This is a genomic window from Paralcaligenes ginsengisoli, from assembly GCF_054781135.1.
Genome location: NZ_BAAGUZ010000050.1, coordinates 1 through 42,321, shown reverse-complemented (window position 1 = coordinate 42,321; position 42,321 = coordinate 1). Strand labels below are relative to the sequence as shown.

Sequence of the window (42,321 nt, the reverse complement as noted above, 5' to 3'; positions counted from 1 at the left end):
CCGCTGGACGTGCCGGACTACACAGCACCGCCCACCCTGCGGCGTCTTTATAGAAATACTTCCGCAGCAACACAGCCCAAAGCCACAGACCAAGCCTAAAAACAGCTCGACACGAAAGTCACTGAAACACGCTCAGCGCTGTAAACCACCTGAACCGAAAATGCCTTAGCCGAGCTCGGCCTTGGGGTCGTCTTTCTTGACGGCCTTGACCAAGTCTTCGCGCTTCACGCCCATCCACATCGCAAGCGCCGCGGCCACGAACACCGACGAATAGATACCGAACCAGATACCGATGGTCAGCGCCAGCGAGAAATAATGCAGTGTCGGCCCGCCAAAAAAGAACATGGAAAGCACCATCATTTGCGTCGAACCGTGAGTAATGACGGTACGTGAAATCGTCTGGGTAATCGCGCCGTCGATAATCTCGCGCACGGGCGCCTTGCGCTGCTTGCGGAAGTTTTCGCGGATCCGGTCCATGATAACCACGGATTCATTCACCGAATAGCCCAGCACCGCCAGCACCCCGGCCAGCACCGACAGCGAGAATTCCCATTGGAAAAACGCAAAGAATCCCAGAATAATCACCACATCGTGCAGATTGGCTATGACCCCGGAGACCGCGAACTTCCACTCGAATCGCATCCCCAGGTAAATCATGATGCCGACCACCACGCACAGCAGCGCCATCAGGCCGTTATGCACCAGTTCCTGGCCCACCTGCGGGCCAACGAACTCCACGCGGCGCAGTTCCACATCGGGGTGCAGGGCCTGCAGGGATTTCAAGACGGTTTCGCTTTGCACGGCCGAGGTTTGTCCGGCACGCAAAGGCAAGCGGATCATGACATCGTGCGATGTACCGAAATTCTGCACCTGGAAATCGGAATATTTCAGCTTGTCGACCGCGCTGCGGATATCATCGACCGGGGCTGTCTGCGCGTAATGCACCTCCATGACCGTACCGCCGGTAAACTCGATCGAAAGATGAAAGCCGCGCGTCACAATGAAAAATACGGCAAGGATGAAAGTGACCAGGCTGATCAGGTTAAGCACCAGCGCATTGCGCATGAACGGGATGGTGCGGTGGATTCGGAAAAATTCCATGTTTCTTCTTGCCTAATTCGTAGATAGTGCGGCGCGGCATTGCGCGCCGCCACAGAGCTTAGTTCTTTTTGGGCTTCCAGATCTGGCCGATCGAAATGCTTTGGAGTTTGCGCTTGCGCCCATACCAGAGATTGGCCAGCGACCGGACTCCGACCACGGACGAGAACATCGAAGTCAGGATACCTATGCAGTGCACCACCGCGAAGCCGCGGATCGGGCCTGTGCCGAAAGCCAGCAGGGAGAGGCCGACAATCAGTGTGGTGAGGTTCGAATCGAAAATGGTATCCCAAGCCCGTTCGAAGCCCAGGTTGATCGCCTGCTGCGGCGAGGCGCCATTGCGCAGTTCTTCGCGTATCCGTTCGTTGATCAGCACGTTGGAGTCGATGGCCATGCCCAGCGTCAGCGCAATGGCCGCGATGCCGGGCAAGGTCAGGGTGGCTTGCAGCATGGAGAGTACGGCCAGCAGCAGCAGTACGTTGAAAGCCAGGCCCAGGGTCGAGAATACGCCGAACAAGTGGTAATACAGAATAATGAAGATGGCGATGGCAAGAAAACCGTACAGGGTCGAATCGAAGCCCTTGGTAATGTTTTCGGCGCCCAGGCTTGGGCCTATGGTGCGCTCTTCAATGATATTCATGGGGGCGGCCAGTGCGCCGGCGCGCAACAGCAGCGAGGTGTCGGCAGCTTCCTGGGGCGACATGCTGCCGGTAATTTGAACGTGCCCGCCAGGAATTTCGCTGCGGATCACGGGGGCAGTCACCACTTCGCCCTTGCCGTTTTCAAACAGGATGATGGCCATGCGCTTGCCGATATTGTCGCGCGTGACGTCGCGGAAGATGCGTGCCCCCTTGGCGTCCAGGGTCAGGTTGACCGAGGCCTGCTGGGTTTGCTGATCGCGTCCGGGCTGGGCGTCTTGAAGGTTTTCGCCGGTCAGGATGACCTGGCGCCGCACGAGGATGGGATGTTTGTCGCGATCGTTGTAGCGCTCGAGCCCGAAGGGTACGGTACCCGCGCTGAGGGCGGCCATGGCGGTGGGAGAGTCGTCCACCATGCGGATCTGCAAGGTCGCAGTGCGCCCAAGAATCTCTTTGGCCTTGGCCACGTCCTGGACACCCGGCAACTGCACCACGATGCGGTCGGCTCCTTGCTGCTGAATGATGGGCTCGGCCACGCCCAGTTCGTTGATGCGGTTATGCAGAGTGGTGATGTTCTGCTTGATTGCGTTGGACTGGACCAATGTCGTGGCCGCATCGGTGAGTTTGGCTATCAGGGGAAACTTGCCGTCGTTGGACGGGGCATCGGTAAATACCATGTCGGGCATGCGCCGGCGCAGGTCCGAGGTGGCGGCATCGCGAGCCTCGGCACTGTCGAACTTGGTCACGATGGACAGATCGACACGATCGACGCTGGCGTTCTTGATATTGTTGTCGCGCAGGTTGGTACGGACGTCGCTGGCGAGCGAGTCGTAGCGGCCCGTCAGGGCGCCATGCATATCGACTTGCAGCAAAAAGTGGACACCCCCGCGCAGATCCAGGCCCAGGTACATGGGATTGGCGCCCAGCGACGAAAGCCAGTTGGGCGAGGCGGACACCAGGTTCAGCGCTACTGTGTAGCCGGGATCGGAAGGATCCGGGTTGAGGGCTTTCTCAATGGCGTCTTTGGCCTTGAGCTGTATATCGGTGGTTGCAAAACGCACCCGAATCGTGCCGCTGGGGCCATTTTGTTCAAAATAGGCGCCTGTTGACTCGATATGCTCGCCTTGAAGTATGGCCTCGACTTTCTTGAGGACGTCGTTGTCGACTTTGACCGTCGATTTGGCGCCGGCAATCTGCACTGCCGGCGATTCACCGAAAAAATTGGGCAGCGTATAGAGCAACCCTATGATTACGGCGGCAAGGACAGTAAGGTATTTCCAGAGAGGATAACGGTTCATTGTCGATCAACAGACTAAAGCGTGAAAACAAGCCCGGATCGGGATCCGGGGTACGAGTGCCGCGCTTACAGCGCCTTGATGGTGCCTTTGGGCAATATCGTGGTTATGGCTGTTCTTTGCAGGACAGTTTCAACGGGCTTGTCGGCCAGGTTGGCGATTTCAAGGGTGATGTAGCTGTCGCTGACCTTGGTGACTTTGCCCAGCATGCCGCCCGAGGTAATGACTTCGTCGCCTTTGGACAGCGCCGCCACCATGTTGCGGTGTTCTTTCTGACGTTTCATCTGCGGACGAATCATCAGGAAGTAAAGAATGACGAACATCAAAATGATGGGCAGCATGCCCATCAAGGCATTTTCCCCACCAGCGGCACTGCCTGTGGCTTGAGCGGTAACAAGTTTAAGGGTGTCAACTGCGAGCATTCGTAACTCCTGAAATTTTTTAATTAACTCTCTATTGTAGCGATATCTGGCTTAATCGATACCCCGTGCCCGATTTCGGACAAATTCGCTGCGCCAGTGTTCGAAGCTGCCGGCGGCGATCGCATCGCGCATTTCCTGCATCAGATTCAGGTAATAGTGCAGGTTATGCACTGTATTGAGGCGGGCGCCGGTAATTTCGTTGGCGCGCTGCAGGTGATGCAGGTAGGCGCGCGAAAAATGCGTGCAAGTATGGCATGAACATGTGGAGTCGAGGGGGCGGGTGTCGTCGCGATAGCGGGCGTTGCGTATTTTAATATCGCCGAACCGGGTGAATAGCCAGCCGTTGCGGGCATTGCGCGTGGGCATCACGCAATCGAACATGTCGACGCCGCGGCTGACTCCCTCGACCAGATCCTCGGGGGTGCCTACCCCCATCAGGTAGCGGGGCGCCTGCGCGGGAAGCCGTGGGGCAACATGCGCCAGTACGCGCATCATTTCTTCTTTGGGCTCCCCGACCGACAATCCGCCGATGGCGTAGCCATGAAAGCCGATGTCGGTCAGGCCTGCCAGCGACTCGTCGCGCAGGTTTTCGAACATGCCGCCCTGGACGATGCCGAACAGCGCATTGGGGTTCTGCAAGGCGTCGAAAGCGACGCGCGAGCGTTGGGCCCAGCGCAGCGACATGCGCATCGATTGGGCCGCTTCGTCGGACGTGGCCGGGCGCCCGTCTATGGTGTAGGGGGTGCATTCGTCGAACACCATGGCTATATCGGAATTCAGTGCCCGCTGGATGCGCATGGACTCTTCGGGAGTTAAAAACAGCCTGGAGCCATCGATGGGCGAGGCGAATTTCACCCCTTCTTCGGTGATTTTTCGCAAACCGTTCAGGCTGAAGACCTGGAATCCGCCGGAATCGGTCAGGATGGGTCTGGGCCATTGCATGAAGCCATGCAGGCCCTGGTGCTTTTCCATGACCTCGGTGCCGGGTCTCAGCCACAGATGGAAGGTGTTGCCCAGCACGATCTGCGCTCCGACCTCGTCGAGTTCGTGAGGCAGCATGGCCTTGACGCTGCCATAGGTGCCTACCGGCATGAAGATGGGGGTTTCCACCACGCCGTGGTTGAGCGTCATGCGGCCGCGGCGCGCGGCGCCATCGGTGGCTAAAAGTTCGAATTGCAGGCCGGTCATGACTTGGGAGTTTCTATAAACATGGCATCGCCGTAGCTGAAAAAGCGGTATCTGGATTGAATGGCGTGCGCGTAGGCGCGCCGGATGGGCTCCATGCCGGCCAATGCCGAAACGAGCATCAGCAGCGTGGATTGCGGCAGGTGAAAATTGGTAATCAGGGCGTCGACGTTGCTGAAACGGTAGCCGGGAGTAATGAACAGGCTGGTATCGCCCTCGGCGGGCCCGGCGCCGGGGGCATGCCGTGCCGCCGATTCCAGCGCGCGCACGCTGGTTGTCCCCACCGCGATGACACGCCCTCCGGCGGCGCGGGTGGCGTGAACCTGCTCCAGGGTTTGCTCAGACACTGAGTAGCGTTCGGTATGCATAATGTGCTCGCTCAGGTTTTCAACGCGCACCGGCTGGAATGTTCCCGCGCCGACATGCAGGGTAACGAAGGCTTGCTGCACTCCGAGAGCGGCCAATCGGGCCAGCATGGCTGTGTCGAAATGCAGGCCGGCCGTCGGCGCCGCGACGGCGCCGGGCTCACGGGCATACACTGTCTGGTAGCGTTCGTCGTCATCCCGCCCGGCCGCGTGCTCTATGTATGGCGGCAAGGGGGTGGCGCCGTGGCGGTCGAGCAGGTCGAGCACGCGCTCGGGGAATTCGAGTTCGAACAATTCACCCTGGCGGCCCAGCACTTTGACGCTGAACGCCTCGGCTATCATCAGCACACTGCCGGCCTTGGGCGATTTGCTGGCCTTCAGATGAGCCAGGGCGATATTGGGCTCGGTGATGCGTTCGACCAGTATTTCTATTTTTCCGCCGCTTTCCTTGTGTCCGCGCAATCGCGCCTTGATGACGCGAGTGTCGTTGAAGACCAGCAGGTCGCGAGGTTTGAGTAGTCCGGGCAAGTCGATGAAGCGCCGATCATGCAGGGCACCCGTTGTATCAATATGCAACAATCTGCTGCCGGCGCGTTCGGCGGCCGGCGACTGGGCAATCAGTTCGGGAGGCAGTTCGTAGTCGAACTGCGAGAGTTGAAGCTTGGGATTCACACGAAAAGTCTTGGCGTTGGGGCGCGATTCTGGACGCGCCGGGATTGAGGCTGGTCCGTATTTTAAGCTGCGGCGGCGAGTTTCTGCTTGGACACAGCCCAACTGGAGACCTTCTTTGGTTATGCTGATGGTTTTCTGGGCAGGAAATAGAGTGTCGCCATGTTTGCATATGCATTAGAAAAAGGGTTGCAAGGCCTGCGCCGCCGCGGCTTGCAATGGGCCGCCTGCGGCGCGTTGCTGTGGCCGGCGGCTGCCGCTGTCGGCCAGGGCCTGCCTGCCGAGCTGAGCAAGGCGTGGCAGGCTACCCATTTGCCTGAAAGCTCCCTGTCGCTCGTCGTGCAAGAGGTCGATGGGCCGCGCCTGGCTGATGTCAACGGCACCGTGCCGCGCAATCCGGCGTCGGTCATGAAAATGGTGACAACCTGGAGCGCCTTGTCCGGCCTGGGGCCGGACTATGCCTGGCGCACGACTTTCCTGGCCAAAGACGGCGGTCGGCCGGATGCGGAGGGCACTTTGCGCGGGCCTTTGTATTTGAAGGCGGGCGGCGATCCCCTGCTTAAAATCGAAGACTTATGGTCTTTGCTGCGCGAATTGCGCCTGCGCGGCATCAAGAACCTGTCTGAAGTGGTGGTCGATCGCTCCATGTTCGGCCAGGTTGCAACCGACCCCGGGGAGTTCGATGGGGCGGCCGACCGGCCATATAACGCCAGCCCCGATGCCCTGATGGTGGGCCTGGGAGCCGTGCGCCTGGTGTTTCAGCCCGATGCGCGGGCGCATAAGTGGATTCCCATTGTCGACCCACCGGTACCCGGCGTGCGTATCAGCGGCGATATCAAATGGAGCGGCGCGACGTGCCCCGGTTCACCCGCCATTTCCACCGACGTCAGCAATGGCGGCAAAGAGGTGATTATCCATGTCGGCGGCACCGCGGCGGGCTCGTGCGGCGAATTCAGCGTGTATCGTCTGGTCATGTCGCAGCCTGAGTATTTTTCGGCTGTCTTTCAGATGCTGTGGAAAGAACTGGGGGGCACCTTGGGCAGCGGTATTCACCCCGGTCGCGTCCCGCCCGGAGCCACCCCGGTGGTCTGGCACGACTCTGCCAGTCTGGCCGACACCATACGTCTGATCAACAAGCAAAGCAATAATGTCATGGCGCGCACGGTCCTGCTGACACTCGGGGCTGAAAAGCTGGGGCCGGGCGCCACCATGGACTCGGGCGGCAAGGCGGCCTTGGCCGTGCTCCAAGGCCAGAAGGTGGATACCCGTGGGTGGGTGATCGATAATGGTGCGGGCCTGGCGCGAAATGCCCGGCTTACCGCTGCCGGCCTGAGCCAGATGCTCGGCGTCGTGTGGCATTCGCCCATGATGTCCGAATTCATGTCGTCTCTGGCCATAGCCGGCGTCGATGGCACCGTCAAGCGTCGATTGCGCAGCGATGAGGTCAAAGGCATGGCGCATTTGAAGACTGGAACCTTGCGTGACTCGCGCGCTCTGGCCGGGTACGTTCTGGGGGCCAGCGGGAAACGCTATATTGTGGTCAGCCTGGTCAACGACGAACGGTCGGGGGCTGTCCGGAGCTTTGACGATGCGCTTGTTACCTGGCTGGCGGATCGCTGACCGGAGTTTGACCCATCATTTTATGGAAACACCATGCCCGTACACGAAATTCGCCATCCTCTGATACGTCACAAACTCGGTTTGCTGCGCCGCGCCGATCTCAGCACCAAGAATTTCCGCGAGATGTCCCAGGAAATCGCGGCGCTGCTGACGTACGAGGCCTCGAAAGACCTGCCTTTGGAGCCGCATACGATCACGGGATGGAGCGGCGAGGTGGCGGTGGAGAAGCTGGCCGGGAAAAAGGTAACGGTGGTGCCTATTTTGCGTGCCGGCATAGGCATGCTCGACGGGGTGCTTAGCCTGATCCCGGGAGCCAAGGTCAGTGTCGTGGGTATTGCCCGCAACGAAGAAACTTTGCAGGCGCAGACCTATCTCGAGCGTCTGGTGGGCGAGCTCGACCAGCGCCTTGCCTTGATCGTCGACCCGATGCTGGCGACCGGAGGATCCATGATGGCGACCATCGATATGCTCAAGAAGGCAGGCTGCCGCAATGTGCGGGCCCTGGTGCTGGTTGCCGCGCCCCGGGGTATCGAAGCGGTGCTGGCCCGGCATCCCGATGTGCACATTTATACCGCGTCCATCGATAGCCATCTGAACGAAAGCGGCTACATTATTCCAGGCCTGGGCGATGCCGGCGATCGCATTTTCGGTACGCGTCAAAAAGACGCCTGAGGCTTGCGCTATCTGGTGCCGGAGATCAGGCTTTCTGTGGATTTGCTAATGATTGCTAACGTTTCCTTATTTTTTGTCCAGAGCTTGGGCTGCAGAAGGAGTAGCATCAAGCTTCAATGTCTATGACGGGCGGTTTCATGCGTTTGGTTTCCCTGGCAGGTGCGGCGGTTCTGATGTGGTGGCTTGGCCTGGCGCCCGCCATGGCGGGCCTGTGCGAAGTTCCGTTCATGCACGACGGCGGTGCGGTGCAACTGACCGGGTCGGGCGGCGTGCAGTTGGGCGCCGACCTCGGTTTCTCGAACGTCAAAAAACGGGCGGCCGATGATTGCGAAGCCCATGTGCAAGGCACGGCTACATTTGGCCTGGGCGGTTTGCCGCCGGGCAAATCCAGAATCGATTACTGGATGACGGTGCGAAACGGCAAGGCCAGCTTCGAGCGTAGCGATGCCACCGGGAAACGCGTGCCGGTTCATGGCAAGTTCGATTTGCGCATGCTCGGCTTGTTTGCGTACGACCGGCCGCTGACCCGGTCGGGGCAGACCTTCCCCGCGCAGACATTTCAGATCAATGTCGATCACCAGGCCCTGCAGACTCAGCCTGTCGTGGTGCACACGGGGGAAAAAACCGTGGGTGAGCGGCAATCCATCCAGACCGCCGCGGGCAGTCAGTCGTGCTGGCCGGTTCGCTATACGCGCGTCATCGACCCCACGCAGGCTTCCTTCAACGGGCTGGTGTTGCCGATTCCGGGTATGACCTCGTCGGTCACCGACTGGTTCTGCCCCGGCGTGAACATGGTGATGAAACAGGAAAGCCAGCAGCAGGGCCTGTCCTCGGTGGTCGAGGTATCCAGCCTGCACTAGAGGCAAGGTGTGGGGGATTTGTTTTTTCATAGCCGTTCCTGCGCTGCGCCGGGAACGAGGCGGTGCGGTTCCGCCGGTAGATGATTTCAGTAGTTCTTCCGTTTCAACCCTGTAAAGGAGCTAGTCATGGCTGCAAAAGATACCGCGAAAGATACGCAAGCAAGTGAAGATCAATTCATTGAAAGCGTTAAAGATAGCCTGGACGATGCCGAGAAGCTGTTGCGCGAGGCGGCCGACGCCACCGGCGACAAGGCGGCGGAGTTGCGGGAACGGGCAATGCGATCCCTGCGCCGCACCCGCGAAACGCTGTACGAAACCCAGGATGCTTTGCTGACCAGGGGACGACACGCGGCGCGTGCCACCGACGATTATGTGCACGACAATCCCTGGCAGGCCATTGGCATAGCCGGCTTGACGGGGCTGTTGGTGGGCATGCTGATCAGCCGTCGTTAAACCTGCCGCATTCCTGCCCGTACGAAGAAGTGCGGGCGGGAATGCGGTTTTTAGAAAAATAAATTATGGCGCTCAGACATTCTGTAGGGGAAATGGCCGGCACGCTGCTGTCCATCGTGCGTACACGCCTCGAGCTTTTTGCATTGGAAGCCTCTGGCCAAAAGGTGCGTTTGTTCAAGCTGTTGGGCATGGCGTTTGCGGCATTGCTGTTTTCAAGTTTGGCGATTCTGGTTTTTTCCATTGCAGTCGCGTTGTACTTCTGGCCCACCGAAGAACGCTATCTGGCGCTTGGCGGATTGGCACTGGTGTATGGTCTGCTGGGCCTGGGGTTTTTCTGGGCGGTGCGGCAGGCATTGCTGTACGGGCCCACGCCGTTCGCGGCAACGCTCGATGAGTTGAGGCGCGACGTGGCCCTGGTGGGTCGCCTGAGCGATCCGGCCCCGGGGGCCGACGATCCGCACAAAACGGAGGCATCATGAAAGTCTTTCTTGCGGCCCGCAAGCTCCTGCGCGTCGCTGCGTGCGCGGGTCATGACGGAGGCATCTCATGAACGCCCGCGCCCAGCGCAGCCAGCAGGAATTGCGCATTGAAATGCTGCGTGCAAGGGCCGCCCTGGAACGGCAGGCGCTGCGTCGCCATGCCCGGGAGGTCGGCGAAAACCTGAAGCCTGCTTCCCTGCTGCACGGGATCCTGCCCGCGGTATCAAACAAGAGCGTCAACTGGTTGCTCCAGGGGCTCACCCTGACGCGGCGCTATCCTTTGTTGTTGACGGGAGTGTCGGCTTTGCTGTCGGGCAGAAGGCGGGGCCGCAACTGGCTGCGCCTGGGCGCCGGCGTGCTGCTGGGCTGGCAGGTGGTCCGCTCCATGATGCCGGCCGATTCGAAACGGGCGAAAAAGAGCTGAATCGCAAGCATTGGCAGGGGGCTTGTGCCCATCCCGGTCGATTCAATGGCCATCGTGTGTCGGGTGGCCACAAGGGGCTGCCCCTACGTTTTATGATAATCCCAGATCTTGCCACATGGCGTCGACCCGGGCTTTTACCGCGCCATCCATGACTATGGGGGTACCCCATTCACGCAGGGTCTCGCCTGGCCATTTGTTGGTGGCATCCAGCCCCATCTTTCCACCCAGGCCCGACACCGGCGAAGCGAAATCCAGGTAATCGATAGGCGTGTTTTCAACCAGCACGGTATCGCGCACCGGATCCATGCGAGTCGTCATCGCCCAGATTACCTCTTGCCAGTTGCGCGGGTCGATGTCGTGATCGACGACCACAATGAATTTGGTGTACATGAACTGGCGCAGCACGCTCCACAGGCCGAACATGACGCGCTTGGCGTGTCCGGGATACTGCTTGCGGATCGACACCACGGCCAGGCGGTAGCTGCAGCCCTCGGGGGGCAGATAAAAATCCACGATTTCAGGCAGTTGGCGCTTGAGCAGGGGGACGAACACTTCGTTCAGCGCCACGCCCAGCACAGCGGGTTCGTCGGGAGGCTTGCCGGTATAGGTGCTGTGGTAAATGGGTTTGCGGCGCATGGTAATGCGCTCGACGGTGAAGACCGGAAACCAGTCCTGTTCGTTGTAATAACCGGTGTGGTCGCCGTAAGGCCCTTCCAGCGCCATTTCATAGCTTCTGTCGGCGGGGCCCTTGGTGCCGTCTGGAACGACCAGCGGAGCTGCGCGTGGATCGCTGGCCGGCAGCAGATGGCCTTCAAGCACTATCTCCGCAAAGGCCGGAACGGAAAGGTCGCTGCCCAGGGCTTTGCTTACTTCGGTGCGGGATCCTCGCAGCAAGCCCGCAAACTGGTATTCGGACAGGCTGTCGGGAACGGGGGTAACTGCACCCAGTATGGTGGCGGGGTCGGCGCCGAGCGCTACGGCGACAGGAAAGGGAGTGCCGGGATGAGTGAGCGTGTGGTCCCGAAAATCCAGAGCCCCGCCGCGGTGCGAGAGCCAGCGCATGATGAGCTTGTTGCGACCGATCAGCTGTTGCCGGTAAATGCCGAGGTTCTGGCGGCGGGCCTTGGGGCCGCGTGTAATGACCAGGCCCCAGGTCAACAGCGGAGCGACGTCGCCCGGCCAACAGCGCTGCAGCGGAATCTGATTCAGATCCACCTCGTCGCCTTCCAGCACGATTTCCTGGCAGGCCGGATTCTTGACGGTTTTGGGACTCATGTCCCACAGGGCCGCCTTGAGCATGGATACTTTGGCGAGCGCATCGCGGAACCCTCGGGGGGGCTCGGGTTCGCGCAGGGAGGCCAGCAGCTCCCCGGTGTCGCGCAGGGCGCTTACATCATTCGCGCCCATCCCCCACGCGACCCGTTTCGGCGTTCCGAACAAATTGGTCAGTACCGGCATGGCCGCGGGGCGTCCGCCATGTGCCGCCTGTTCGAACAGCAGGGCGGGACCGTTGGCTCGCAGCACGCGATCGCTGATCTCGGTCATTTCCAGGTCGGTCGATACAGGATGCCGGATGCGCTTGAGTTCGCCCGCACTTTCAAGCTGCGCTATAAAGTCTCTGAGGTCACGATATTTCACAGAATCCTGCCAATTTGGTTACATTTGAATCGCAGGACTAAGGTTAACATCGACTTTACTCATTTTATTGGGCTGGGCCAGGATGGCCGACATTAGTTCGGAAAATCTACTCACTCGATCCGCCCGCGGGTTCGTAAACCAACTCGGGGAATTCGTTCACGTTTCGGCGATCTACCTCGGCATTGCAGTGTTGGTGACACTGGTGCTGAGCCTGACCGTGCCCTCGTTGCGCCTGCAGTCCCAACAAATGCACGCGGCCTTGCTGGCTACCCTGCGTCCCGACGCGATGCAGGGAGGCATGACAGGCTCGTTCGCCCAGGCCAACGACGACATGCTGGCCGCCTCGCTGCAACCGGAAATCGAGGAACCCGCGCCCGCGGCAGGCACCGCCCCCCAGGGATCGGCCCTTCCGCCTTCCACTCCGGCCCCGGTGGCCAAAAAGCCGGTTCCGGTGCCCAAGGCCGACATTGCTTCGGCCGCAGACTTCACTCATGCCCTGCGGGCTTCGGCCGATAGCCTGTCGATTCCCAATGTGAGCAAGGCACAGTTGCAGGCTTTGCGCAGTTATATCGCCCGTAAGTACCAGATTGCCTATAACGCCGCCGGCGTGCTGATCAAGACCGCATTCACCGTGGGCAGGGAACAGCATCTCGATCCGCAATTATTGCTTGCCGTGATTGCCATCGAATCGCGCTATAACCCGCTTGCCGAGAGCCATGTAGGGGCCCAGGGCCTGATGCAGGTCATGGCCAATGTTCATAAAGACAAGTTTGCGCGGTTTGGCGGCGGGTCGGCCGCGGCCTTGAATCCGATTGCCAATATACGCGTCGGTTCGCAGATTTTGCAGGACTGCATCAAGCGGCGCGGCTCGGTCGAAGGCGGGCTGGCATGCTATGTAGGCTCTACCGGCCCCGGCGATGGCGGCTACGGCGCCAAGGTGCTGGCCGAGCGACGCCGCATTGCGCTGGCCTCGGGGATTCCCATCGGGCACAAGTAGCCTGCCGGCTTTCAAGCCAGAAAGCGTTCAATCCTGCTGATGGCTTCCTGCAAACGATCCAGCCCCGTCGCGTACGAAAAGCGCATGCTGTGGCGTGCATGGGCCGGCCCGAAATCGCGCCCCGGCACGGCGGCCACGCTGGCTTCATGCAGCAGGCGATGGGAAAAATCATCGCTGTCCTGGCTGTGCGCGCGGATATCGGCATAAATATAGAACGCGCCGTCCGGTATCGCCGGCACATGCAGGTTCAAACGCTCGAACTCGGGCAGCAGGTAATCGCGCCGTTGCTTGAACGACAGGCGCCGATTTTCATAAATGCGCATGACTTCGGGTTCGAAGCACGTCAGTGCGGCGTGTTGCGCCAGCGAGGGGGCGCAGATCGCCAGGCTTGCGGCCAGCTTTTCGATGGCCGGCACCATGGATTCAGGGGCGATCAGCCAGCCCAGCCGCCAGCCCGTCATGTGGAAATATTTGGAGAAGCTGTTGATGACAATGACGTTGTCATCAAGGGTGAGGGCGCTTTGCGGCGTGTCGCCGTAGTACAGCCCCAGGTATATTTCGTCCATGATGATAAAGCCGTCGCGCTGCCTGACCTCGGCAATCAGGGCCCGCATATCTTCCCGGGCAATGCTTGTGCCGGTCGGATTGCTGGGCGAGGCGATCAGGACGCCGCGTGTCGCAGGACCCCAGTTGGCCCTAATGTCGGCGGCGCTCAGTTGGAAACGTTGCTCCGCCGAGCAAGGGACGAGGCGCGGGGTGCCGCCCGCTCCCATGATGAAATTCTGGTTGGCCGGGTAGGATGGGTCGGGCATGAGGATTTCGTCGCCCGGGTTGATAAGCGCCATGCTGACCAGCAGCAGGGCGCCCGATGCGCCGGATGTCACGATGACCCGCTTCGGATCTATGGCCGCGGAAAAGTGCGTTGAATAATAATGGGCGATGGCCTCGCGCAGTGGCGCAATGCCGGCCGGTGGGGTGTAGCCGCTCAGTCCGGCGTGGGCGGCGCGATTCAGTGTTTCGAGAACCTGGGGCGGCGCCGTGAAATCGGGTTCGCCAATGCCCAGGCTGATGACATCCCTGCCTTGCGCATTGAGCGCATTGGCCTGTTTGAAGAGTTCCACAGCGTAGAATGGCATGACTTGTTCGGTACGCTTGGCAAGACGGGGCATAAGACTGGCTTCTCGGGCAAAAAGAATGATTGTAGAGCGACTCGCCGCTCGGCGTGAATATTTGGAATATCTGTTCGTAAGGAATCGTGGTATGCAGCCTTCTTCTCGTCGTTCTTTTCTGATGGGACGCCGCCCTTCCCAAAACCCCTGGGATAATTTCTGCCAGCGTATCCGCCGCAGCGTCGCGGGCAGTTTCTTCGACTACGGCACCGATCAGGGCGTGGGCAGCGGGCGCCTGGTTCCCCTGGAGGCAAGCGATGCGCACCATGCGCGTGCCCTGTGTGCCGAGTATGGCGTAATCATGGCTCTGGGGGGAGTGCCCCAGGTGGCTACCCCCCTGGGCCAGCCGGTACTGTGGGTGGAACCCGGGTACGAGATGGCCGGTTTCCGGCGCCTGACGGAAGGCGGCAGTCAATGGTTCGTACAGCCCGGATGCATGCTGGGCGAACTGGAAGCGGCGGGTCTGCATCAATTCGCCGACGCGCCGGGCTACCTCACCGTGGCCGCCTGGCTGGCCGACCGCACCTTGTGCGACTGGAATTCGGGTGAAACCTTCAAGTCGGGCCTGGCCCATGCTTCGGTCCTGCTGGCCGATGGAACCAGCGCGAAACTGGGTCCGTTTGGCGAAAAAAACCGGCAGCCCCTCGAGACCCTGACGTTGCAGCGGCTGGTGCCGGACCTGTTTCAATTGGCCGGCAAGACCGAAGCGCAGGCCTGCAGGCGGCTTGCCCCCTGGCCCGCCCGCTATCGTCTCGACGCGTTGTTGCCGTGCGAGGGACAAACGGTCAATCTGGCCCACTTGCTGCTTGGGCATGGGGGCGCCTTGGGTTGGGTGGAGTGGGTGGTACTGAACGAACTGACGGCGGCTGAGTCCGCTCCTGTCGAACGTCCGGCCTTTACCACGCACCACGACAGTTCCGAAGACGAAGCCTGGTTTTTTGCCGCCGATCTGGACTCCCAGGTCAAGGCGCTGTTCGATCCTTCCGGCATTTATCCATATATGGGCCAGGATATATAGGATTTTGGCATTGTGGCCATTTATGGCCACGGCCCTGCCATTAATTTGTGGCTGGGGCTAGAATGAGCGTCTCTCACTTTAAAACAGCCTATAAAGAAACATCATGGAAGATAATATTCGCAAGGCGGCTCTTGAATATCACGAGCATGGGCGCCCTGGAAAAATCTCGGTTACTCCAACCAAACAGCTTTTCAGCCAGCGCGATCTGGCGCTGGCGTATACGCCCGGGGTGGCCGCGGCTTGCGAAGAAATCGTGGCGGATCCCGTCAATGCCTACCGCTACACCGCGCGCGGCAATCTGGTGGGGGTCATCACCAACGGCACCGCCGTGCTGGGCCTGGGCAATATCGGCCCCCTGGCGTCCAAGCCCGTCATGGAGGGCAAGGCCGTACTGTTCAAGAAGTTTGCCGATATCGATGTGTTCGATATCGAAATCAACGAAACCGATCCCGACAAGCTGGTTGAAATCATCGCCGGCCTCGAGCCGACCTTCGGCGGCATCAACCTTGAAGACATCAAGGCTCCTGAATGTTTTACGGTCGAACGCAAATTGCGCGAGCGCATGCGCATACCGGTATTTCACGACGACCAGCACGGTACGGCCATTTGCGTGTCGGCGGCATTCATCGGTGGGCTGGAGGTCGTCAAGAAGGCCATCGATCAGGTCAAGGTAGTGGTGTCGGGCGCCGGCGCGGCCGCGCTGGCCTGCCTCGACCTGATGGTCGATCTGGGTTTGCCTGTCGGGAACATCTGGATTTCCGACATCGAGGGCGTGGTCTACAAGGGCCGCAAGGTGCTGATGGATCCCGACAAGGAACGCTTTGCGCAGGATACCAAGGCGCGTACCCTGGCCGATATCATTGATGGCGCCGATGTGTTTCTGGGCCTGTCCGCAGGAAACGTCCTCAAGCCGGAAATGGTGGCCAAAATGGGGCCGTCGCCGCTTATTCTTGCCCTGGCCAATCCCAGCCCCGAAATCCTGCCCGAAGTGGCTCATGCCGTGCGCGACGACATCGTCATGGCGACCGGGCGGTCCGACTACCCCAACCAGGTCAACAATGTCCTGTGCTTTCCGTATATCTTCCGGGGGGCGCTCGACGTCGGCGCCACAACCATTACCCGCGGTATGGAAAAGGCCGCCGTCCACGCCATATGCAAGCTGGCGCAGGAAGAACAGAACGAAGTCGTGGCCGCGGCCTATGGCACTTACGGAGTGTCGTTCGGTCGCGATTACCTGATTCCCAAGCCTTTCGACCCACGCCTGATCGTGCGCATCGCGGTCGCGGTTGCCAAGGCCGCCATGGAAGACGGCGTGGCCACGCGGCCCCTTGCCGACCTTGACGGCTACACCGAGCAATTGCAGCAGTTCGTGTATCGCTCGGGCTCTTTCATGAAGCCGCTGTTTTCCATTGCCAAGGGCCTGGTGCGCGATGGTGGAAAGTCGCGCATTGTCTTTGCCGAAGGCGAGGAAGAAAGGGTATTGCGGGCCGTGCAGGTGGTTGTCGACGAAAAGCTCGCCAAGCCCATACTGATCGGCCGCCCCGCTGTGCTGCAGGCCCGCATTGAAAAATTTGGGCTGCGCCTGCGGCTCGGCGTCGACGTCGAAGTAACCAATACTGAATACGACGAACGCTTCCATCAGTACTGGACCACATACTGGGAGCTCATGTGCCGCCACGGTATCAGCAAGGAAATGGCCCGGGTCGAAATGCGCCGCCGCCTGACGCTGATCGGCGCCATGATGGTGCACCTGGGCGACGCCGACGGCATGGTGTGCGGCACGGTGGGTACCTACGCCAATCACCTGCAGTTCATCGACGAAGTCATCGGCAAATCGGCCGGGGCCAGAACCTATGCAGCCATGAATATCCTTCTGCTGGCCGAGCGTACGGTGGCTTTGGTCGATACCCATGTCAACGACGATCCCAATGCTGAACAAATCGCCGAAATCACGCTTGCCGCCGCCGCCGAAATGCGCCGCCTCAACGTCGAGCCCAAGGTCGCCTTGCTGTCGCGCTCGAATTTCGGTTCCGGCAGCTCCGCTTCCGGCAAGAAGATGCGCGAAGCGCTGGAACTGATACGCGAACGCGCTCCCGAGCTTGAAATCGATGGGGAAATGCATGGCGACTGCGCGCTCGACGAAGCCTTGCGGCAACGCATACTGCCGTCCACCACGCTCAAGGGCGAAGCCAACCTGCTTGTGTGTCCCAACGTCGATTCGGGCAATATTGCCTATAACCTGCTTAAAACGGCTGCGGGCGGCAATGTGGCCGTTGGCCCGTTCCTGCTGGGGGTCAATGCGCCGGTGCATATCCTGACGTCGAGTTCAACAGTGCGTCGGATCGTGAACATGACGGCGCTGACAGTGGTCGATGCCAACACTCCGCGCTAACGAAAAACCGGTATCCGTTGTCGACTCATCCTTGCCCACTGGTTTGGTTCTGACCGGGGGCGGGGCGCGGGCGGCTTACCAGGTGGGGGTGCTGCAGGGGGTGCTCGATATTCTCGACCCTGCGCATTCGGCCCAGTTTTCGAACCCCTTCAAAGTGATTTGCGGTTCGTCGGCGGGGGCTATCAATGCGGTGGCTCTCGGGTGCCACGCCAACGCGCCGCATGTGGCGCTCGATCACATTCGGCGCCTCTGGGAAAACCTGCATACCGGGATGGTCTACAAGGCCGACAGCGCCGGTCTTGTTTTCACGGGCCTGCGCTGGCTGGGCATGTTGTCGCTGGGGTGGCTGGTTCCCCATATGCGCAACCGGAATCCGCGTTCCCTGCTCGATAATCGGCCGCTTGTCGAGCTGCTTTCGGCAACCCTGGATTTCGACCGGCTGCATCAGAACCTGAGCCTGGGGCATCTGGAAGCCCTGGCGATTACGGCTTCCGGCTATACCAGCGGCGAACACCTGACGTTTTACCAGTCGCATCGCACGATACAGCCCTGGCGTCGTTCCTTGCGCCGCGCCGTGCCCTGCAATATTGACGTAACGCACCTGATGGCTTCCAGTTCCATTCCATTCATATTTCCGGCCGAGGCCATGTCCCTGGGCAGCCAGGTCGAATGGTGCGGTGACGGTTCGATGCGTCAGTTGGCGCCCCTGAGCCCGGCCATACATCTGGGTGCGAAAAAAATATTCGTAATCGGCACCGGCCATCAGGACGATACCCATCCCGAATTGCGCCAGGAAGACCCCAAATATCCCACTTTGGCTCAAATCGGAGGGCAAGCTTTATCGAATATTTTCCTGGATAGCCTGTCCATGGACCTTGAACGCATGGACCGTATCAACGAACTGCTTGCGCAATTGCCCCCGAATGCATTACAAAGCCAAACGCTGCGCCCGGTGAGCACCTTGGCAATTACCCCTAGCCGTTCGCTGGATGGAATAGCCATGGAGCATCTGGATCAAATGCCGCGCGCTGCCCGTACCCTTTTTCGCGTTCTCGGTGTATCGTCGGGTTCAGGCTCGTCAACCGGTGGTGCACTTATTTCGTATTTGTTGTTCGAGGCCAGCTATACGCAAGCGCTCATTCGTTTGGGTCGTGCCGATAGCATGAGCCATGTTGAAGAAGTCCAGGCGTTTTTCAAGGAGACGTAACAATGGCCCCAGCACAGTCATTGCAAAAAAAACTGCAGAAAAGTGGTTTGCTCGACGTTTCCTCGATTTCGCAGGAAGAGGTGGTCAATGCGGCAAACACCTTGGGCATGACGGTTTTCGTCGTCGATTGCGATCGGGCCCGCAGCTGTTCGGCTGTATTGAGGGCCATTGCGAAAGCGGTCGATTTCCCTGAGTACTTCGGCAGTAATCTTGACGCCTTGTCGGACTGCCTGTGCGATACCGTGCTCGACCAAAAGATCGGGGCAGTATTGTGGCTGCACAATCTGCATTCGGGCGATCCGGTGCTGGCCGCCGACGCGGCCGCCATTGAAAGCGTGTGCGCCGACACCGTAGAGTTCGCCGTCAACAATGATCGTTATTTTGCGTATGTGGTCGAGCATGCGGGCAAGCATCCCGACCCGGAGCCTGGCGTGGCGCCAACCCCTTATGCGGGGCATCGCTCGCACGAATAAGCCTGCGTCTCAGACCCAGCGCTGCAGGGCGCTGGCCGCGGCGACCAGTGCCAGGCCCGCGGTTTCCGTGCGTAGAACGCGTGCGCCGAATTGGATGGCTTCTATGCCGTGGCGCCTGGCCAGGGCCTGTTCGTCGTCCGACCATCCGCCCTCGGGGCCGATCAAAAACATCAGGCGCCTGGTTTGAGCCCGCAGGGCTTGCGACAGCGTCTGTTGCGCTTCCGGATGGCAAAACAGGGCTTGCCGCGCGGCGGAATCAGCTTGTTCCAGGCAGGCCCGCAGCGGCATGGGCGCATCGATTGCCATGAGGCGGTTGCGACCGCATTGCTCGCTGGCCGATTGTGCAATGCTTCGCCAGTGGCGCTGGCGCTTTTCGAGACGCTCGCCGCTGAGCTGCAATACGCTGCGCTGCGCGGTAATGGGAATCAGCCGCTGCACTCCCAGCTCGACCGCTTTCTCGATGATCCAGTCCATTTTGTCCCCGGCCGGTATGCCCTGGGCCAAGGTAATTTCGCCGGACAGTTCCACTTCGACCAGGCGTTGCGCGCCCAGTTCGGCATAGCCTTTTTTTCCTTCTGTCTGCAGGATGGCAGGATACTCGCCGCCGCGACCGTCGAACAGGACGATTTCTGCCCCGGCCTTGAGGCGCAAGACCCGTAATGCGTGGTGCGCAAGCTCCGCGGGCAATTCCAGGGATTGATGTGCGGTAAGGGGCAGGGGGCAATAAAAGCGCGATGTGGCCATGGCTGTGCTGGGAGTGCTTCGGGGCTGGCCCCGGGAAAATGGAATAGGTACCAGGCTGCTAAGGTAGCATGCGGGCATGCCGGAGAAAAGCGCGATCGCCGAGTAAAACGCCGGCGGGCAGGCTGCTTGTGCGGCCAGTGGTAAAATCCAGGGCTTTGCAAACCATATTGTTGCACCCAGGCTCTGCGGGGCTGAGTCATCTCTTGTGAGTTTTTAATGAGTCTATCGTCCGCCCAAGATTCATCCTTGGCCAATGCCATACGCGCGCTTGCCATGGATGCCGTTCAACAAGCCAATTCGGGCCATCCCGGGGCTCCGATGGGGATGGCCGATATCGCTGAAGTGTTGTGGACGCGGCATTTGCGCCATAACCCTGCCGATCCGGCATGGGCCGGCCGGGATCGTTTCGTGCTGTCGAACGGGCACGGGTCCATGTTGCTTTATTCTCTGCTGCACCTGAGCGGCTACGATCTGCCCGTAGAAGAGCTTAAAAACTTCAGGCAATTGCATTCCCGCACGCCCGGCCACCCCGAAGTGGGGGTGACTGCCGGGGTCGAAACAACCACCGGACCCCTCGGACAGGGTTTGGGCAATGCGGTCGGGATGGCCCTGGCGGAGGCTTTGCTGGCGCGGGAATTCAACCGGCCTGGCCACGCTGTGGTCGATCACCACACTTACGCCTTTGTCGGCGACGGCTGCCTCATGGAGGGGATTTCGCACGAAGTCAGCTCTCTGGCCGGCACACTGAAATTGTCCAAACTGATCGTCTTCTACGACGACAATGGCATTTCCATAGACGGTGAAGTCAAGAACTGGTTTGCCGACGATACGCCGAAGCGATTCGAAGGCTATGGCTGGAACGTGCTGCGCCATATCGATGGCCATGATGCGGCGGCCATCGACGCCGCCATTGTCCAGGCCAAACAACTGGCCTCCAAGGGGCAGGGCCCCACCCTGATCTGCTGCCGCACTGTCATAGGCAAGGGTGCCCCGAATGCGGCCGGTACCGAGAAGGTACATGGCGCGCCGCTGGGCAAAGACGAAATCGCCGCCGCGCGAGTGGCCCTGGACTGGCCGTATGCGCCATTCGAGATTCCCGCCGATATCTACCAACGCTGGGATGGCAAGCCTCGCGGAACAACGCTGCAGGCAGCGTGGCAAGATTGTTTCGATACCTACGCCCGCGCTTTTCCCGCCGAGGCGTCCGAATTGCGCCGGCGCCTGGCCGGCGAACTGCCTGCCGACTTTGCCGAGCAGGCCCGCGCGTTTGTGGCGGCCACTGCCGCCAAGGCCGAAACCGTGGCCAGCCGTAAGGCATCTCAGCTTGCAATCACCGCTTTTGCGCCGATTCTGCCCGAGTTCCTGGGTGGGTCGGCCGATCTTACCGGATCGAATTTCACCGACTGGAAAGGTGTCGTGCCGGTTCGTGCGACCACGCACGGCCTGCAGTTCGGGCGCCACATTAATTATGGGGTGCGCGAATTCGGCATGGCGGCCATCATGAATGGCATTGCCCTGCATGGCGGTTACCTGCCTTTTGGCGGTACGTTCCTGACGTTTTCCGATTATTCGCGCAATGCCCTGCGCATGGCGGCACTGATGAAGCAGCGCGTCGTGCATGTGTTCACTCACGACTCCATCGGCCTGGGCGAGGACGGCCCCACTCATCAATCGGTTGAGCATGCGGCCAGCCTGCGCCTGATCCCCAATCTGCACGTTTGGCGCCCCTGCGACACGACCGAAACGGCCGTGGCCTGGGTACAGGCCATTGAGCGGCCGGCCAGCCTGGGCATGCAGGTAAAAGACGGAGGCCCCAGTGCCTTGCTTTTATCGCGCCAGAATCTGCCTTTTGTCGAGCGCGACTCCCAAACCATGGCGGCAATTTCACGTGGCGGCTATGTGCTGCGCGATGCGGCCCAGGCCCGAGCCATCATTATTGCCACCGGTTCCGAAGTGGCCCTGGCCCTGGGAGCGCAAGAGCAGCTTGCCGCCAAGGGCATAGCGGTTCGGGTGGTGTCGATGCCCTGCACTCAGGTGTTCGACGCCCAGGACGCTGCCTGGCGCGCCGCCGTGTTGCCCAGAGGCCTGCCGCGGGTTGCGGTCGAGGCCGGCGTCACCGCAGGCTGGCACAAATATGTGGGGCTGGATGGCGCCGTGGTGGGCTTGGACACCTATGGCGAATCGGCCCCGGCGGGAGTTTTATTCAAGCATTTTGGCGTGACTGCCGAGCATGTGGCGGCGGCAGTCGAACAGGTTTTATAAAACAGGAGAGCAGCAATGACAATTCGCGTGGCGATTAACGGGTATGGACGTATAGGCCGCAATATTCTGCGTGCGCACTACGAAGACGGCAAAAAGCACGATATTGAAATCGTGGCCATCAACGATTTGGGTGCGCCCAAGACCAATGCCCACCTGACGCAATACGATACGGCCCACGGCAAATTTCCCGGCACGGTAACGGTCGACGGCGATTTCATGGTGGTCAACGGCGACAAGATCCGTGTGCTGGCCCAACGCAATCCCGCCGAACTGCCCTGGGGCGATTTGGGTGTGGATGTCGTGCTTGAATGCACCGGCTTTTTCACCAGCAAGGAAAAGGCCAGCGCGCATATCAAGGGCGGCGCCAAGAAAGTCATTATTTCGGCTCCCGGCGGCAAGGATGTCGACGCCACCATCGTCTACGGCGTCAACCACGGCGTTTTGAAGGCCAGCGATACGGTCATTTCCAACGCGTCGTGCACCACCAACTGCCTGGCTCCCCTGGTTCAGCCCTTGCACCAGAAGCTTGGCCTTGTGACTGGCCTGATGACCACCATTCACTCCTATACCAACGATCAGGTTCTGACCGATGTGTACCACGAGGACCTGCGGCGCGCCCGTTCCGCCACCATGAGCATGATTCCAACCAAAACCGGCGCCGCCGCGGCGGTTGGCCTGGTTCTGCCCGAACTCAATGGCAAGCTCGACGGTTATGCGATTCGTGTTCCGACCATCAATGTGTCTCTCGTCGATTTGTCTTTTGTGGCATCGCGTGAAACTTCAGTGGACGAAGTCAACGGTATTCTCAAGGCCGCATCCGAGCAAGGGCCGCTCAAGGGCATACTCGAGTACAGCACCGAGCCGCTGGTGTCGGTGGATTTCAACCATAATCCGGCGTCCAGTTCCGTCGACGCGGGCCTGACCAAAGTATCCGGCTCGCTGGTCAAGGTCTCGTCCTGGTATGACAACGAATGGGGTTTCTCCAATCGCATGCTGGATACCACGGTGGCCTTGATGTCGGCCAAATAGGCAGTCTGCCATCAATGCAAGGGCGGGGCGACCCGCCCTTGCCATATCCGTTACCTTGGTTTGGTGCTTCTTTATGTCTACAGTTAAAACTCTTGCTTCTTTGGCTCAATCCGGCGCGCTGGCGGGCAAGCGGGTATTCATCCGCTCCGATCTGAACGTGCCCTTCAACGAGTCGGGCGAAATCACCGAAGACACGCGCATACGCGCATCGGTTCCGGCTATACGCATGGCGCTGGATGCCGGCGCCGCGGTGATGGTCACCTCGCATCTGGGGCGGCCCCAGGAAGGGACGGTCGCCGCCGCGGATACACTGGCGCCGGTTGCCGTGCGTCTTTCCAAGCTGCTGGAAACACCGGTTACTCTGGTGCAGAACTGGGTTGACGGCGTGCGGGTCCAGGCCGGGCAGCTTGTGTTGCTCGAAAACTGCCGCTGCAATGTCGGCGAGAAAAAGAACGATGAGGCCCTGGCCAGAAAAATGGCGGCCTTGTGCGATGTGTATGTCAACGATGCCTTCGGCACGGCGCATCGGGCCGAGGCCACGACTCATGGCATCGCGCGTTTTGCGCCCATCGCCTGCGCGGGCCCGTTGCTGGAGGCGGAACTTGTCGCCCTGGCGCGCGCCCTGCATGAACCCAAGCGCCCCCTGGTGGCGATTGTCGGCGGCTCGAAAGTATCGACCAAGCTGTCGATTCTGCAATCGCTGGCCGAGAAGGTGGATCAATTGGTGGTGGGCGGAGGGATCGCCAACACGTTCATGCTGGCCGCGGGGTTGAATATCGGCAAATCGCTGGCCGAGCCCGATCAGCTTGGGCAGGCTCGGGCCGTAATCGACCTGATGAAAAAACGCGGCGCCGCCGTGCCGATTCCGGTCGATGTGGTGTGCGCGAAGTCGTTTGGCGCCGATGCCCACGCCAGCGTCAAGCCGGCCGATCGAGTGGCCGACGACGATCTGATTCTTGACATAGGGCCTGCAACAACCGGGCAGCTGGCCGAAATTATCAGGAATGCGGGAACCATAGTCTGGAACGGCCCAGTCGGTGTTTTCGAACTCGAGGCTTTTGCCAAGGGTACGCAGGGCGTGGCCAGAGCGGTAGCCGAATCGGCCGGATTTTCGATCGCGGGCGGCGGCGATACGCTGGCGGCCATAGCCAAGTTCCATATCGCGGATAAAGTGGGCTATATCTCGACGGGCGGCGGCGCGTTCCTTGAGTTCCTGGAAGGCAAGCCTTTGCCGGCGGTACAAATCCTGGAAGAAAGAGCGGCCGGATAAGGCTGTATAAGTCCGCGCCTCGCGGGCGGCAGGGCGGGGCCCACCCGTTTTTCACCGTGCGAATCCGTCCGTTCTACATGGGCGCGCGCCGGCTGATCAGGGCGCGGTAGCCTTCGATGGCATCGGGCCAGGCGGGTTCGAAGCCGCTGGCCCGCAGACGTGCGTTGCTCAGGCGTTTGCTGCCTACTTCCTCTGACATGGGAGCGTCGGGCGGCAGCCCGGCATCGAGCATGCGGGCCAGGGCATCGTACAGTTCGTCGATTTTGTGCGGGCGGTTGTCGGCGCCTATATAACAGGACTCGGGCCGATCCAGTTCAAGCAGATGCACCGAGGCGCGCGCCGCGTCGTCGATATGAAAGCGGTTGGCCCAGTGCGCGGCCTGTCGCGGCACCGTGACCTTGCCCAGCCTCAGGCGTTCGAGCAGTGCCACGCGGCCCGGGCCGTACAGGCCGGCAAGGCGAAAACGGATGGCGCAGGGTACTTCGGCAGCCAGCCAGCGTTCGGCTTCCATCAGTACCTCGCCATTAAAACCGCGGGGATCGGGCGGCGTGGCCTCATCGACCCAGGCCTGCTCATCGGGGCCGTAGACGGCGCTGGACGAAATGAACAGGAATCGTTGCAGTGTCTGGTGGTTCAGGGCGGCGAGCAGATGCTGCAAGCCTTGCATGAAAACGGCCCTGTAGGCGGCTTCGTTGCGGCGATCGGGCGTAGGGGCGTAAATGACGTGGCTGAGGTCGGCGGGCAGGCAGTCCAGGTCTTCTGTCAGGTCGCCGGCCAGCCACTGTATGCCGGAAAGCGAATCTTTGGGAGGATGGCGTCGCAGGCCCCAGACCGCATCTCCTTGTTTCAGCAGCAATTGCGCGGCGCGCAGGCACAGGTCGCCGGCACCGGCCAGTAAAACGCGTTTACCTGCCATTTTTTTCCTTGAGAATGTATCCGTGCACTGTTCCAGAGTGGGCCGCGACGATATTGCCCGCCGTGCAGGGTGAGACGAGGCGATACTGATAAACTACATTTTAGTTCGGTTTTCAGATGGACCCGCAGCGCGGACAATACTGCGCACACGGCAAGCAAAGCCGGCACAGAATGCCGCGCTTTGTGAATACTTATTCAAGAGACAAGACTCATGACGTACCAAAATTTCATTGCCAATCGCTGGGTAAGTGCGCAGAGCGGCGAAACCCTGCCCGTTATCGATCCTTCCGATGGCCAGGCTTTTTCCACGATTGCCCGTTCGCGCGAGGCCGATATCGATGCCGCTGTGCTGGCTGCGCGGGCAGCCAGCGAAGGCGTCTGGGGGAAAATGCCTCCGGCCGAACGCAGCCGCCTGCTGTTGCGCTTCAGTGTGGCGCTGCAGGATCGCCAGGAGCAATTGGCGCAAATCGAATCCAGAGACACTGGCAAGCCGCTTAAACAGGCCCGGGCCGACGCGGCCGCCGTGGCGCGCTATTTCGAGTTTTACGGCGGGGCGGTGGACAAGCTGCACGGCTCGACGATTCCGTATCCCCAGGATTACACCGTCTTGACCCTACGCGAGCCGCATGGCGTAACCGGGCATATCATCCCGTGGAATTACCCCCTGCAGATTTTCGGCCGCAGCGTGGGGGCCGCTTTGGCCGCCGGCAATGCCTGCGTGGTCAAACCGGCCGAAGACGCTTGCGTGTCCTTGCTGGAGCTGGCGCAAATCGCGCTGGATGTCGGCCTGCCCGCCGGGGCGCTGAATATCTGTACCGGTTTGGGCGCCGAGGCGGGAGCCGCCCTGTCGGCTCATCCGGGTATCGATCATATTTCGTTTACAGGCTCGCCCCAAACCGGCAAGCAAGTGGCCCAGGCTGCCGCCGGGCATTTTGCCCCGGTTACGCTGGAACTGGGCGGCAAGTCGCCGCAGATCGTTTTTGCCGATGCCGATATCGATGCGGCCTTGCCCGTCCTTCTCAATGCCATAGTGCAAAACGCCGGCCAGACGTGTTCGGCCGGCAGCCGTTTGCTGATCCAGCGTCCCTTGTACTCGACGCTGATCGAGCGCCTGTCCGAACTCTTTGCGTGTACTCGCACCGGGCCGGCCGGTGAAAATCTGGATTGCGGGCCGCTGATCAGCGCCAAACAACTGGCGCGCGTGCGAGGCTTTCTGGATGAGGCCGACGCGGCGGCGATCACGGTTGCGGCGCGCGGCACGCTTGAAGCCTCGGCCCCTGCCAGTGGGTTTTATCAGCCGCCGGTGCTGTTGAGCAATGTGCCGCCTGATCATCGCTTGGCTCAGGAAGAGATTTTCGGCCCGGTGCTGGCGGCCATTTCGTTCGAGCATGAAGCCGACGCGCTGCGCCTGGCCAACAATACGCCGTTTGGCCTGGTGGCCGGCGTCTGGACGCAAGATGGCGCGCGCCAGATGCGGATGGCGCGCCAGGTACGGGCCGGGCAGGTTTTTGTCAATAATTACGGTGCGGGCGGCGGGGTGGAACTGCCCTTCGGCGGTACCGGACAATCGGGTTTCGGTCGTGAAAAGGGCTTCGAGGCCCTCTATGGATTTACCACGGTCAAGACCATAGCGATCAAACACTAATACATATCGAGGGAAGCAGGCATGCGTTTGGAAGGAAAAGTGGCAATAGTGACAGGGGCGGGCTCGGGTTTTGGCGCCGGTATCGCGCATACCTTCGCGCGCGAGGGCGCGCGTGTGGTGGTAGCGGATATTCACGAAGAGCATGGCCGGGCCGTGCTCGAACAGATACGCCAGGCTGGCGGCGATGCCGTATTCGCGGCGGCCGATGTGGCCGACGGGGCCAGTGTGGCAAACTTGCTGGAAGAAACGCTCAAGGCTTTCGGCGCATTGCATTGCGTGGTCAATAACGCCGGTACTACGCACAAGAACAAGCCTTTGCTCGATATCACCGAGCAGGAGTTCGACCGGGTGTTCAACGTCAATGTCAAAAGCATTTTCTGGACTGCCAAGCATATGGTGCCTTATTTCCGTGGGCACGGCGGCGGCTCTTTCGTCAATATTGCCTCGACGGCCGCGATCCGCCCGCGCCCCGGGCTGGTCTGGTACAACAGCACCAAAGGTGCGGTCGTAACGGCCAGCAAAGCGATGGCGGCCGAACTCGGCAAAGACAATATCCGTGTCAATTGCGTCAATCCCGTTATCGGCGCCACCGGCCTGGTTGAAGATTTCATGGGCATGCCCGATACGCCCGCCAATCGCGAGCGGTTTCTGGCGGGTATTCCGATGGGGCGATTTTCCACGCCCCAGGACATTGCCAATGCGGCCCTGTATTTTGCGTCCGACGAGGCGGCTTTTGTCACCGGTGCGTGCCTGGAGGTCGACGGCGGCCGCTGTGTGTAAATCGGGTGCCGCAAGTGCCATTCCCTGCACTGAATCTTATTGATACCCAAAGACGGTATCTACGGAGCGAGGGGCCGACGCCGTTGGTTTTTACAGGGGCGGCCCTATGGAGGGGAAGGCCGGCGGCATGGGTGTTTGCAGGGGCGGCTCTTGTGGTCGCCCGTTTTTCTCAGGAACAATATGTCTGAACAACAGCGTCTTGTGCGTGGCCATCCCGATGAATTGCTGGTCGGGTTGGTATCCATATCCGACCGGGCTTCCAGCGGCGTCTACCAGGACCAGGGCCTGCCGGCATTGCAGGCTTGGCTTGAATCGGCCGTATTGGGCAAGTGCCAGTTCGCCACGCGCCTGGTTCCCGATGAAACCGAACAGATCTCCGCGGCGCTGATTCATCTGGTCGACGAACTGGGCTGCGATCTGGTGCTGACCACGGGCGGCACGGGCCCGGCGCGGCGCGATGTCACGCCCGAGGCCACCCTGGCGGTGGCGACCAAGGAAATGCCGGGTTTCGGCGAGCAAATGCGCCAGGTCAGCCTTGCATTCGTGCCCACGGCCATTTTGTCGCGCCAGGTGGCTGTAATTCGCGAAACGCCGGAACACGCGGCGCTGATCATCAATCTTCCCGGCCAACCCAAGGCTATCAAGGAAACGCTCGAAGGATTGAAAGACGCCGAGGGCAAAACGCGGGTGGCCGGCATTTTTGCGGCCGTGCCGTATTGCATCGACCTGATCGGCGGGCCGTATATCGAAACCCGCGAACAGATCGTCAAGGCGTTCCGGCCCAAGTCGGCGCTACGCCCTCGTACTGGGCCGCAGCGGTGAGGCGCGGCTTTAAGCAATTAATCCTATTCCCTCGTAAAATGACGCCTGTCCCTAATTTATTCTGCATTCAGGAGGTCTAGTCATGGCCCTAGTTTCCATGCGTCAGTTGCTCGATCATGCTGCTGAAAACGGTTATGGTATTCCCGCTTTTAACGTCAATAACCTGGAACAGGTTCAGGCAATCATGGAAGCGGCCGATGAGACCGACAGCCCGGTCATCATGCAGGCCTCGGCGGGCGCCCGCAAATACGCCGGCGAAGGCTTTCTGAAGTACCTGATCCAGGCGGCCGTCGAGTCGTTTCCGCATATCCCGGTCGTCATGCACCAGGATCACGGCCAGTCCCCCGCGATTTGCCAGGGGGCTATCGAGCTGGGTTTTTCCAGCGTCATGATGGACGGTTCCCTGAAAGAAGACGGCAAATCCATTGCCGACTACGATTACAACCGTGATGTCACGCGCCGCGTGGTCGAAATGGCTCATAAGCTGGGCGTTACCGTTGAAGGAGAACTTGGCTGCCTGGGCTCCCTGGAAACCATGCAGGGCGACAAGGAAGACGGCCATGGCGCGGATGGCAAGCTGACCATGGATCAATTGCTGACCGATCCCGAGCAGGCGGCCGATTTCGTGCGCCACACTCAGCTCGATGCGCTGGCGATTGCGATTGGCACCAGCCACGGCGCCTACAAGTTCACGCGCAAGCCCACCGGCGACATTTTGTCGATTTCCCGCATCAAGGAAATCCATCACCGCCTGCCCAATACGCACCTGGTCATGCATGGCAGTTCCAGCGTGCCGCAAGACCTGCTCGCCGAGATTCGCGAGTTCGGCGGCGACATGAAAGAAACCTATGGCGTGCCTGTTGAAGAAATCCAGGAAGCCATCAAGTTCGGCGTGCGCAAAGTCAATATCGATACCGATATACGCTTGGCAATGACCGGCGCAATTCGGCGTTTCATGGCCGAAAACCCGGCCAAGTTCGATCCGCGCGAATATCTGAAGCCGGCACGCCAGGCTGCGAAGCTGATTTGCAAACAGCGCTATGCCGAGTTCGGCACAGCCGGTAATGCCAGCAAGATCAAGCCGGTTGCCCTGTCTCAAATTGCCCAGCAATATGCCTCGGGCAAGCTGGCCCAAGTGGTTCAGTAAGCGTCTGGCCGGCCAGGAAAGCATGGTGCCCGAACGTTCCTCAGGCGCCGTGTTTTCCTGAATGCATGAATGGCGCCCGACAGGCTCGTCGGGCGTTGTGTTTTCGATCTAAGGACAAATCGTGGTGCAAGCACTACATCAATCATCTATCGACTCCCTCCCTTTGCTGGGGCGCGGCAAAGTGCGCGATATGTATGCCGTTGGCGAAGACAAGCTGCTCATCGTCGCGACCGACCGCATTTCGGCCTTCGACGTCATTCTTGACGATCCCATCCCGGGCAAGGGCCAGGTGCTGACCGAGCTGACCGAGTTCTGGCTGAAAAAGCTGGCGCACGTGTTGCCCAATCATTCAACGGGCATTGCTCCCGAAGATGTCGTCGCTCCCTCCGAGCGCGAGCAGGTGCGTGGCCGGGCGGTGGTGGTAAAGCGCCTCAAGCCCATCCTGGTCGAGGCGGTCGCCCGCGGCTATCTGATCGGTTCGGGCTGGAAGGACTACCAGGCCGGCGGATCGATCTGCGGCATCGCCCTGCCGGCGGGCATGCGGCAGGCCGGCAAGCTGCCTCGGCCCATCTTCACCCCGGCGGCCAAGGCCGAGTTCGGCTCGCACGACGAGAACGTCGATTTCGATCATGTGGTGCGTGAAGTCGGTGCGGCGCTGGCTGAAAGAATCCGCGACGTAACGCTCAGGCTGTATTCCGAAGCGGCTGATTTTGCAGCGGGCAAAGGCATTATCATTGCCGACACAAAATTCGAGTTCGGGCTCGATGGGCAAGGCCAGCTGCATCTGATGGATGAGGTCCTGACGCCGGATTCGTCGCGCTTTTGGCCGGCATCCGAGTACGCTGTCGGCATCAGCCCTCCCTCGTTCGACAAGCAGTTTGTACGCGATTGGCTCGAGACCCAGGTGTGGGATAAAACCCCGCCGGCGCCCCGCCTGCCCGCCGATGTGCTTGAAAAAACAGCGGCCAAGTATCGCGAAGCCATGACGCGCCTGACGGCATAGGCGGGCTTCCATGTCTGAGCTGTAACGGGGGGATGCAGCTCGTAACCGCTGCTTCCTTCGCCGCACGGTAAAATTTGCCGCTCTCCCTGGAGTATTGTTATGGCCGACTTCACTATGAAATCTTTGACCGAATCCAATGCCAGTCCTCTGGTGGGCATCATCATGGGATCATCCAGCGATTGGGACGTAATGAAACAGGCTGCCGCCGTGCTTGAAGAGTTTGGCGTGCCGCACGAGCTGCACGTTGTGTCGGCTCATCGCATGCCGCATCAAATGGTCGAATACGGCGCTTCGGCGACCGAGCGCGGCCTGCGTGCGATTATCGCGGGCGCGGGCGGCGCGGCGCATTTGCCCGGCATGATGGCGGCGTTGACGCCGGTACCGGTATTCGGCGTGCCGGTTCCGTCCAAGTATTTGCAGGGCCAGGATTCTCTGCTTTCCATCGTGCAGATGCCCAGGGGCATACCGGTAGCCACATTCGCCATCGGCGAAGCGGGCGCCGCGAATGCCGCCCTGCATGTGGTTGCCTGCCTGGCTACGACCGATTCCGATTTGCGCAAGAAGCTGCAAGAATTCCGCACCCGGCAAACCGAGGCCGCACAGGCCATGACGGTGCCCCCGCATGTAACCCTATAGGACCGGGCGGCTGCGCTATCAAGGTGGCGCCATGTCTTGCATGCGGCGCATGGCTTGAGCAGCGGCCGGAACATGCGCGCATGCCGGTTTTTTTATTTTTAATTTTTTAATTTTCCCGATTATGGCCAAGACTGCTGTTTCCCTTTCCGATCCGATTGCGCCAGGAGGCTGGCTGGGCATGATTGGGGGAGGGCAGTTGGGGCGGATGTTCTGTCAAGCCGCCCAGAGCATGGGATACAAGGTGGCGGTGCTGGATCCTGTTGCGCAGTGTCCGGCGGGTGCCGTGGCCGACCTGCATATTCAGGCCGCGTACGACGATGAAGCCGGTCTGGCCCGTCTGTCGGAGCGCTGCCCGGCGATTTCCACCGAGTTCGAGAACGTTCCGGCGCTTAGCCTGGAAAGACTGGCTACGCGCTCCAGGGTCAGTCCGTCGGCTCAGGCCGTGGCTATTGTGCAGGACCGCATCCAGGAAAAAGCCTTTATCGGAAAAATAGGCGTGCCGCTCGCCCCTTATGCTGCGATACACGGCGCCAAGGATATTTTGTCCGCGCCGGCGGCCCTGTTTCCCGGAATACTTAAAGTGGCTCGGCTGGGTTATGACGGCAAGGGCCAGGCACGCGTCGGCAGCCCCGAGCAGGCTCTGGAGGCCTTTGCCTCGTTTGGGGGAACGGCTTGTGTGCTGGAAGCCCTGATGCCGCTGAAGTCGGAGTTTTCCGTGGTGCTGGCGCGCGGTTTCGACGGCCGGGCGGTAGCGTATCCGCCGGCCAGCAATGAGCATCGCGAAGGTATTCTGGCCGTCTCGACGGTGGCGGCCGGATTCGCCGCGGCCGAGTCCGCATTGCACGAGCGGGCCGCTGAAGCCGCCCTGGCGATAGCGCATGGCCTGGATTATTACGGTGTGCTGTGCGTGGAGTTCTTTGTCTTGCAGGATGGAAGCCTGGTGGCCAACGAGATCGCCCCGCGTCCACATAATAGCGGCCATTACACGATGGATGCCTGTGTGACGAGCCAGTTCGAACAGCAGGTTCGCGTCATGGCCGGTTTGCCGCTGGGCAGTACCGACAGCTTATGCCCGGCCATTATGCTGAACATCCTGGGCGATGTCTGGTTCGATCCCGCCAGCGGCCGGAAGCGAGAGCCCGATTGGGCCGCTGTACTGGGCACGCCGAACGCCAAATTGCACTTGTACGGCAAGGCAGAGGCCCGGCGCGGGCGCAAGATGGGTCACATCAATCTGGTGGCGCCCACGTTCGATGCCGTGCGCGAGGCCGCCGCGGCTGTCGCGGCCGTACTTCATATTTCTTTCAAGTAATGACGATGTCCAATCCTGCCGATATGGCGCGAGCATTGCGCCTGGCCGCGGAGCGCCTGGCCGCGGGCGGTCTGGTCGCGTTTCCGACGGAAACGGTTTATGGCCTGGGGGGCGATGCCGAGAACCCCGACGCTATTGCGCGGATCTACGCTGCCAAGGGACGGCCATCCAGTCACCCGGTCATTGTCCATGTGTCGCCGGAGGCGGATCTGGATTATTGGGCCCGGGCTATTCCAGCCGAGGCTCGCGCCTTGATACAGGCGTTCTGGCCCGGGCCTTTGACGCTGATATTGCCGCGGGCCGATCATGTGCCGGCCGCGGTCAGCGGAGGCCAGGACAGTGTGGGCTTGCGCTGCCCATCGCATCCCGTGGCGCAAGCCTTGCTGCGTGAGTTTGCCGCGTTGAAGCCCAGCGGGCAGGGCGGAGTGGCGGGGCCTTCGGCCAATAAGTTCGGCCAGGTTTCGCCGACTCTGGCGGCGCATGTGCGCAGTGAATTTGCGGAGCTTGGCGATGCCGAGATGCTGGTGCTTGAAGGCGGGCCGTCCGAGGTGGGGATCGAGTCGACGATCGTGGATGTGTCGCGGCTCGATCAAGGCATGGGCCCGGTTCTGTTGCGGCCGGGGCATATTTCTTCGGCCCAGATTGCGGCCGTGCTGGGGGCTGAGCCTGCTCGGCCAGATGCCGGTGCACCGCGGGTGTCGGGTTCCTTGAAGGCGCATTACGCGCCTCGTACGCCTTTGCACTTGTTGTCCCTGGAGGCTCTGGTTGGGTATCTGGAGCGTCATGCGGGCGATGCGGAGCGTGTCGCGGTGGTGGCTTTCCAACGTCCTGGGCAGGCGGCGTATCCACGCGTGGACTGGTACTTGACGCCTGCCGATCCGCAGGCCTATGCGCGCGATTTGTATGCGCTGCTGCGACGCCTCGACGCAGCTGCGTATAACCGCATCCTGGTGGAGCGGCCGCCCCGCAATGCGCTGTGGCAGGCGGTGAATGATCGCATCGGGCGCGCGGCGGCGGCCTTCGAATAAGAGAGTGTACGCGGCGCGAGACGGCCGTAGCCGTCTGTTGTAGACTGGTACAGCCCCAGGCGGTTTCCACGGGGCAAGCGTTTGTCATTGCAATTTCCGGTTTTTGTGCTTGTTTATGGCCATTCCGCTAGTTTCGCGCGTTCAGTTGCTATGGCAGGGCCTGCTCCGCCCGCTGCAGGATCCTGCTCGCCGTTACCGTCACGCGACTCTGATTCATGCTGTCAGGGTCGCGCTTGGACTCCTGACATCCATGGTGTTGACTACAGGCATAAACCTGCCTCATGGGGAGTGGGCGTCCATTACATTGCTGGTTGTCATCGGCGGCCTGCAGCATCATGGCAATATTCGGCGCAAGGCCGCGGAGCGCGCCCTTGGGACGGTAATCGGGGCAGGGGTGGGCCTGGCGGTGATTCTGCAGCAGGCCTATTTTCAGATTCCCTGGCTTAGCTCCCTGCTGATCGTGATTGCTTGCGGCTTTTGCGCGTATCACGCGATCGGCAAAGGAGGCTATATTGCCTTGCTTTCCGCAATCACCATCCTGATCGTTGCCGGTCATGGCGACAGCGCGATGGCCGATGGGCTATGGCGCGCGGTGGATGTGCTGATAGGAATTGCGATTGCATTGCTGTTCTCCTTTGCCTTGCCGCTGCATGCCACGTATTCGTGGCGTTACACGCTGGCGGATATCCTGCGCGGCTGTGCAAAGACGTACACCGTGATCGCCACCCAGGCGTCCCTCGACATGGCGGAGCTGCAGCGGGCCATGATTTTGCAAGGAACTCTGCTGGTACAGCTACGCTCGCTGATGCCATCCGTCGCTCGAGAGACCGGGGTCTCGACGGCGCAGCTTGAGGAGATCCAGCACAGCTTGCGAATCTGCCTCAGCCTTCTGGAGGTGCTTGCCGCCACGCGCCCCCGCGTCGAGGATGAAAGCGCGCAGGCATTCATCCAGCATCATTTTGGAGGCGAGAACCATCGCTTGCGGGACATGCTGCTCGGCATGTCCCGCGCGCTGAAGTTCGGCACGATTGCCCGCTTGAGGCCGAGCGACACCGCGGCGCCTGAGATGGCAATGGATTCAATGCCGCCACAGCTAGCTGGCTATGTGTCACTGACGTGGCGCTTGTCGGAGGAATTCGACGCATTGCGGCAGCGTTTGGCTGCCATCGCGGATCGCTGGAATATTTGACATTGCGCTTTGTCGGTGTTTTTTGCATCATTGGCCGGGGTCGATGCCTGGCCGGCCCGGCGTCCCAGTTATCATGTATTCCTCAATAAGGCAGGCAAGGGGAGTTCGCATGGCGGACAAGGTTCGACTCGACAAATGGCTGTGGGCGGCTCGCTTTTACAAAACCCGCAGCTTGGCGGCGGAGGAAATTGGCAAAGGCAGGGCGCTCGTGAATGGCCAGCCCGCCAAGCCCGCGCGTGAAGTTGCGGTGGGCGATCTTGTAAGCGTTCGCAAAGAAGACCCTCCGCTTCAGGTGCGCGTGTGCGCGGTGAGCAGTGTACGGGGTCCGGCTCTGGTGGCACGTCTGCTTTATGAGGAAACGCCGGAAAGCGTAAGCGCCCGCGAGCGTGCTGCCGAGATGAGACGTCTTGCCCCCGAGCCTGCCCATGAAATCGTCGCTGGACGCCCGACGAAACGCGATCGGCGCCTGCTCGATCACGTGCGTGGCAAATAAGCGGAAGAAGTGTTTTTGTCGTGAGAGGCACTCCAGGATTGGTTGAGAGTTCGGTTTCCCGAGGCCGGCCCAGCCGTTTCAGGCCGCGCAGCAAATCTCCGATTGAGGTATTCTGTTCGACTCATTTAGAAGGAGTAATACTCATGGCCCAAGCCACTGCCCGTCATATCCTGGTTTCCACCGAAGCGAAGTGCAATGAACTCAAAACCGCTATTGAAGGCGGTGCCGATTTCGCACAGGTCGCTAAAGAGAACTCCAGTTGCCCCTCCAGCCGCGACGGCGGCAACCTGGGTTCGTTCGGCCCTGGCCAAATGGTCAAGGAATTCGATACCGTTGTATTCAGCGCACCGCTCAACGTGGTGCAAGGTCCTGTGAAAACCCAGTTTGGTTATCATCTGCTCGAAGTCACCAGCCGCCAGGACTGACGCCGATCGCGCCGGTGCCCGGCTTTCCCGCGCAACCGGCGCCGGGCATTTACAATTCATATCCTTACTTTGCCCGAAGATCCTACTATGAGCACTATCGGAACCCCATTGTCCCCTGGCGCCACGAGAGTGATGCTGCTTGGCTCCGGCGAGCTGGGCAAGGAAGTCATCATTGCCTTGCAGCGCCTGGGTGTGGAAACCATTGCGGTTGACCGCTATGCCGACTCTCCCGGCCAGCAGGTCGCCCACCACGCCCGCACCATCACCATGAGCGACCCAGCACAGTTGAAGGCGCTGATAGAAGCCGAGAAGCCCGATCTGGTCGTTCCTGAAATCGAGGCCATTGCCACCCAGGCGCTCGAGGAACTGGAAGCCGCCGGCCTTGCCCGTGTTATTCCTACCGCACGCGCGGCGCGTTTGACGATGGATCGCGAAGGCATACGGCGCCTGTCCGCCGAGACCCTGGGCCTGCCTACCAGTCCTTATAAATTCTGCGATTCGCTGGAAGAGCTGCAGGCCGCCATCGACGGCGGCATCGGCTATCCCTGCGTCGTCAAACCGGTAATGAGCAGTTCCGGCAAGGGCCAGAGCAAAATCGACAGCCCCGATCAGGTGCGGCCGGCCTGGGAATACGCCATGGCCGGAGGCCGTGTCAGCCATGGCCGCATTATTGTGGAAGGTTTCATCGATTTCGACTACGAAATCACCCTGCTGACGGTGCGCGCCCTCGGCGCCGATGGGCAGGTGGAAACCCATTTCTGCGAACCCATAGGTCATTTGCAGGCCGCAGGCGACTATATCGAAAGCTGGCAGCCTCATCCCATGAGTCCGGCCGCTTTGGAGAAGGCCCGGCATGTCGCCAAGGCCGTTACCGACAATCTGGGTGGGCAAGGCGTATTCGGCGTCGAGCTGTTCATCAAGAACGAGGATGTCTGGTTCAGCGAGGTCAGCCCGCGCCCGCACGATACCGGGCTGGTAACCATGATCTCGCAGTGGCAAAGCGAATTTGAGCTGCACGCGCGCGCCATTCTTGGCCTGCCCGTCGATACGGCATTGAGAAGTCCCGGCGCCAGTGCCGTCATCTATGGCGGCGTCGATGCGCATGGCGTGGCTTTCGATGGCGTGCAAGAGGCGCTGCGTGTACCGCAAACCGATCTGCGCCTGTTCGGCAAGCCCGAGAGTTTCTTGCGCAGGCGCATGGGTGTAGCCCTGGCCTACGACACGAATATCGACGGAGCCCGCAAACGCGCGAAACAGGCGGCGGCGTGCGTAAAGGTTCTGCGTCCGTAAAGCCGCGGTCCTAGCCGGCCTCGAAGCCTCGGGTCTTTTGAAGGGCATGGTCCGCAAGGAAGCGCCGCAGATCGGCCCAGGGTATGGTCACTTCCAGAATGCCGGAGGCCATCGCTCCCGCCTCGCCTGGGTTGAACGAGACAAGAAGGCCGGGCCTGGTGAAGGACCACGATACTGGGTCGCGTACGGCCTTGCTGATACCTTCATTGAAGACAATGGCATCATCGGCGCCCAGCACTTGAGTGGCGCGCGTGCTCAAAAAGGACTCCCATCCGCTATCCGGTTTGAACAGATCCGCCGCCTCGAGGCGATGCAGGCCAGGCTTGAGCAGGTAGGAGATATTGCGCATATCCTCGGAGCCTGCGGCCCGGTCGCATTGCTCATGGTGCAGCATCTTGACATTGATGAAATCGGGTGTGGCCGATTCAATCTTGAAGCGGACAAACTGGTCGCTGGGCAGGCTTGGGTCTGCAAAACACCAGTTCGCTCGAGCCTCTGCCGCAAACCGCACTATCGCGGCATTCCATTGTTCGGCTTGCGGCGAAAGCGGATGGTCGATTCGTGGCAGGCCCGTATGCTGCTCCAGGGGCTTGCCGCCAGGCTCCTGTCTTGCGATCGACGCGTAATGATCATCCCGGCTGAACACGAAAGGGCCGATGGCCACGGCCGCAGTGCGCAAATCGTCAAGCCGGTCGGCGTACTGCTGCCGCAGGCAGGTGACGGGACTTTCCTTTCTTTTGTTGTCGAGGCACAAGGCCTGCACCATTTTGAGCCACTCTTTCTGGCCGGTGCGCAGGATCGCCTGCCCCGGGGCGGAAAGTAGGGGCAGGGCGGCGTTGTAGCGCCGCGCCATGGCTGTGTCCTGGGCCGACAGCTGCGGATCCGCGCAGACTGCTTTTTCGAAAGAGGTTCTGGCCTTGCCGCAGTCGAAGCTTGCCGCGCTTGCAATGGGCGGCGCCGACCCGGCAAGCAATATGCCGACGATCAGTAAGCCGTATCTATGAGCCATGGGGCGCTTGTCCGCATCGGTATGTTTAGGGGAAGGTTGAAGTGTATACCGATGAGTCGCCGAATCGTCGCCTATTGCATGGCCGCCAAAGACGCTGATGTTATTATTTGCCCGGACCTGCCGCGGCACAGACTCTTCTAATCACAAATCAACTCAGGATGCTTAGAATGAACGAACCAGTATTGATCGTAGGGGCGGGTCCTGTAGGGCTGGCGATGGCGATGGCACTCAAGCACCGGGGTGTCGAGGTGCGTATCGTCGATAAGGCGGCGGCGCGCACCGACAAGTCGAAGGCGCTGGTACTGTGGCCGCGAACACTCGAAATGCTGGACATACAGGGTTGCGTACAACCATTTTTGGACGCCGGCATGAAAGCCGTTGGCGCGCGCATCTTCGCCCAACAAAACATGTTGGTGCATGTACGCCTGGACACCGCTCGCAGCGCGTATGCCTATGCCTTGATGCTTCCGCAGAGCGACACCGAGCGCTTGCTGGAAGAGCAGCTGGCTTTGACCGGTGTCCGTGTGGAGCGGTGCGTCGAACTCATCTCCTTTAACGATACCGGGGACGGCGTCGGCGCGGTTCTGCGCCATGCCGACGGGCACGACGAAACGGTGAATTCCTCCTATCTTGCTGCCTGCGACGGCGCGCACAGCACTGTCCGGCATGGGCTGGAAGCCCAGTTCGAGGGCGATACCTTGCCGTCGGGCTGGATGCTGGCGGATGTCGAGCTCGACGGCAAGATTTCGCAGGATGAGTTGACGATTTGCTGGACGCCTTCCGGTGTCCTCCTGTTCGTTCCGATCAAGGGGGCGCGGTTCCGCATCATTGCCGATGTGGGCCTGGCGCCTGCGGCCGACGCATCGCCGCTAACGCTGGAAGAAGTCCAGCAACTGCTTGACCGCCGGGGGCCGCCCGGGCTGCGGGCGCATGACGCAGTGTGGATGAGCCGCTTTCGTATCAACGAACGCAAGGTCAAGGACTACCGATGCGGCCGGGTATTTCTTTGCGGCGACGCGGCGCATGTCCATAGCCCGGCGGGCGGCCAGGGTATGAACACCGGAATGCAGGACGCTTTCAACTTGGCCTGGAAGCTTGCCATGGTCTGGCATCGGCAGGCCAGGCCTGTATTGCTTGACAGCTATTCTCCGGAGCGCAGCGCTGTCGGGGATCAGGTCCTGCGCAACGCCGGCAGATTGACGAAGCTTGCCATCTTGAGCAACCCTGTCCTGCAGAAGGCTCGCAATCTTGCCGTGAGCGCCCTGGGCCGCGTTCCGATGCTGCGCCAGCGGATGGTGGACCAGCTGACCGAGATGGATCTGCACTATCACGACAGCCCCCTGACTCTGACGCCGCAGAGCGCGGCAAGACACCCGGCGCCAGGCGAACGCGCGCCCGATCTTCCTCTGACGGTTCCTGGAGGCGGGGCCTCGCGGCTGCATGACATACTCGCCACCGGGAAGTTCGCGGTGCTCTCCGTTGCCGCGACCGGCGTAAACCTGCCCGGCGTGCTGCAATCCGTCGCCACCGCTGCCGGCGCGGGAGTTGCTTCCGGCTACGAGGCTGGCCACGTCTACCTGATTCGTCCGGATGCGTATGTGGCGTTGAGTACGAAGGATGGCGACACGGCCGCCATCATCGCCGCGCTGCATCGGCTGGTTGGCGCATAGCGGATAGGGTATTTATGCACCTCGCGGTCGGCAAAGTGGTGTCAAGCCCTATTTGAAGGTAAACTACAAAGGTTTCCTTCATATTAAGATGAAATCCCTGAGATGAGCGAGCAGCACAGCGACCCCGACGTCGCGCGCGCCTTGGCTGTGGCCGAAGAACTACGCGTGCTGGTCAGCACGCTCAAGCGGCGGCTGCGTGAAGAGGCGCATCTGGGAGATTTCACGTGGTCCCAGATACAAGTAGTGCGCAGGCTGGAGCGCGAAGGTTGCGCGACGGTGACAAGCCTGGCGCGGGCAGAGGGTGTGCGCCCGCAATCGATGGGTGAAACTCTTTCTGTACTGAAGGCGGCCGGGCTGGTAAGCGGCGCACCGGACCCGACCGATGGGCGGCAAACCGTCTTGTCTCTTACTGCCGCTTGTCGGGAAAGAATCAAGGCCGGCCGGGTAGCGCGCGAGGACTGGCTGTTTCGCACCATCCGGACAAAGTTTGCGTTGGAAGAGCAGAAAGAACTGGCACGCGCCATCGAACTGCTCAAACGCTTCGCCGATTCCTGATCGAACTGTTTCGCTTGAACAAATGAACAGCACCTTCCGTTCGCTAGCCATCTTCAACTACCGGGTATGGGCCGGCGGGGCGATCATATCCAATGTGGGAACATGGATGCAGCGCACCGCCCAGGATTGGCTTGTGCTCACCCAGTTGTCGCATAACAATGCGACGGCCGTGGGCGTGGTCATGGCGCTCCAGTTCGGGCCTCATCTTCTCTTGCTGCCCCTGACCGGTTTTGCGGCCGATCATTTCGATCGGCGCAAACTCCTGATCGGTACGCAGGCAGCCATGGGGACGCTTGCTTTTGGGCTGGGTATTCTTACCATCGCCGGGCTCATTCAGTTATGGCATGTTTATGTGTTTGCATTTTTGCTTGGCTGCGTCACGGCATTCGATTCTCCGGCGCGCCAGACATTTGTCTCGGATCTTGTCGGCGAGGCCGACCTGTCGAATGCCGTGGCGCTGAACTCCACATCGTTCAACGCTGCGCGGATGATCGGTCCGGCTGTCGCCGGTGTCCTCATCGCCGTCGTGGGATCCGGATGGGTATTCCTTATCAATGCAGCCTCGTTTGTCGCTGTGCTCTGCTCGCTGGGTTTCCTGCGCATTGATGAACTTCATCAGAGCACCCGGGCTGTCCGGACGCGGGGAAGCTTCGCCGAAGGCTTCCGTTATGTATGGAAGCGTCCCGATCTGAAAGTCGTCCTTCTCATGCTCTTCCTCATCGGCACGTTTGGAATGAACTTCCCAATCTTCATTTCAACCATGTCGGTCACCGTCTTCCACGGAGGAGCGAGCCAGTATGGGCTGCTGACATCGACCATGGCGATCGGAACGGTTGCCGGCGCGCTGCTTGCCGCCAGGCGGGCGAAACCGCATATCGTGCATTTGTTCTCCGGCGCGGCAGTCTTCGGCCTTGGCCTGGCTCTGGCCGCGGTCATGCCCAACTACTGGCTCTTCGGCCTCGCTCTCATTATCATCGGGATGTCTGCACTGACCTTCAACACGTCAACGAACAGCCTGGTGCAGCTTTCGACCGACCCCGCCATGCGCGGGCGCGTCATGGCGATTCGCCTAGCCATAGCCCTGGGCTGCACACCCATCGGTGCGCCCATTGTCGGTTGGGTGGCTGATGCCTTCGGCCCTCGCTGGGCGCTGGGCATAGGCGCCGTCGCGGGCTTTGCCGCGGCAATCGTCGCGATACATTACCTTGTCAAATACCGCAATCTTCGTGTGCGCATCGATGCCGGCCGCCTTCGCTTCAGCATGGACGACCTCGATCCCATGGCCGCGTGGTATCAGTTCGACCACGCCGCCGTCGAACAGGTGAACAAGTAAGTCGCATGCGAAGGCGCCGGCGTATTTGACGCGAACGTGATCTTCTGTGCAGCCAGAAGCTGGCAGCCAAATCGGCAGGGGTATGGTAATTTAGGATTTTCCTGACGAGGCATGTCATGAAACCACGAGTTACAGTCATAACCATTGGCGTTGATGATCTGGATCGATCGCTTCGGTTCTATCGCGACGGCCTGGGCCTGGCAACCAAGGGAATTATTGGCGAAGAGTTCGAGCATGGCGCCGTGGCCTTCTTTGAGCTGCAGGCGGGGGTGATGCTTGCCATCTGGCCTCGCGCGAGCCTTTCCCACGACTCAGGAATTCCGCTGGGTAGCCCAAGCGCTACCGAGTTCGCTCTTGGGCATAACGTCTCGTCCAAAGAGGAAGTCGATCTTGTCATGGAGCAGGCCCGGAATGCCGGCGCGATTATCGTAAAGCCGGCCCAGGACACTTTTTGGGGAGGCTACGCGGGCTACTTCCAGGACCCGGATGGCCACCTGTGGGAGATCGCGTGGAATCCGCAATTACTGCCCGAGGACTGAACCGCAATCGGCTAGTGACGCCGCGCGCATAGCCGTGCAACCCCATAAGCATGCAAAAAGTCGCCTGTAACCACACAAAAAACTCCAATGCGAGCGGGGGTGGCGGCCCAGGCGGGGTGGGCGAGCTTGAGTCCGCCGCGGCCGCAGCCTG

Annotated in this window: 40 protein-coding genes; 30 read left to right on the top strand and 10 right to left on the bottom strand. The window is 60.7% G+C overall.

Annotated elements, in window-relative coordinates:
• Positions 1-165 precede the first annotated feature (165 nt).
• The 5 genes from secF to queA all read right to left on the bottom strand — a co-directional run bounded on the left by secF (position 166) and on the right by queA (position 5,675).
• Positions 166-1,101: a protein translocase subunit SecF gene (gene secF / locus ACYVIS_RS20775; RefSeq protein ID WP_232740950.1), complete on the bottom strand. Its 936-nt coding sequence runs from the start codon at positions 1,099-1,101 to the stop codon at positions 166-168.
• Between the two features lie 58 nt (positions 1,102-1,159).
• A complete protein-coding gene (secD, locus tag ACYVIS_RS20770; RefSeq protein ID WP_232740949.1) occupies positions 1,160-3,034 on the bottom strand; it encodes a protein translocase subunit SecD in 1,875 nt (624 codons plus the stop codon).
• A gap of 65 nt (positions 3,035-3,099) precedes the next feature.
• A complete protein-coding gene (gene yajC, locus ACYVIS_RS20765) occupies positions 3,100-3,453 on the bottom strand; it encodes a preprotein translocase subunit YajC (RefSeq protein ID WP_232740948.1) in 354 nt (117 codons plus the stop codon).
• A gap of 51 nt (positions 3,454-3,504) precedes the next feature.
• Positions 3,505-4,641, bottom strand: coding sequence for a tRNA guanosine(34) transglycosylase Tgt (gene tgt / locus ACYVIS_RS20760; RefSeq protein WP_460874939.1), 1,137 nt, complete (start codon positions 4,639-4,641; stop codon positions 3,505-3,507).
• Complete coding sequence (gene queA, locus ACYVIS_RS20755) at positions 4,638-5,675, bottom strand: tRNA preQ1(34) S-adenosylmethionine ribosyltransferase-isomerase QueA (RefSeq protein WP_460874938.1); 1,038 nt, start codon at positions 5,673-5,675, stop codon at positions 4,638-4,640. The genes tgt and queA overlap by 4 nt, the downstream gene beginning before the upstream one ends.
• A 159-nt stretch (positions 5,676-5,834) precedes the next feature.
• On the opposite strand from queA, the gene dacB reads away from it, so the two are divergent.
• The 6 genes from dacB to ACYVIS_RS20725 all read left to right on the top strand — a co-directional run bounded on the left by dacB (position 5,835) and on the right by ACYVIS_RS20725 (position 10,180).
• Entirely contained in the window at positions 5,835-7,292 is a 1,458-nt protein-coding gene (gene dacB / locus ACYVIS_RS20750) for a D-alanyl-D-alanine carboxypeptidase/D-alanyl-D-alanine endopeptidase (protein ID WP_232740945.1), read from the top strand.
• A 33-nt stretch (positions 7,293-7,325) separates the two neighbouring features.
• Positions 7,326-7,964 carry a uracil phosphoribosyltransferase gene (upp, locus tag ACYVIS_RS20745; protein ID WP_460874937.1) on the top strand — a complete coding sequence of 213 codons (639 nt, stop codon included), beginning with the start codon at positions 7,326-7,328 and terminating at the stop codon, positions 7,962-7,964.
• A gap of 116 nt (positions 7,965-8,080) precedes the next feature.
• Positions 8,081-8,824 (top strand): hypothetical protein, encoded by a 744-nt coding sequence (locus ACYVIS_RS20740; protein ID WP_370635848.1) that lies wholly within the window; start codon positions 8,081-8,083, stop codon positions 8,822-8,824.
• A 126-nt stretch (positions 8,825-8,950) separates the two neighbouring features.
• Entirely contained in the window at positions 8,951-9,277 is a 327-nt protein-coding gene (locus ACYVIS_RS20735) for an ElaB/YgaM/YqjD family protein (RefSeq protein WP_232740943.1), read from the top strand.
• 65 nt (positions 9,278-9,342) lie between these two features.
• Positions 9,343-9,756, top strand: coding sequence for a phage holin family protein (locus ACYVIS_RS20730; RefSeq protein ID WP_232740942.1), 414 nt, complete (start codon positions 9,343-9,345; stop codon positions 9,754-9,756).
• A gap of 67 nt (positions 9,757-9,823) precedes the next feature.
• Positions 9,824-10,180 (top strand): hypothetical protein, encoded by a 357-nt coding sequence (locus ACYVIS_RS20725; protein WP_460874936.1) that lies wholly within the window; start codon positions 9,824-9,826, stop codon positions 10,178-10,180.
• 90 nt (positions 10,181-10,270) lie between these two features.
• On the opposite strand, the gene ubiD is transcribed toward ACYVIS_RS20725, so the two are convergent.
• Positions 10,271-11,818, bottom strand: coding sequence for a 4-hydroxy-3-polyprenylbenzoate decarboxylase (gene ubiD, locus ACYVIS_RS20720; RefSeq protein ID WP_460874935.1), 1,548 nt, complete (start codon positions 11,816-11,818; stop codon positions 10,271-10,273).
• 82 nt (positions 11,819-11,900) lie between these two features.
• Between ubiD and ACYVIS_RS20715 the strand changes: the two genes are divergently transcribed.
• Positions 11,901-12,815, top strand: coding sequence for a transglycosylase SLT domain-containing protein (locus ACYVIS_RS20715; RefSeq protein ID WP_232740939.1), 915 nt, complete (start codon positions 11,901-11,903; stop codon positions 12,813-12,815).
• 11 nt (positions 12,816-12,826) lie between these two features.
• Here ACYVIS_RS20715 and ACYVIS_RS20710 read toward each other — a convergent pair whose 3' ends face one another.
• Positions 12,827-13,984, bottom strand: a complete 1,158-nt coding sequence (locus ACYVIS_RS20710) for a pyridoxal phosphate-dependent aminotransferase (RefSeq protein ID WP_232740938.1) — start codon at positions 13,982-13,984, stop codon at positions 12,827-12,829.
• 91 nt (positions 13,985-14,075) lie between these two features.
• On the opposite strand from ACYVIS_RS20710, the gene ACYVIS_RS20705 reads away from it, so the two are divergent.
• The 4 genes from ACYVIS_RS20705 to ACYVIS_RS20690 all read left to right on the top strand — a co-directional run bounded on the left by ACYVIS_RS20705 (position 14,076) and on the right by ACYVIS_RS20690 (position 19,074).
• Positions 14,076-15,002, top strand: coding sequence for a hypothetical protein (locus tag ACYVIS_RS20705; protein WP_232740937.1), 927 nt, complete (start codon positions 14,076-14,078; stop codon positions 15,000-15,002).
• Between the two features lie 103 nt (positions 15,003-15,105).
• Positions 15,106-17,394, top strand: a complete 2,289-nt coding sequence (locus ACYVIS_RS20700) for an NADP-dependent malic enzyme (RefSeq protein ID WP_232740936.1) — start codon at positions 15,106-15,108, stop codon at positions 17,392-17,394.
• Positions 17,375-18,601: a patatin-like phospholipase family protein gene (locus ACYVIS_RS20695; RefSeq protein ID WP_460874934.1), complete on the top strand. Its 1,227-nt coding sequence runs from the start codon at positions 17,375-17,377 to the stop codon at positions 18,599-18,601. Before ACYVIS_RS20700 ends, ACYVIS_RS20695 begins: the two co-directional genes overlap by 20 nt.
• 2 nt (positions 18,602-18,603) lie before the next feature.
• Positions 18,604-19,074, top strand: a complete 471-nt coding sequence (locus ACYVIS_RS20690) for a barstar family protein (RefSeq protein WP_232740934.1) — start codon at positions 18,604-18,606, stop codon at positions 19,072-19,074.
• A gap of 9 nt (positions 19,075-19,083) precedes the next feature.
• Here the strand turns inward: ACYVIS_RS20690 and ACYVIS_RS20685 are convergent, their stop codons facing one another.
• Positions 19,084-19,818 carry a 16S rRNA (uracil(1498)-N(3))-methyltransferase gene (locus ACYVIS_RS20685; protein ID WP_460874933.1) on the bottom strand — a complete coding sequence of 245 codons (735 nt, stop codon included), beginning with the start codon at positions 19,816-19,818 and terminating at the stop codon, positions 19,084-19,086.
• Between the two features lie 216 nt (positions 19,819-20,034).
• Between ACYVIS_RS20685 and tkt the strand changes: the two genes are divergently transcribed.
• The 3 genes from tkt (at position 20,035) to ACYVIS_RS20670 (ending at position 24,379) form a co-directional block, all read left to right on the top strand.
• The gene (gene tkt / locus ACYVIS_RS20680; RefSeq protein WP_460874932.1) at positions 20,035-22,080 is read left to right on the top strand and encodes a transketolase; all 2,046 of its coding nucleotides are present in this window, start codon (positions 20,035-20,037) and stop codon (positions 22,078-22,080) included.
• A 15-nt stretch (positions 22,081-22,095) separates the two neighbouring features.
• Positions 22,096-23,109, top strand: coding sequence for a type I glyceraldehyde-3-phosphate dehydrogenase (gene gap, locus ACYVIS_RS20675; protein ID WP_232740931.1), 1,014 nt, complete (start codon positions 22,096-22,098; stop codon positions 23,107-23,109).
• A gap of 73 nt (positions 23,110-23,182) precedes the next feature.
• On the top strand, positions 23,183-24,379 hold the full coding sequence (locus tag ACYVIS_RS20670) for a phosphoglycerate kinase (RefSeq protein ID WP_460874931.1): 1,197 nt from the start codon (positions 23,183-23,185) through the stop codon (positions 24,377-24,379).
• Between the two features lie 73 nt (positions 24,380-24,452).
• Here ACYVIS_RS20670 and ACYVIS_RS20665 read toward each other — a convergent pair whose 3' ends face one another.
• Positions 24,453-25,295: an NAD-dependent epimerase/dehydratase family protein gene (locus tag ACYVIS_RS20665; protein WP_232740929.1), complete on the bottom strand. Its 843-nt coding sequence runs from the start codon at positions 25,293-25,295 to the stop codon at positions 24,453-24,455.
• 210 nt (positions 25,296-25,505) lie between these two features.
• On the opposite strand from ACYVIS_RS20665, the gene ACYVIS_RS20660 reads away from it, so the two are divergent.
• The 12 genes from ACYVIS_RS20660 (at position 25,506) to purT (ending at position 37,064) form a co-directional block, all read left to right on the top strand.
• On the top strand, positions 25,506-26,939 hold the full coding sequence (locus tag ACYVIS_RS20660; RefSeq protein WP_232740928.1) for an aldehyde dehydrogenase family protein: 1,434 nt from the start codon (positions 25,506-25,508) through the stop codon (positions 26,937-26,939).
• Between the two features lie 21 nt (positions 26,940-26,960).
• Positions 26,961-27,719 carry an SDR family oxidoreductase gene (locus tag ACYVIS_RS20655; protein ID WP_232740927.1) on the top strand — a complete coding sequence of 253 codons (759 nt, stop codon included), beginning with the start codon at positions 26,961-26,963 and terminating at the stop codon, positions 27,717-27,719.
• A 180-nt stretch (positions 27,720-27,899) separates the two neighbouring features.
• Positions 27,900-28,541 (top strand): molybdopterin adenylyltransferase, encoded by a 642-nt coding sequence (gene mog / locus ACYVIS_RS20650; protein ID WP_460874930.1) that lies wholly within the window; start codon positions 27,900-27,902, stop codon positions 28,539-28,541.
• Positions 28,542-28,623: 82 nt separating this feature from the next.
• On the top strand, positions 28,624-29,688 hold the full coding sequence (gene fba, locus ACYVIS_RS20645; protein ID WP_232740925.1) for a class II fructose-bisphosphate aldolase: 1,065 nt from the start codon (positions 28,624-28,626) through the stop codon (positions 29,686-29,688).
• A 121-nt stretch (positions 29,689-29,809) separates the two neighbouring features.
• Positions 29,810-30,691 (top strand): phosphoribosylaminoimidazolesuccinocarboxamide synthase, encoded by an 882-nt coding sequence (locus ACYVIS_RS20640; protein ID WP_232740924.1) that lies wholly within the window; start codon positions 29,810-29,812, stop codon positions 30,689-30,691.
• A 99-nt stretch (positions 30,692-30,790) separates the two neighbouring features.
• Complete coding sequence (gene purE / locus ACYVIS_RS20635) at positions 30,791-31,327, top strand: 5-(carboxyamino)imidazole ribonucleotide mutase (protein ID WP_370635846.1); 537 nt, start codon at positions 30,791-30,793, stop codon at positions 31,325-31,327.
• 121 nt (positions 31,328-31,448) lie between these two features.
• Positions 31,449-32,639, top strand: a complete 1,191-nt coding sequence (locus ACYVIS_RS20630) for a 5-(carboxyamino)imidazole ribonucleotide synthase (protein WP_232740923.1) — start codon at positions 31,449-31,451, stop codon at positions 32,637-32,639.
• Positions 32,639-33,667 (top strand): L-threonylcarbamoyladenylate synthase, encoded by a 1,029-nt coding sequence (locus tag ACYVIS_RS20625; RefSeq protein WP_460874929.1) that lies wholly within the window; start codon positions 32,639-32,641, stop codon positions 33,665-33,667. The genes ACYVIS_RS20630 and ACYVIS_RS20625 overlap by 1 nt, the downstream gene beginning before the upstream one ends.
• Before the next feature lie 115 nt (positions 33,668-33,782).
• Positions 33,783-34,856, top strand: a complete 1,074-nt coding sequence (locus ACYVIS_RS20620) for an FUSC family protein (protein WP_232740921.1) — start codon at positions 33,783-33,785, stop codon at positions 34,854-34,856.
• A gap of 109 nt (positions 34,857-34,965) precedes the next feature.
• Positions 34,966-35,349 (top strand): RNA-binding S4 domain-containing protein, encoded by a 384-nt coding sequence (locus tag ACYVIS_RS20615; RefSeq protein ID WP_460874928.1) that lies wholly within the window; start codon positions 34,966-34,968, stop codon positions 35,347-35,349.
• Positions 35,350-35,492: 143 nt separating this feature from the next.
• Positions 35,493-35,774, top strand: coding sequence for a peptidylprolyl isomerase (locus ACYVIS_RS20610; protein ID WP_232740919.1), 282 nt, complete (start codon positions 35,493-35,495; stop codon positions 35,772-35,774).
• 87 nt (positions 35,775-35,861) lie between these two features.
• Positions 35,862-37,064, top strand: coding sequence for a formate-dependent phosphoribosylglycinamide formyltransferase (gene purT, locus ACYVIS_RS20605; RefSeq protein ID WP_232740918.1), 1,203 nt, complete (start codon positions 35,862-35,864; stop codon positions 37,062-37,064).
• A 10-nt stretch (positions 37,065-37,074) separates the two neighbouring features.
• On the opposite strand, the gene ACYVIS_RS20600 is transcribed toward purT, so the two are convergent.
• On the bottom strand, positions 37,075-38,073 hold the full coding sequence (locus ACYVIS_RS20600) for a DUF3298 domain-containing protein (protein ID WP_232740917.1): 999 nt from the start codon (positions 38,071-38,073) through the stop codon (positions 37,075-37,077).
• A gap of 167 nt (positions 38,074-38,240) precedes the next feature.
• On the opposite strand from ACYVIS_RS20600, the gene ACYVIS_RS20595 reads away from it, so the two are divergent.
• The 4 genes from ACYVIS_RS20595 to ACYVIS_RS20580 all read left to right on the top strand — a co-directional run bounded on the left by ACYVIS_RS20595 (position 38,241) and on the right by ACYVIS_RS20580 (position 42,170).
• On the top strand, positions 38,241-39,743 hold the full coding sequence (locus ACYVIS_RS20595) for an FAD-dependent monooxygenase (RefSeq protein WP_232740916.1): 1,503 nt from the start codon (positions 38,241-38,243) through the stop codon (positions 39,741-39,743).
• Positions 39,744-39,845: 102 nt separating this feature from the next.
• A complete protein-coding gene (locus tag ACYVIS_RS20590; RefSeq protein WP_232740915.1) occupies positions 39,846-40,298 on the top strand; it encodes a MarR family winged helix-turn-helix transcriptional regulator in 453 nt (150 codons plus the stop codon).
• A gap of 22 nt (positions 40,299-40,320) precedes the next feature.
• A complete protein-coding gene (locus ACYVIS_RS20585) occupies positions 40,321-41,631 on the top strand; it encodes an MFS transporter (RefSeq protein ID WP_232740914.1) in 1,311 nt (436 codons plus the stop codon).
• Between the two features lie 116 nt (positions 41,632-41,747).
• Positions 41,748-42,170 carry a VOC family protein gene (locus ACYVIS_RS20580; RefSeq protein WP_460874927.1) on the top strand — a complete coding sequence of 141 codons (423 nt, stop codon included), beginning with the start codon at positions 41,748-41,750 and terminating at the stop codon, positions 42,168-42,170.
• Positions 42,171-42,321 lie beyond the last annotated feature (151 nt).

Coding starts and splice junctions, on each gene's coding strand:
- secF (WP_232740950.1), bottom strand. CDS start 1,101: ATGGAATTTTTCCGAATCCACCGCACCATCCCGTTCATGCGCAATGCG.
- secD (WP_232740949.1), bottom strand. CDS start 3,034: ATGAACCGTTATCCTCTCTGGAAATACCTTACTGTCCTTGCCGCCGTA.
- yajC (WP_232740948.1), bottom strand. CDS start 3,453: ATGCTCGCAGTTGACACCCTTAAACTTGTTACCGCTCAAGCCACAGGC.
- tgt (WP_460874939.1), bottom strand. CDS start 4,641: ATGACCGGCCTGCAATTCGAACTTTTAGCCACCGATGGCGCCGCGCGC.
- dacB (WP_232740945.1), top strand. CDS start 5,835: ATGTTTGCATATGCATTAGAAAAAGGGTTGCAAGGCCTGCGCCGCCGC.
- upp (WP_460874937.1), top strand. CDS start 7,326: ATGCCCGTACACGAAATTCGCCATCCTCTGATACGTCACAAACTCGGT.
- ACYVIS_RS20740 (WP_370635848.1), top strand. CDS start 8,081: ATGTCTATGACGGGCGGTTTCATGCGTTTGGTTTCCCTGGCAGGTGCG.
- ACYVIS_RS20735 (WP_232740943.1), top strand. CDS start 8,951: ATGGCTGCAAAAGATACCGCGAAAGATACGCAAGCAAGTGAAGATCAA.
- ACYVIS_RS20730 (WP_232740942.1), top strand. CDS start 9,343: ATGGCGCTCAGACATTCTGTAGGGGAAATGGCCGGCACGCTGCTGTCC.
- ACYVIS_RS20725 (WP_460874936.1), top strand. CDS start 9,824: ATGAACGCCCGCGCCCAGCGCAGCCAGCAGGAATTGCGCATTGAAATG.
- ACYVIS_RS20715 (WP_232740939.1), top strand. CDS start 11,901: ATGGCCGACATTAGTTCGGAAAATCTACTCACTCGATCCGCCCGCGGG.
- ACYVIS_RS20710 (WP_232740938.1), bottom strand. CDS start 13,984: ATGCCCCGTCTTGCCAAGCGTACCGAACAAGTCATGCCATTCTACGCT.
- ACYVIS_RS20705 (WP_232740937.1), top strand. CDS start 14,076: ATGCAGCCTTCTTCTCGTCGTTCTTTTCTGATGGGACGCCGCCCTTCC.
- ACYVIS_RS20700 (WP_232740936.1), top strand. CDS start 15,106: ATGGAAGATAATATTCGCAAGGCGGCTCTTGAATATCACGAGCATGGG.
- ACYVIS_RS20695 (WP_460874934.1), top strand. CDS start 17,375: ATGCCAACACTCCGCGCTAACGAAAAACCGGTATCCGTTGTCGACTCA.
- ACYVIS_RS20690 (WP_232740934.1), top strand. CDS start 18,604: ATGGCCCCAGCACAGTCATTGCAAAAAAAACTGCAGAAAAGTGGTTTG.
- ACYVIS_RS20685 (WP_460874933.1), bottom strand. CDS start 19,818: ATGGCCACATCGCGCTTTTATTGCCCCCTGCCCCTTACCGCACATCAA.
- tkt (WP_460874932.1), top strand. CDS start 20,035: ATGAGTCTATCGTCCGCCCAAGATTCATCCTTGGCCAATGCCATACGC.
- gap (WP_232740931.1), top strand. CDS start 22,096: ATGACAATTCGCGTGGCGATTAACGGGTATGGACGTATAGGCCGCAAT.
- ACYVIS_RS20670 (WP_460874931.1), top strand. CDS start 23,183: ATGTCTACAGTTAAAACTCTTGCTTCTTTGGCTCAATCCGGCGCGCTG.
- ACYVIS_RS20665 (WP_232740929.1), bottom strand. CDS start 25,295: ATGGCAGGTAAACGCGTTTTACTGGCCGGTGCCGGCGACCTGTGCCTG.
- ACYVIS_RS20660 (WP_232740928.1), top strand. CDS start 25,506: ATGACGTACCAAAATTTCATTGCCAATCGCTGGGTAAGTGCGCAGAGC.
- ACYVIS_RS20655 (WP_232740927.1), top strand. CDS start 26,961: ATGCGTTTGGAAGGAAAAGTGGCAATAGTGACAGGGGCGGGCTCGGGT.
- mog (WP_460874930.1), top strand. CDS start 27,900: ATGTCTGAACAACAGCGTCTTGTGCGTGGCCATCCCGATGAATTGCTG.
- fba (WP_232740925.1), top strand. CDS start 28,624: ATGGCCCTAGTTTCCATGCGTCAGTTGCTCGATCATGCTGCTGAAAAC.
- purE (WP_370635846.1), top strand. CDS start 30,791: ATGGCCGACTTCACTATGAAATCTTTGACCGAATCCAATGCCAGTCCT.
- ACYVIS_RS20630 (WP_232740923.1), top strand. CDS start 31,449: ATGGCCAAGACTGCTGTTTCCCTTTCCGATCCGATTGCGCCAGGAGGC.
- ACYVIS_RS20625 (WP_460874929.1), top strand. CDS start 32,639: ATGACGATGTCCAATCCTGCCGATATGGCGCGAGCATTGCGCCTGGCC.
- ACYVIS_RS20620 (WP_232740921.1), top strand. CDS start 33,783: ATGGCCATTCCGCTAGTTTCGCGCGTTCAGTTGCTATGGCAGGGCCTG.
- ACYVIS_RS20615 (WP_460874928.1), top strand. CDS start 34,966: ATGGCGGACAAGGTTCGACTCGACAAATGGCTGTGGGCGGCTCGCTTT.
- ACYVIS_RS20610 (WP_232740919.1), top strand. CDS start 35,493: ATGGCCCAAGCCACTGCCCGTCATATCCTGGTTTCCACCGAAGCGAAG.
- purT (WP_232740918.1), top strand. CDS start 35,862: ATGAGCACTATCGGAACCCCATTGTCCCCTGGCGCCACGAGAGTGATG.
- ACYVIS_RS20600 (WP_232740917.1), bottom strand. CDS start 38,073: ATGGCTCATAGATACGGCTTACTGATCGTCGGCATATTGCTTGCCGGG.
- ACYVIS_RS20595 (WP_232740916.1), top strand. CDS start 38,241: ATGAACGAACCAGTATTGATCGTAGGGGCGGGTCCTGTAGGGCTGGCG.
- ACYVIS_RS20590 (WP_232740915.1), top strand. CDS start 39,846: ATGAGCGAGCAGCACAGCGACCCCGACGTCGCGCGCGCCTTGGCTGTG.
- ACYVIS_RS20585 (WP_232740914.1), top strand. CDS start 40,321: ATGAACAGCACCTTCCGTTCGCTAGCCATCTTCAACTACCGGGTATGG.
- ACYVIS_RS20580 (WP_460874927.1), top strand. CDS start 41,748: ATGAAACCACGAGTTACAGTCATAACCATTGGCGTTGATGATCTGGAT.